Consider the following 57,671-nt stretch of genomic DNA (forward strand, 5'->3'; position numbering starts at 1 on the left):
GACCATTTAGCACGCCATCACCCCTCTACATTGCAGTTTCTGCAATGAAATCAGCAGATTCTAGTTTGTTTCAACGGAATTTCCGGTTTTCGTTGTACTTTGTACAACGTAGCCCCTCAGGTGGCAGCACATGTGAGGTTTCTATTGCATTTTCTGCATCGTAGTCTCCAATATAGCTCAGTGACCTTGCCATGAAATTGTAGATAGCAAGAAACCCTCAGTTACAACTGTTTGTCTAACTATCTATACCGCCTTAGAATGCATGAATGGCGGGATATAACCGTTTGAGGAATGTGTCCTCCGACGGTTGTAGAAGAGCTCAATATACTCAAAAACGGCTTTCTTAGCCTCAGCTCTAGTCTTAAAATGACGTTCATTGAGCCATTCCATCTTGAGCTTACCCCAAAAGGATTCCATGGGAGCATTGTCGTAACAATTACCCTTGCGACTCATACTGCGAATGAATCCATTCCTCTTCAAAAGTCGTTGGTATTTCTTGCTGGCGTATTGAACGCCACGACCTGAATGGACGGTCAACCCTTTCGTGGCTCCTGTACGGCCAACTGCTTGTTTTAAAGCGACGGAGACCAGCTCCGTCTTCATACGACTATCCATAGCCCATCCAACAAGAGCTCGACCATGCAGTTCCAGTACACCTGCTAGATACAGCCAGCCTTTGTCGGTAGGGATGTAAGTAATGTCCGAAAGCCACTTCTCACACGGTTTGCTGGTTTTAAAATTTTGATTCAACAAGTTATCCGCCACTGGCAGATTATGTATGGAATTCGTTGTTGCTTTGTACTTCTTAACCACTTTAGACCGAATCCCGTTTGCTTGCATAAGGCGCACTACACGACCTCGACTTGCTTTCTGGTCAGCCAGCAGATTCTTGGTGATTTGCGGTGATCCGTATATCCTGTGGCTTTTTATGTGAATGTCTCGTATGGTATCAAGCAGCTTTCGGTTTTCGACACTTCGATTGCTCTCAGGACGTTTGATGTAAGCATAGTAGCCGCTTCTAGAGACATTGAGGGCCTGGCACATCTTTGCAATCCGAAATTCGAAGCGGTGTTTTTTCAAACCGCTCACGGGCGCCCCGTCTTGATCACGCGTAATTTGCTGAATACGTTATAATCCGAAATGACAAAACCTTTAAATCCGAGCTCGCCCTTCAGCACATTGGTTAGAAGCCGTTTGTTTGCATGCATCTTGAGACCTTGTATGCTGTGGTAGGAAGCCATTACGTCTGTACGCCAGCTTCTACCGCCGCGCGGTACATATCCAAATCCGAAGCTAGCAGCTCATCCTCCGTATCTTTTGTCACGTTTCCTTGGTTCACTCCATTATCCGTATAGCCTTCGCCAATGAAATGTTTAGCGGCGCCTACCACCCGGCTCGTCTGGCTGCGCTCAGCCGCCGTCTCGCCCTGCAGGCCTTTGATATAGGCCACGCCAAGCGCCTTCGAGATCGCTTGGCTGCCGCTGTAGCCTTCATACGTGCGGCCCAGCGAATATCCTGCGGCGCCGCAATCGTTGGCGCGAAATCCCAGTTCGCGCTGGTCGAGCGAATTTCCTTCGCCGTTGCCGCGCCGATCTGCATCACGAGCTCGGCATTATTCGCAGCACCTAGGCCGAAATTATGGGGGAACAAAGTCGCCCCCTTCACATTGTTATGGCCATGCACGCCGTCTACGCCGTACAGCAGCGGAATGCCAAGCCTTGTGGAAAGCGCTCCGTCTTGGTAGCTGTCAATCAGCGTCTGCCAATTCTCACGCGTGCTGTCCTGCTGCTTGCCATTCGGGAAGGAGCCTCCTCCGCTCAACGCCGAGCCGATAAAATATTGCTTAACCTCCTCCGGTGTAATATTGCCCTTCTCAGACTGTATCATTTGACCCGCGCGTTCCTCAATTGTCATTCTAGCAAGCAAATCCGCTGCGCGGACCTTTGCGCTCTTGGACGGATCCAAGTAGGCGGGAAGTCCTCCCACGGTCTGTACCAATGGAGCCGCGCCAACCGAAAAAAGGCTAGTCATCAGCGATAAGACCAATAGCATTGCCGTCATCATCGACATCTTTCTGTTCAAGCCAAACCCTCCTCGAAACTTTAATAGCCGTCTCCCGCACATGCCATTCCATTTTCGTAGAACCGCACAGACGTGATTACCTACAAGTATAAAATTGATAAGGGTTTGAAAATATGGCGCGTTCTTGCGATTATGTGCGTTGTTTTTCTGCATTTTGCAATCGGTTTCAGCATGAACTCCGCTCCCTTCAGTCACAACGCTGCGCACGTCCGTCACAGCGGAACGGCAGCTCAACAGCCTGCGCAAAAACAGACTTTTTTCCTCAAAATTTGCTAATTACCCCCAAATGAAACTACAATAGAGATACAACCTAAAAAATCCGCTCAGGGAGGCTGAACAAAATGAGTTCATTTACATCTTGGCTGTCAAATACGAAGCAGGGCTTGAATGATCAAGTCAAAAAGTTTAAAAACAAAGAATTTCTAGATGCAGTCGTTGCAGGCTGCGCTATCGTAGCTGGGGCAGACGGCTCCATTGATTCGAATGAGAAGCAAAAAATGACCGGCTATATCAGCCGCAGCGAAGAGCTTAAAGTGTTTAACATGACCGATGTCATCAACCGTTTCAACCATTACGTAGGCAATATTGAGTTTGACGGCATGATTGGCAAGCAGGAAGCGCTTAAAGCGATTGAAAAATTCCGCAGCAAGCCTGAAGTTGGCCGTGTAATCGTCGGTGTATGCAGTGCCATTGGGGCTGCTGACGGTGATTTCGATCCTAAAGAGCAGGCAGCTGTCCGTGATATCTGTACTACACTGGGACTCAATCCTAGCGAATTCAGCCTGTAACAGCGCCATAGGGCTGACTGTCCCATGAGGGTAACTTAGGTCGGACAAGCCTATAACATGCAAAAAGAACCTTCAACCACTAAAAAGTGGAGCTGAAGGTTCTTTTTCGCTCTATGCTGCAGCACAATCGGGAATTGCATTTTCAAGAAATGACATTTGAGACAGCGCTTATTGTTTACTGTTTCGTTTTCGTTCTCGTTTTCGTTCTCGTTTTCGTTTTCATTCTCGTTCTCGTTCTCGTTCTCGTTCTCGTTCTCGTTTTCGTTCTCGTTCTCGTCTTCGTTCTCGTTTTCGTTCTCGTTCTCGTTCTCGTTCTCGTTCTCGTTCTCGTTCTCGTTCTCGTCTTCGTTCTCGTTTTCGTTATCGTTTTTGTCTTCGTTCTCGTTCTCGTTTTTGTTATCGTTTTTGTCTTCGTTTTCTGCCATGTAACCCGACTCTGCTAAGCCTTACGGAAAGCTTCATTATAGCAGCGCCTGCACACCGGCTTGTAGTCCTCATTGCCGCCGATCAGAATCTGCTCGCCCGCATTCATTGGCTGCCCGTCATGAAAACGAATGACCATTGTAGCCTTGCGGTCGCAGAACCAGCAGATCGTCTTAATCTCCTCGATCTTGTCTGCCTGCACGAGCAGGTTATAGCTGCCCTCGAAAAGCTGGTTCTGGAAATCATTTTTGAGACCGAATGCCATAACCGGTATGTTCAGCTCATCCACGACTGCCGTCAGCTCCAGAATGTGATGCTTCTTCAGAAATTGCGCCTCGTCAATCAGCACGCAATAAATGTTGGAAGGCGCAGCCGCTGCGACAAACTCCTTCACGCTCTCATAAAGATTAGTGTCCTCCTGAACTGGAATCGCTTCCCGTTCAAAGCCGACGCGGGAGCCGACACGGTCAACGCCTCCTCTTGCACTGACGGAGGGCGAATAAATAAGCACTTGCTTGCCCTGCTCCTCGTAATTATGGGCCACCTTAATAATTTCAAATGACTTGCCGCTGTTCATCGTACCGTATTTGTAATAAAGCTGTGCCAATCCAATCTCCTCCACAAACAGTCAATGCTCCTATTATACAGGAAGCGGCACCGTTATTGTATCGCGAGAAGCCTTGACTTCGCTTCACCGTAGGTTTTGACGATTTGCTGAATTTTCTGGAACTCAGGATCGGTTGGCCCTAAGTCTGCCATAAACATCCGATGCAATATTTGATTGTACATATTTTGGCGCGACTCTATCAGCTTGACCTCCATGCTGACCAAGTCTTCCAGATCATTATCCTCAATTAATCGATCAATATCGATAGATTCATTGCCGGAGGAAGAAGGCTGCTCGTCAAAAATCCGATCGGAGCCCCTTCTGATCCGGGGAAGCTCCTCGTATTCCACTTCCGGCTCCGGCTGCTGGCCAAGCGGAATTGACGTATTCAATTCGGAGATCATGATGCCCTCTTTGGCAAGCATGACCTGGAACGGTCGATGCGCAATGAGATCGGCAATCACGAGCCTGCTCATATCCTTGTTGCGGATCAGCGATGAATCGAATGGATGCAGCACCCACTGCTCGTCGCGATTGAACAGATTGAAGGTAAACCATTCTCCCCCGTATATAAATCTTATATTGATATTCGATTCCGAAATAATTTCATAGGTAAACTCCACGTGGCATACCTCCGATCCATCAGTATAATTTTTTTCCATTATACCAAATCAGAGATGGGAGTAACCAGTCATTACCGCATATCCTGCAAAATCGCTTCCGTTCTCTCCGAGCTTGCGACGACAATCAAGACGATAAGAAGCGTTGCCAAAGCAATACCGCTAATCATAACAGGATCACCTCATTTTTTCTTTAAAGCTATGCAGGCGATTCCCTATATATGCACGTACCGCGCGGGCCTAGCCCTCCAAAAACAAAATAAACGAGCCCGTGAGGGCTCGTCCAATACACAATCACAGGCGATGCTTATTCCAAAAAACCTTTGGCTGCATGAGTCGGAAGCTCGCGCTGACTCGCTCCTGCACCCGCTTGAATGCCTAGGCGCTGGCCAACCTTCTGATTAATTTGGGTCATTTTTTCCGTTTGCTGCGAGACAGTTTGAATAATTTGGCGATTGGAGTTTTCGTATTTGTCCATTGCGGAGAACAAATCCGTCATCGCCCGTTCCACGAGCTCCATGCTCATTGCCGGTTTGGTCAACGCTTGATTCGCTCGCTCACTTGTTTCGTTCAGCAAGCGCGCATTCTCGGCAAATTGATTGCCCAGCATCTCGTTCGTTGAATTAACCGCTTCAATCGCTTTCATTTGATCGTCAATCGCGCTAGCTATGAGCACGGATACCGACATCAGATGCTGTGTTTTATCAATCGAGCTGTCGAGCGCATCCATCAGCTTGTCATTCGTGTCATTAATAATATCCGTAGCGGCAATAGCCTGCTGATAAAGCATGATCATTTCCGTATACGTCTGAAGCTTCGTTACAACCTTGCGAAGTCCGCGCTCCAGATGCGATTTCCGATGGTCATTCTCTGGCTTCGCAATTTCATCCTCGAACATTTTCTTGAGACGGTTGCCGTATTCGACCAGCAGCTGCAGGTCATACACATTGTCCAAGCTGCTGCGCTTCAAGTTGCGCATATGCACAACGTTTTCCTCCAAATTATCGCGTCCGTCCCGCAATGATTTGACGATGACCTGTACATTCGACTTGGCCGATTGATATTTATATATATAGTTTTTCATAGGTGCCTTGCGCATGAGCTTCTGTACAAGCGTTAGCTGTTTGCTGCGGCTTAAATCCTCTACCTCGCTGCGCAGCTTAAGCATATTGTTTGCAACCTCGGAGCGCTTGCCCGACATGAGGTCGGACAGCGGACGCTCCAGCATCGTTAAGGTCTGTCCAGAGCGCTCCAGCGTCTTCTGGCCTTTTTTCGTAATTTCATCCATCAGCGAGTCCAGATGCATCGCATCCGTGGTTGCGACCTTCTGCATCGTGACCTGTACTTCCTGTTCCAGCTTCTGAAGATCTTCACTTCTTAATTGGACGAGTTGTTGTGACATGGCTTGTTTCCCCCTTCATTAATCGGAAAGTCGATAACGTTGTTGAATCAATTCAGCCTTCGTGCGCAGCTCCATCAGGTCCTTCTGCTCTATCGTTTTCGTATAAAAGGTAAGCTTCGAATCCACGTCCTTAATCCCATCGAGCAGAAGCCGCCTATTCTGGCGCTTCGCTTCGCCGCTCAGCCTAAGAAACGGATTGATCGTCGAGTTCAGGTCCCTTCGGACCAGACGAACGATATTGTGATTGATGCTGGCGTCCCCAAGCGCGACCAAATCCGGAATTAGGCGGTTTAATCGCGCCAGCAGAGCGAGCGTCTTCTGTACGATTTCATCGTCCAAATTGTTCTGCTTGCCTTCGAGTAAAATCATATCTTCGATAATGCCAATGTATTCCAAGGCTGAAGCCAGCTCGGGATCTGTAATAACCGGCGCAGCGTCTACTGCTGGAGCGGCCGGTACCGCTTGCGGGGCCGAAGCTCCCGTTCCTGCATTCGCCTGCTGCTGCAGCGGCGGGTTCTGCTGTCCTTGCTGGAGCTCCGGTCCTTGTGTCCGCTGATCGATTTCTTTCCTGCTGCGCTGTCTCAACGACAATGCGACAAGCAAACCGACCGCTGGTACGGCAATCGCTATATAAGGAGAAGTAACCCAATAAACAACAAGTCCCACGGCATAGCTGCCGGCTGCGATGCCTAAGGTTTTTTTCAAACCGCTCATTGCTGCACCTCCATTCAAACTTGCTTCCTTTTAACTCTATACGTTCGTTATGCTTAATTATCTCGTTTTTCTATCCTAGAAGTCAATTTTCAAGAAACAAGCTCTGTTAACGATGTTTCGACTAAAGAGATCTGGAGGAAGTACCTGCTAAAAATAAACGGCAGCCCCGATTCTTCGGTGAACTGCCGCATGATTCCTATATTTAACGTTGAACGTTGGCATCAGGAGCCTTGTCCGATACGAGTTTCAATATAATGCCATGCTCAAGCAGCGCTTTTAGCCCGCAAAGCACGATCATATATCCGCCCATGCCGTCAATGGCTTGATTAACGACTTCATCTCCATCTCCCGTGAAACCTGAATTCGTAATTGTAACAAAGGCTTCCCTATCTGCCCTTCGAATAAACTGCCACTCGGTCAACGTATGATCCGACCATTCGATTACAATACGTTTGTTTTGTTCGAATTCTTTTACAAAAACGTTATCCGATACCCCATACATTTCCCAATCCCAGCGAATATGTGCGCCCTTTTCCAGTCTTCCGCTGCTCTTCGTAAACCAAAACTTTGCCGTAATGGCCGGATTAACAAACGCCTCGAATACTTCCTCAACTGGCTTACGGATCAGCATGTCCGCTTTTACAATCGGTTCATGATTTAGGGTGATCATCTATATATCTCCTTTTCGCAAAAGATTTCTTTCATTATAGCATAACCAGACGGACGCTATTCTTTCTCCTCCTTGCTATACTTACGCTGTAATATAGCGGTCACGTATAGCAAGGAATAACATGCCGTTTCCAGCCTCTTATTTTCCTTTTTGAATTATCGTACAAGATCAGCACTCCCTAACCAAGCTATGTTTTGCATTCGAATAACATATCCGAATTAAATTAAAGGGGATTTTGTTAACGGAGTTTAACGCAGCGGATTGATTCCATAAGACCTAGCAGAATCCTCTCCATTCAATTGAAATAAGGTTCAGCCAAAATAGCTCAGGCTGAACCTCACCTATGAAAGGGCAGATTGTTATCGTGGTTAAACACTAAATCATATGCAACACATTTCCCCCAACGCTGCCCGGCTTTCTTGCCTTACGCCCAATGCTTTAACACACGTTTTACCTCATTCGCCCCCAATGGTTTGCAGATGTAATCGTCCATGCCGGAAGCCAGGCAAAGGTCTCGGTCTTCCTTCCGGGCCAATGCCGTTACTGCCACTATAACTGGACGCTTCCTTTTTCCTTGCAGCTGCCGAATGGTAGCCGTAGCTTCCAATCCGTTTTTTCCTGGCATTTGCAAATCCATAAACACGATATCGAAATCCTCCCTCGTGACAGCTTTTACAGTTTCGTCACCATCCTGAGCCCACTTAGGCTCATGTCCCAATTTGCGCAGCAAAGTGGTCATCAAGAAACGGTTGACTGCATCATCATCCGCGATCAGGATGTTCAACGGCCTCTCGTTTACCTTAGAATGAACAGCTGGCTCATTGGTTGTCTCGCTTCTTTTCAGAGGTGGCAACAAAGGCTCCTGAATCGTTTCTTTTTGAATTGTCCGGAATGGCAGCATGAAGCAGAAGGTAGAACCCTCATTTTCGCGGCTTTTCACTTCGATTGTACCGCCCATCAGCTCCACCAGCTTCTTCGATATCGCAAGGCCTAGCCCGGTTCCCCCGTATTTTCGGTTCATCGAGGGGTGCAGCTGAGAAAAGGATTGGAACAGAAGGTCTAGCTTGTCATCTGGAATTCCAATACCCGTATCCGTTACAAGGAACTGCAATAAGCACTCGTTCGGATTACGGGTCGATAGCATCTCTACGGAGAGCGATACCTCGCCTTGATTTGTAAATTTAACCGCGTTCCCGATGAGGTTCACCAGAATTTGACGCAGCCTGCTCCCATCGCCGATCAGAGTGGACGGGATACGCTCCTCCAGCCGCAATGACAACTTGATGCCTTGTCTCGATGCACGAGGCGAGAAAAGCGCTACGGCACTTTGAAGCAGCGGCTCCAAATGAATGTCCTCCTGATGTAAATCCAGCTTGCCCGCTTCAATCTGGCTAAAATCAAGCATTTCGTTCAGAATCCGGAGCAGGGCGTAGCCGCTCTCTTTAATCGTTGCTGCATATCCTTGCTGCTCCTCCAATAGCTCCGTTTCGATTAGAAGCTCCGTCATTCCGATAATCCCGTTCATCGGAGTACGTATCTCATGGCTCATCATGGCTAGAAATTCCGACTTCGCCCGATCCGCTTTTTCCGCAGACTCCTTGGCACGCAGGATCTCCTTCTCCCCCGTAATGTCGCGGAATACAACGACCGATCCTTTCAGCTCGCCTTTATCCCAAAGCGGTGCCGCATGATATTCCGCCAAAAATGTTGAACCATCATTACGCCAGAATATCGCTTCCGAATTGTAATGCGGCCTTCCTTCCCTAATGGCCTGAACCAACGGATGATCATCGGTTGGCAGATGGCTGCCTGTATGATCGTTCTCTTCTTCCTTGAATCCCAGCATCTCTTCACCGGCGGGATTCAGAAACATCGCTTTTCCAAGAGAGTCCGTGCCGAGAATGCCTTCGGAAACGGAGTCTAATATCAGCTTGTTTTGACCGCTGAGATTCTCGATATGTTCCAGATAGCGTTGGCGTTCCGTAATGTCAACCGTGATGCCATACACGCCGACGATCTCACCGTTCACAATAATAGGAACATTCGTAGAATTGATTTCTACAAGATGGCCGCTTTTGTGGATGATGGTAAGATCATAGCTTTGCGGCTCGCCCTGTTTGGCCAAGTTAAAATGGTAAAGGGTCTTATGCAAATCTTTTGGGTGCACGATTGGCCCCCAGTACATGCCTATCAATTCCTCCAGCGTGTACCCGGTAATCATCTCTAGATTCGCATTAGCCGTAAGGTAATCGCCGTCCAAATTCATCGAATATACGGCAGCCGGGTTGTGGTCGAACAATGATTTGTACCGCTGCTCGCTCTCCTGAACAAGCCGATCTACGTAGATGGCATCCGTAATGTCACGTGAAATGGCGATTATTTCTCCGAGATTGCCTTGATTATCCATCAAATACCGGATAGAAAATTCCAACCACTTATATTGTCCGTCCTTATGGAGGCAGCGCGATTTCAAGATACGCCCTTCCGTATTCTTATCGAATAAGAATTCCCGGACGTTGTCTCGGTCTTCTGGATGCACAAGAGACATGCAGTTAATTCCGACCATCTCTTCGGGTTCATAACCCAGCAGATTCCGACAGCTTGGAGATGAATAGATTATAGTCGTTTCCTCACCTGGCTTGATGATGGAAATCCAATTCGGTGATATCTCTGTCAACGTACGGTGACGTCGCTCACTGCGCTTGAGATCTTCTATCTGGGATCGCAAAGCGGCGATTTCATATGATTGTTGGGTAATGTAGGAATCGCGGGGGTCATCCGCCATGCTCTTGCAACTCCTCGCAGCTAGGTAAGTATCCTAAGCTAAATAAATTTATATTCTATATAGTACACGTTACGGTGACGCTTTAAAACAGTTCGGAGGTATAAAACCGAATGAGTCCGCCTGCATGTCTTATCGTTCAATAGTCATACCCTATGTACTTTACGTATACTTCCCATAAAAAAAGAAGGGACGGATGCCCCTTCTACTTATTTGCTACTTATTTGGCATCAACAAAGGCTGCTCGACATAACCGGCCTGTATGCCGAATTGCGGCGTCGGTGGAACAATTGTTTTGCCTTGCAGCGCTTGAACCGCCAAGTATGGCATGTTTACGCCGGACAAGCAGGTAATGTACAGCCCGCCTGACATGCGCGGGTTAATCTCCAGCAGCTTTGGAACGTCGTTGTTGTATTTCACCTGAATATTGAACGCATAAGGAATGCGCAGGCTTGCCGCAATCCGATTCGCGATATCCAGCAGCTCAGGCGACTCCTCAAGCAGATAGGTACGTCCGGTCGATTTGCGGCGCGGAATCGCTGCCAGCAGCTCTCCCTCCGCAGTTGCCACGCAATCAATACTATATTCCGTTCCTTCCAGCAGCTCCATCACCATGATCGGCTCGAAACGGTCCGTCAATGAGAAAGTGTCATATGCTTGTTCGAAAGTCGTCGTCAAGGTCACGTAGCCGTATATATCCTGGAGGGGATCGCGTTCATTGTCAATAATACGAAAGCCCATCCCTCCCTCTGATTTCGTCGGCTTGAAGCATACCTTATGGCCAGCAGCCGTAAGCTCCTCATAGGCCAGCTTAAACTCTTCCGCAGTAGTAGCCACACGGTAGTCGGGGATCGTCACCAAGTCCTTGCCTTGCAGCGCCTCAAAAAACTTATCCTTCTCGATCATGGCATCCAGCAGCTCAATATCGCGGCATACCATTACCTTCGTGCCAATCTCATCAAATAGATGCGCATATCGCGATATTTCTTCCATGTGCAAGCGCGGGATAAAAATATCGATTTCATTGCTTCTGCAAAAATCTACGCAAAAGTCGACATATTCTCGGCCAAAGACTGCCGGCTCGGTGCCAATGTGATCCGACGCGAGCAAGGACATATGATTAATATCAGGATGGGTGCCGAAAAACTCAAAAGCCTCTCCGTCCGGATTGTCCCGAATCATATTAATGTAGTGGTATGCAACCGAAAACCAACGATTCATATAAACGCGTGTCATCTCATCATTCCTTCTTCCGATTCATTCAATATTTGCCGCTTATACGTTTATGATCGTCTCGCATGCTCAAGGATCGTTGCAAGCAGCTCCTCGGAGGCAAGCGCGCCTCTCGCTTCTGTAAACCGGATATGAGGATGCTCCGAATAGAAGCGGCCGAGCTCCCCATGCACAGGGGATAGAGCGTAGTCCGCCGCAAGCAGCAAGCTTTCATCCAACAGGCTGTCTCCGGCCGCATATACGTAGCTAGCCCCTAGCTTTTCCTTTACGTACTGAATGGCTGCTCCCTTGCTCACTTTCTCAGGCACCAAATAAATTTTCCGGCCTTGGAGCGAGTAACTCCAGCCGAGCGGTGCCAGCTGCCGCCTCAGCGACTCTAGCTCTTCATGCGGCAAGCGGTCCCTTTCCACAACGATAGAGTAAAACAGCTCATCGCAAAGATCATTTGATTTCACCCAATGTGATGTGGAGATTTTGGCGAAAAGATCAGCTATTTCCGTATGATCCGCACAATGCTGCTTCACGGCGCCGCGTACGACGCTCTGCCATTCCTGGTCAACTTCTCCGTCTTTAAGCACCGTACCGCCATTGCTTACAATCACATAAGGAGGATTAAACGTCTCCCTGATGCCGAATATACGGTTGTATTGCTCCGGAATGCGCGTCGTCACGGGAACGAAAGCCATCATCTCCGCCAGCTCCGTCAGCCTTTGTATGGCGGGCTTTGTCATATATGAAATGTATCTGCCCTCATACAGCTCTACGGGAAGCATATCCTCAAGCTCGATTTCGCCTTTGGATCTTACCGAATAAATTAACGTTTGATCCAAATCGCTTGCAAAGATCATTCCGCATCCCCCTTGAGCGCTTTAATAATGCCGCAGCAGGAATAGGTCATATGCGGATATTCTTCAACCGGCACGCCGCGATCCTTTGCAAGCAATAAGATATGCTTTAGATTAGGGTTGTCCAGTCGGTCGACGAGAATTTTCCAAGGCACTCTGCGCAGTAGAACTCTTGTCGTCTCGCCTACGCCAGGCTTGATGAAATTAATATCGCTGACCGCAAACTCGCTTTGGATACGGGTAATATCCTGCATTCCCTGCCAATTGATTTCATTAAGCGCCGGACTCGCTTCCATCCTCAGCGCTTCAGCTTTGGATTTATCAGCCGTTTGATCGAAATACGCGGATACTGTATCTACGAACGCATGAGATAAATCAGCTTTGTCCCATTCCTTGTAGTACTTCGCCCCGTGGAAATCATAGGCTCCAATCAAATCGCTCCGTAGGACGGTTCGACTGATTAAGCCGGATACGGTTGCGTTCAGGCATGCACTTGGGATAAGGAAGTCATCCCTCGTACCGAACAGTGCTGCGCAGTGCCCTGGATCCGCAAGCACGGCAAGCTCAGCGCTAAAATCAATGCCATATTTGCGTTTCATTTGGCTGCAAGCTGCAAGGAGTACCTTCGTAATAGCACCCTTCCCTGTCCAGCCGTCTACGAATTGCACAGTCTGACTAGGATGATTCTGATTCATGTATAGCAGCGCATTCTCGTCGATACCTTTGCCTCTTATAATCGATAGGCTGTAATGCGGAATATCTCTGCCATACACCTGCTTGATGTAGCGTTTTATTAATACGCCTATCGGGGTACCGCCTCTTGCCAAGGACGCAAGGACGACGTCGAAGCCTCGCCTTTGGATAATTCGCTCGGATACGATTCCTATCGCTTCGGCGATCCGGCTCGCAGAATCGCTCAGCGCATCGTGAAACAGCTCAATATATTCGGCACTTGGCTGATATTCGATCGGCAGGCTCTCTGAATAATGGCCGCCGGACTGCATAGCGGCTTCCCGCTCCTCTGTCCGCTGCTCTAAAGATATTTCGCTTAGATCCTTTAACAGAAAGGTAACGTCCTCTTTGTTATAGCTGCCTATAGGGGTAGGAGCTGCTATGCTTTTCCGGCTAAAATAAACGATATGAACGCGAGGTATCCCAAGGGAGATCAACACCTGCTGAAGCTCTGCCATTTGCTCAGACGCAAGCTCTCGTTCCATGAATAGAAACATCTCATCATACGAGCCATGCGGAATGTTGTACATGAAATTCATGACATCAGCATGCTCAGGCGAGGCAAAGCGGTATGCGGATCGAACCGCATAGCTGCTACTGGAATGGGGGTGTATGGGGCTGCGCGTGCTGGATTGGTACCATGTGTTCCCGCCAAGCTCGGCAGCTACCCGCATCGGAATGTACATGAACTCACCGGCTCCCATGCAGAGCGTCTTGCCGCCAGTGTGATGCTCGCGTAGGAAAGCGGCTGCTTTCTCCACTTCTCGGTCAAGCAGGCTGCTCTCCTCTGACGTTAAACCGAATCTTCCCGTGTGCTGCACATAGGAAACCTCGCCATTTCTCGAAGGCAAGGCTGCGAAACCGTGATTTGCGTACAGGACGTTAATATCCGGAGTCTGCAGGGAATTACGCAATCCTTCAGCCTCTCCCGTACTCTCGATAGGCGTACCGGATACAACTATTTGTCCCGTTATCAAGGAAAGGCAATGAACCTCCACGCCAAGCTCATCTTGCAGCTCAGTGAAGCGCTGAATGTCTTCATCTGAACGCCAGTCCAGCAGGCTTGCAACGATATAATCTTTTTTCCCGTATCTCGCATGCAGATCATGAATAATATTGACCGCCGTTTTGCCCGTTGTCATCTCATCATCTACTAATACGATCGTTTCAGCTTCTTGAAAGATGGCAGGATCAAGCGCATAACAACGATGGGTTGTCGCATGTGAGTGTTCTTCCTCGAAATCGATGCAGGAGTTCATATAAGCGATGTTCTCACGAGTGGTGTGCAAGAAAGAGGCTTCACCTTCAAACATATCGAACATACTGTGGCCAAGCGCCGTTGCCGTTTCTGCAAAGCCGATAAACAGCGTTTTCTCGTTTACCGCCATTTTGCGCTTCTTCATGCGCCTATAAATATCTCCCGCGGTCTCAGGTGCCTCGAACGCTTCCAGAAGCTCTTCGATTCGTACAGGCAGCTCTCTCCCCTTAAATTGCTGATACAACAGTCCGAGCGCTGCTCCCGACAGCAGGGAGACATGAGGCCTTACCGGAATATGCTTGCCAAGCACCTTGCTTACGAACAAAAAGCTTCGTTTTTTGTTCATACGGGCTGCCATCTGGAAGAGCTGCTCCAGCGGAATATCAAAAGCGTTGCCCGTCACCTGGATCGTAACCTCTAAATCTCCAATAATATTAAACGATTGCGGTTTCTCGTTCTTCTGCGAGTAGGCAGGTGAAATTCTGGTTTTCATTTAGCACCCCATATATGTTCGATCTGATCAATATGCGCTTGGCCCATGTCATATGCGGCTTAAACTCATTCATTTTATTCGAATAGCGGCTTTTCATAACGCCCAAGTCGCCTTGGCCGTTCTCCATAATATGCAGGGCGTCCATGTATTCCTCATGAGTAACGACCAGCATCGATTGTACAGGCTTAATATGCGTCGGATGGATGATCGTTTTCCCAATAATGCCATTTTCCTTATCCATTGCGACTTCACGTATAAGTCCGTCTACATATTTATTAATATAATCCATGCGTAAAATGCGTCCATGCTTGCCCATGCTCTCTTCGAACGGCGTTTGCCTTAGCTGCGGTTTAAACACGCGGTCGCTCTTGAAATACTCCCATACCGGACCGGATATTACATAGTGGTTATCCATCCGACCGAACACGTTGACAATATCCGCGATGCAATCACGAATAACTGCGATGTCGTAGATTGTATGGTCGGGACTTCTGCGAAGCCCAAAGAGGCTGGAGAAATCAGTTGCTCCAATTCTTACGTTGAGCACATATTCCTTATATTCATTCAGCAGTGCCGATATCTCCATCAGCGTCTCGATCCTCTTCTCGCGGTAGATCACATCGGAGCTCTCTAGAATTGGCATGCCATACAGCGTAGAGCTAGTTATTAGATTGCGCTTATTGTACTCTGCAAGCAAGCTTAAATAGCCTCTGCCCGATTCGATATTAAATTTCGGAAATACGATTCCTGTAACATGTTGAATTTCCTCGCCAAAACAAGACAACAGCCGCTTTAACTGGTCAACAGAGCGAACTCTAATAAAAATAAGCGGAATTTCATTTACGCGCAGCAGCCCTATTGATAGGTATCTACCAATCGTCAATAGCGTTGCTTTCAGATTCTCTTCAGCAAATTCGAGTTGATTATCGCCTACTGCATCTTCAAGGTCTATCACCATAGACACGAGTCCCTCGTGTTTATCGGCTACCAAATCATCTGCTATATTAACTTTGGTCGCTGGCATATAGAGCGCCGCGCCAATCGCGTGAGCAATAATTTCTTTGTCAGCATCATTATTGAAATGAGTAGGGAGGGAATAAAAGAAACTCTGCTCTTCTTCATTGGTAAGATAGTTGAAATACCTCAAAGTGATCCCTCCTAAAATTTTGGTAAAACAAGCTGAGAGTGAAAAAATATCCCTCGCGTTCCATTGAGGGATATTTCGATAATCTGTATATTTGCTTTACTAGACGGCTTTCGAGCCTCTTTTGTTACGTACTGCGCTGAAAATAAGCGTACCGCCAAATACTGCAATAATGACACCGAAGAACAGCGCATGCGGCACATGGAAATCGTATGCCCCTGCGATCATCTTAGCAGCGATCAAAATAATCAGGATGAAGGCTGCTTTCTCCAGCTCAGGGAACTTATCGATAAGCTTGAGAAATACTTGAGCGACGCCGCGCATCATAAGAACGCCTAGAATACCGCCGAGGAACAATACCCAAACCTCTTCGCTTACGCCGAATGCAGCAAGCACGCTGTCAATACTGAACGCGATATCCATAATTTCAACGGCAAGCACGGTACGCCAGAAGCCGTAACCTTTGTTCTGAACCGTTTCTTCTTCTTCATTTCCTTTTTTGCCAATGTAGGGAATAAGCTTAATTCCGCCAACGCGAGCAAGCTTGAATTCGAGATGGAATAGATTGCTAAGCGCAATCCACAATAAATACAATCCGCCCGCGACTTTAATCCACGTAATTTGCACGAGATAAACACCGACGCCAATCGCGATGAACCGGAAGATATAAGCTCCGATAATCCCGTAGAACAACGCACGCTTCTGCTGCTCCTTAGGCAAATGCTTAACCATAACGGCCAGCACCAATGCATTATCAGCCGAGAGCAATCCTTCTAGAAGGACCAGCGTCGCAATGATTCCCCAGTTCGTCGGGTTGGTGAATACGACCGATAGATTGTCCCAGTGAAAAAATTCACCAAAATTTTGTATGATGCTCTGAAAAAAATCAACCATTCTAAAAAACCTCCGGCATTAGCATTATTTGCTTCCTTGTACCCATCTTAGACCCCAGTTAAACGCCTCATCGAGATCCTTATGTCCCGAGAAATACTGTACGAGCCGCTGAATACTAAAGGTTTGGTCATTTACATTCTCGACCATCGCAATCGCGCACATACCCTTGCGATTGTTATGCTCGTCCATTCTCACCTCGATTTCAGGACCGCCTGCTTGGCTGATGGTAACAACGCCTGCCGCTTCCGCCCAGTTAGTAGCACCTTCGTATATATATGCGTAGATGACAATCCTTTTAATTTCTGATATTTTATTGCCATTTATTCTAAGATTTTCACCTGTTTGGATTGAGCCTGTCCGATCATCCCCATCAAGTGAAACGTATGGCGCCCTAGAAAGGTCTCCAAAACTATTGCCTAACGCCTGTACGGAGCCTTTCATGCCATTTTTCAGCTCGTACAAGCAGCCGACATCCAGATCGACGCCGCTGGATCTCCCGAAAAATCCGGTAGAGGCTTTCTTTTGATTCCAATTCAAATTAACAACGATCTCACCTAGGGAGCCGGCGCCTTTCTGTAAGTTAATGACGTCGCCGCGCTTCGTTAATGAAATCTTGCTAAGGCTAATTGGGGCTGCTTTCGGCTCAGACACGATTGGCTCCGGCGGTTTAGGCGGAATAATCGGTGCCTTGACTGGCTCTGGCGACTTCGTCGGTGCAGGCGAAGGCGCATCAGCCTTCACTTCTATCCCAAAACTGCTGCAAAGTGCGGCCAAGCCGCCGGAATATCCGGAACCAATCGCATTAAACTTCCATTCGCCATTATATCTATATAAATCTCCTACGACAATCGCAGTTTCGATAGAGAAGTTTTTTCCAAGTTCATACCGCAATATTTCGCGTCCTGTTCCTTCGTCAATTATGCGAATATACGCATCGTTTACGCTAGAAAAACTTTGTTTTTTTGATTCCCCATCGTAGAGGGTTAGCGTGAAGGAAATACGTTCAATCGCTTGAGGTACATCATTAATGCGTATCATCACTTGTTCCTGATCAATCTTTCCTGCCAAGCTGCGTTTGTTATCGCCTGATAGTACGATTGAACCGGTTGTTTCCTTTGGATTTCCGTAAAAGATCAAATCCTGGTCTCCAGCTGCTTTTCCGTTTGCACGCAGCAAAAAGGCAGAGAAATCAACATCCACGCCTGCCGCGCTATTCCATCCCATTCCAACGATAAGGTTTTTAAAAGAAGGATTGTTTTTGGTAATATCTGCTTTCTGGCCTTTCATTAGTGACAGCTCCATGCGCTGACCGCCTTCCAGTAATAATAGAATAGGGTGACCACTGCTCACCCTGCCACCCTAAGCTTCATTCGTATTAGACCGATAGTCCGTAATTGCGGCAGAGCGCAGCGAGTCCACCCGAGAATCCCGAGCCAATCGCTTGGAATTTCCAATCCAATCCATGGCGATACAATTCGCAGAAGACGATTGCCGTCTCCACGGAGAAATCTTCGCCCAAATCATAACGCAGCACTTCTCTTCCCGTAGCCTCGTCTACTAAGCGGACAAAAGCGTTCGAGATCTGACCGAAGTTTTGGTGCTTGGTTTCAGCATCATGAATCGTAACCGTAATTCCGATCCGATCAATCTGCGAAGGAACTTTGGCGAAATCAATTTTAATTTGCTCGTCGTCCCCGTCGCCTTCGCCGGTTCGGTTGTCGCCTGTATGCTCAACGGCACCGTTATAGGCAATCAAGGCATTGTAAAAAACAAAATCCTTTTCATCCCTGGCCTTGCCATCCTGGTGCAGCAGAAATGCACTTGCATCCAGATCAATTTCACCGCCGCCAGTATACTTATTCGTATCCCAGCCGAGACCGAGAACAACCTTTGTAAGCCCTGGATTGGTTTTGGTAAGATCAATCCGTTGTCCCTTGGAAAGATTAATGGACATCGTTTACTCCTCCTTGAATATAGCTAGGTTCGAATGGCTGATATGGACAATTGTCATTTCAAAAAAGGGCCGCCACTGGCGACCCTTTACGGGTTGTTGCTAAAAGCGTATTAGTTAGTCGATAGACCGTAGTTGCGTGCAAGGCCAGCTAGTCCGTCTTGGAAGCCGCTTCCTACCGCACTGAACTTCCACTCGCCGGAATGACGGTAAAGCTCGCCTACGATAACCGCTGTTTCGATGGAGAAATCTTCGCCCAAATCATAACGGATAAGCTCTGTTCCGCTTTGCTCGTCTACGATACGAACGAACGCATTGGATACTTGTCCGAAGTTTTGGCTGCGTGCTTGTGCGTCATGAATGGTGATACCGAAAGCAATTTTATCTGTCTCAGCTGGAACCGCGCCAAGATCAACGCTTACTTGCTCATCATCGCCATCGCCCGCTCCAGTACGGTTATCGCCAGTGTGAACGACTGAGCCGTTGCTGTTTTTAGGGTTGTTGTAGAAAATGAAATCCGAATCGGATCCTACTTTGCCTTCTGCATTCAAGCAAAATACCGATGCATCAAGGTCAAAGTCTTTCCCGCCGTCATATTTATTAGTATCCCAGCCTAGACCAACCGTAATTTTCGATAGACCCGGGTTTGTTTTCGTAAGATCGATTTTTTGACCTTTGGATAAGCTGATTGCCATTTTAAATGCCCTCTTTTCTCAATATAATTATTGGTATTGACGAGCAAGAATATCAACATGAGGAGCATGAGTGCCTTCCCCAATTGCGCTAAACTTCCATTCACCGCTGTTCCGGTAAAGCTCACCCACAACCAAAGCTGTTTTGCCCGAGTAATTATCCGTCAAGTTAAAGCGAATAAGCTCTTGGTTGTTAACGGGGTTAACGATACGTATGAACGCTGATTTAATCATTCCAAAATCCTGACGTCTGGATTCGCATTCGTAGATGTTTACCACGCAAAGAATCTTGTGGATATGCGCAGGTACCTTGTCCAGCTGTACGATAATTTGCTCATCATCGCCATCGCCTTCGCCAGTGATGTTGTCGCCCGTGTGAACGACCGAGCCATCACCGCTCTGCTTGTTGTAGAAGCATACGAGATTACGCTCGCCGCTAAGCTTTCCTTTTTCGTCCAACAAAAGCGCTGAAGCGTCACAGTCAACGTTCGCAGCTTTCTTCATTCCGAAAAATCCGCCCTTAACCTCGGCAGGGTCCCAGCCTAAACCTACGATCACCTTGCTAAGTCCAGCATTTCCTTTGGTTAAATCTATCTTCTGGCCTTTTACGAGAGAGATTGCCATTGTCTTTGCACCCCCTTTCCAAATGGTTCAATACTTAATCATGATTCGATAGCACATTTAAACTCAAGTACTCTACAGTTGCTATACGCCCATTCGACAAGCAAGTTCCAAAAAAAAAGTGTGAACGTTACATTATTCTACAAAAGCTGAATAATCCCTTTTCTTTGTGGCAACGATGCTTGAAATAAACGGAGCAGCTCTGCTAGATGCCTGCAGGTACATGCCTAACTTAATTTTATAACAATTGCCTGCCCAATTACAAATTCCTACAAATAAAGAAACAAAATGATGTGATCGCCGTCTGGTTTGTGTCTAAATCAAGCAAGCATAATGAATGATAAGGTTACAGAACACTTTTTTTACAAAAAAAAGGTGGAAAAATGAGCCCATTAACGAGATAATTAAAGGAGTAAATACGAAGACGCGGGGTGTTCGAATGGAATTCATAAAAAAGAATAAAACCAGTCTCATTTTTGCTGCCTTGCTGCTCATCAATGGCTTATTTTTATTATCGATCGTCCTATCCAAAAACTAGCCTCAACGATACATAACCGCCGCATTCATTCCAAAGCTATTCCGCTGTGCCGCTGCACAGAGACAGCCTTCTCCAGCGTTTCGATTCCCCCTTCATGCAAGCAGCCATCACGGGCCCGTCCCTTTGCTCGTCACAACCCAGATTGCTCCCCGCTTCTTAACATAAACAACACCTAGCTCGTCTCCAGTCGCCCGATCCATATATCCCTCTACAGCATAGAGATTTCCATATTTCGCATCTACGACTTCCGTTTTCACTATGTTCGCTTTCAAGCTGTTAATCGGCTGGAGACTCTCCAGTATCTTACGGCGAATCGTCCATTCCGAATATCCATTTTCCTTGTGCTGGAGACGCGAATCGAGTAAATTACTTTTATACCGTATGAAGGAGCATTACGATGGCAATCCGCGAAATCAATGAAGCAGCCTTGTTAGATCTTCTGCAATCCGATAGCCGTAGAACGGCCATTTATTTCTTCACACCGCTGTGCGGAACCTGTGCAATTGGAGAGCGCATGCTTGAAATTGCTGAATTGACTGGCATTTCGGTACCTCTTTACAAGCTTAATATCAATTACGCTCCGCTACTAAGGGACAAATGGAAAATAGCCAGCGTACCCTGCTTGGCATTGCTTGAGGAAGGCGAACCCATCCGCTTGGAATACGCCATGCATGCTGTCGACCATCTTTATCTCATGCTGAAGTAAAGGGACGTTGAACCTCCACTCCCTTTACTCCCGCATAAACCCTCTTTTAATTGCGGATTTCAAGGAGCGTAATTCTTTTGCCGGCTCCTCCGCATCCGTTCATCTCAAAAGCATAACCGTTGGTCGCTTGTTTTTTCTGCAACGAATCGCAGGTATAAGTCTTTACCGACGACGATCCGAATTTATCCTGCGAAGTGTCATAACGGACTTCAATTCCTGTCTTCAGCTTCGAGAGTGCATAGAAGAGCGGGTCGCCCTCCGTCGTGTAACGGACCACACGTACCTGATCCCTATCCCCATCTATAAAATCGTCCAACAACTCGCCATTTTTCACATCCCCGTGCCTGTCTATGACATCCTCCGTCTCATTGACTGCAGCTTGCTTGTAGCTATCCCGCTCATATCCCCCACAGCCAGCCAATGTAAGCAATATAAATACGATTAATGCTCTTAATCCAGTTGTGTATTGCAGATTACCACTTCCTTCAATTATTTCCATCAATGTTAAAACGGTTATTTATCCGCATCCGTTTCAAATTTCTCTGTATCCTTTTTTCGCATGCTGTCAGGTCTCATTCGAAAGGCTGGCAATCTGGAGACGAAGCCCGATCATTTCCCGAAGCAGCTGCTCTTGCTCCTCCAGTCCATCCGGCTGTGAGACGCCCATTAGCTTCGTTAATCTAAGCATCAGCATCTCCTGCTCATTTTGGATCGTCTGCTCCTCCGGAGATATGTTACGGCTGCGATCCTTGGACAAATACTCCTCATAAGTTCCCGGGAAGTATCTAGGCGCTTGATCGCCGCTCAGGATCAGCAGACGATTTGCCGCTTGCCGAATCAAGTAGCGGTCATGCGTCACGAGCAGCACAGCCCCGGGATAATGCATAAGCGCCTCCTCTACCTGCTCTCGCGTTCCGATATCCAAGTAGTTGGTGGGCTCATCGAGTACAAGCAAGTTAGCTTTGCTGAAGTACAGCTTAAGAAACGCTACCCTGCACTTCTCGCCCATGCTCAAGTCTCCAATGCATTTAAATACATCATCCTTCGAGAACATAAAACAGCCTAAAATCGTTCTTGCATAGGTTTGCGTCATATCCGGCAGCAGCAGCAAGCTCTCCAAAATCGTCATCTTGTGGTCAAGCTGCTCAAGCTCCTGCTCGAAATAACCGATCTTGGCCTGCGGGTTAAGAACAACCTCGCCCGTGTCCGGCTTCAGCTTGCCTGTCGCGAGCTTCAGCAGCGTCGATTTGCCTGCTCCGTTCGACCCTATTACCGCTAGACGGTCGCCCTTACTGACAGAAAGACTTAGCTGACTGAACAAAGGATTCTGCCCCTCGTAAGCAAAGCCTACAGCATCCATTCGAAGCAGCGTCGCAGCCGAGAATTCATCCGAATCAAGCTGCATGCGCAGCCGAGTCTCTGCACGGCTCACCTGCACTTTATTTCTATCCAGGCGTTCCAGCGCGGATTCCTTCGCATGCAACCGAGAAACGTTTTTCTTTGATTTCGACCGAAGAAAATCATTTTGCCCGGCTGCCTTATGAGCCTGATGGAACCACTCCGAATACATTCGAATGCTCTCGAGCAGCTTCTCCCGCTCCCGCTCCTGCTCCTGCTTCTTATGCAGCGCTTCCTGCGTCTTCAGCTCCAATTCCTTCTGTTTCTTGTAATCGGTGTAACCTCCTGGATAACGTCTGCAGGCATGCTGCCCAAGCTCTAAGACAGACGAAGCCGTTCGGTCGATAAACGTCCGATCATGCGAAACATAAACGATTGTTCCCGCGTAACTCATCACCCACTGTTCGAGTGCATCCAGTGCTTCCGCATCCAAATGATTCGTTGGTTCATCCAGCAGGACAAGCTTTGGCTCCCTGACCATGAGCGCTGCCAGTTGGGCTTTCGTTTTCTGGCCTCCGCTTAACTGAGCGAATGTTTGGCCCCATAACGCACGCTCGAAGCTTAAGCGGGTTAAACATCTCTCGACCTTTATCTCCCAGCTGTAACCGTCAAGCTGTACATACCTCTCGAACAACTCACTATAGCGGCCAAGCTGCAGCTCGCTATTATCGCCGCCCTGCATCTGGTTCGCAAGCTCCTCCATCGCTTGCTTTAACCCGAACAGCTCACCCGATCCCGCTTGCACGAATTGCTGCAGTGTCAGCGCCGATTCCAGCTGTGCCTGCTGGTCCAGCCATCCCCATTCCTCTAGCGGTAGAATCCGCTGTACTTCGCCTCCATCGAGCTTGAGCCTGCCCGTCAATCCCTTCAGCAGCGTCGTTTTCCCAGCGCCGTTTCGTCCGAACAACGCAAGCCGCTCATTCTCCTTCACTTCAAAGCTTATATTCTCGAACAACAAATGGCCGTTCCATTCTTTGTTTATCTGTTTAACCTTTAATAGCATCAATTTACATTCCCCATTTCGAAAGACATAATAAAAAACCGTGGCCAGCGGCACACGGTCGAATACGCAGGGGAATATCAGGCAAACGGAAATAAGGATGTGTCACGCCGTTTTATCACGGGTAAACATCTTTTATGTATCGCTGCTGATTGCTATTTCGCAAGTCCCCAAATCGACGCACGTATCCCTGACCGGTTCTCGCTATTCGAGAACGCCGCTTGTACTTTAGACAAGTTGTTTACAGGAATCGTGTACTTACTTCATCGGCTGGGTTACCTCCGTCAGTCATCAGTTTTGATATGCGTCTATTATATCGGATGGCCGAATATCTATTCAAGTCCCACTTTTCAAGCGGTACCAAATAAAGTTAGTACTAGGCCTATATGGGTGGATTAACGATCATAAGAGATATAAATTCATCATTTTTCGGAGGTGCCTTATGAACCCTGTTTACATGACCAGCATCGGAAAGTTCCTCCCTGGCGATCCGGTCGGCAACGATGAGATTGAAGATTACCTCGGTCAAATAAACGGCAAAAGCTCCAAGTCTAAACGCCGTATTCTCGAGCAGAATAAAATTCATTATCGCCACTACGCATTAAACAAAGAGCAGAAAAGCCTCTATTCCAATGCGGAAATGGCGAGCCTTGCCATTAACGACGCCCTCGCGCGAAACAAAGCTGAGCTTGGCGGCAAAGTCGATTTCCTTGCAGTCGGGACGACGCAAGGCGACCTGCTGGTACCCGGCTTTGCCAGCATGGTGCATGCTGAGATTGGGCTGCCCGTTATGGAGGTAGCCACGCATCACGGCGTATGCGCAAGCGGCATGCAGGCGATGAAAAACGCCTTTCTGCATGTACAATCTGGCGAGCAGCAAACCGCGATCTCCTGCGCCAGCGAATTCCCAAGTCGTGTGTTCAAGCATACGCGGTTTGAGGCCCAGGAAGGGCTTATTGACCGCCCAGTACCGTTCGACACCGACTTCCTTCGCTTCATGCTATCCGACGGGGCTGGGGCCGCTGTCCTCCAGCATCAGCCGGCCGCGAGCGGCTTATCGCTGCGTATTGAATGGATCGATAACAAATCCTATGCGAATCTATATGATGTCTGCATGTACGCCGGCGCGAACAAAGAGCATGCCGAGCATGCAAGCTGGCTCGACTACCCTTCCGTTCATGATGCTGCAAGCGACGGTGCCGTCAATCTCAAGCAGGATATCCGTCTCGTGAACGAAATGCCTAAGGTCGGCGTGAACCGCTTCTTCGAGCTCGTGGATGAAGGAAAGATTGATCCAGCAGCCATCGACTGGATGGTCTGCCATTATTCCTCGCATTTTTTCCGTGAAGAGATATTCAGGCTGCTCCAGCTAGGCGGGCTTACGATACCCGAGGAGAAGTGGTTCACGAATCTGTACACAAAAGGCAACACAGGCGCGGCATCCATCTACATTATGCTGGAGGAGCTGCTGAACGAGGGACATCTGAAGCCAGGCGAGCAGGTGCTCTGCATGGTTCCCGAGAGCGGCAGGTTCCAAACCTCCTATATGCTGCTGACCGTGGTCGGCTCTTCAAGCGAAAGCGCTGCAGCGTTTGAAGAACGCGAGCCCGAGGCTCCGCATCTCGAATATAATGAAGCGGACGATGTGCAAGCCCATCTGGTGAGACAGCTTGTGCAGGTATGGATCGATTTCGAGCAGAAGCTCGCCCATGTACCGGTTATCCAGAAGCTGTATAATCAAAAATTTACGCTAGACGATTATAAGGCGCTTATGGAGAACATTCGCCAGCAGGTCATCGACGGCTCCCAGTGGATAGCCCGCGCTGCCTCCTATATCGCAATTGAGCATATTGATCTTCGCTCCACGTTCATTGCCCATGCGCGCGACGAGCATCGCGACTTTCAAATACTTGAACGCAACTATGTAGCGGTCGGCGGCGATTTAAGCACCATTCAAGCCGGAGAGAAAAATATTGGGAGTGAAGCGTTGTCTGCCTATCTATTCCAACGCGCAAGCCGCGAGAATCCCATCGATCTCATTGGCGCGATGTGGATTATCGAGGGTCTTGGCTGCCGGATGGCCCGCTACTGGGGCGAAATGATTCGCGATCAGCTTGGTCTCGGCGATGATGAGGTCTCCTTCCTGCTCTATCATAGCGATTCCGACGAGAAGCATTTCGAGCGGCTGGAAACGGTCGTTCAGCATCCGTTGCTGACCGCAGATATTGCGGCGCGTATCGTGAAAACAGCCAAAACAACGGCCCGGCTGTACCTGCTGCAATTAGAGGAGCTGGGCAATGTATGAGTGACGCCGATTATTTCAAAAACATGCCGCATGACAAAAATGATCCCAATCCATTTCTCGCCATATACATGGATCAGAGCATTCCGTTCAACGAGGAGGCAAAGGCCGCTTACCTGAAGGACTGCTCCAGCAGGTCCAGGCAGTTTCTGCTGCCTGTTCTACGTCCCTTCGCAAGATTGATGATTATCGTGCTGCAGCTCTACAAAATCATCGTGCCCAAAGCGCTCACCTCATCCCGACTGCTGCATCGCGTGCTGCATTTCGGCATGAAAACATTCGTGAGCCCGAGCGCCAACTTTATGATCCTGCGCCATTTCTATCTTGGCTCCGAGGTGCTCGGCTTCATCCGCGACAACGTACCTGGCGTCCACATTGAGATGAATCCGCTCAAGCCGACCAAGCTTGAGCCCGTGAAGGATGATCTCTTTCTCATTCATGACCTGAATCTATACAATTTCGTCATTAACCTTAACCGAGAGCTGCGTGAGAAAGGAATGGAAGTGACGGCGCAGAAGCAGCTCAATTTCAACGCGATTACCTCCTCGCGCATTCCGATTGAACAAATGCCGAGGCGTTGGACGAACTTCATGGATTTAACGACTGCAATCGAATGCTTCACACCTGTCTACCAGCTGTTCCTAACGGACAATGATTTCTGGCGTGCTACCAACTCGCTGCAGCTTGACGAGACTATCGGCATACTCGCATCCAAAATCATCGGAAGCAACGACCGGCTGGCCCTCATAAACAATAAGCACCCCATGGTGCCGCTCACGACGCTCAAGGCGGGCTTCCGGCTTGTCCTGCACGGTCTTGCAACCGAGCAGCTTCACGCGCTGCTTGTGGAGCTTAAGCTCAAGCAACAGAAAGAAGCTGCGGCCAGCCATTAGTTTCGCCTGTACGAACCAACGATAGGACCAACGTTAGGACCAACGAACGAATGAATGAATGAATGAATGAAGGAATGAAGGAATGAAAGAAAGAAGGCAGCCTCCCTACCTGGAGACTGCCTTCCTCTTATTCTCGTCTTGTTTCTATTGCCGCGTAACCGTAAACCCCTTCTTCTCCAGCAGCGGAACGATACCGTTCTCGCCCAGCATATGGGCAGCGCCTACAACGACAAAGTAGCTTTTACTTGCACTCTCGTTCAAATAACCGGTTATTTTATCAACCATCGGCGCATTGCGGTCCGTGAGGAGCGCTTTATTCAGCTCCTCATTCGAGGACGTTGATTCCGTCAGCTTCAGCAACTGCTCCTCATTGCCCGTCGCCCACATCTCTGTGAGGTCGTCAATGCCGGAATCCTCCGTATAATAATTCGCAATGGAGGCAGCGAGCATCTCCTCCTGCAGCTTATCGGAGAACCTATCGAACATTTGCAGCTGATATTCGATCGATTCGAGCTCCAATATCGGTTTTTTGCTTGTGATCGATTGTTCAAGGAAATGAGCGTCAATGCCAATCCCTGCATCATAGCCGGAATGGGAGGATGACAGATAATCAATCGACGAGGATACGCTCCATGGCTTATAGGTATCGAGCGCATTCGCCTCAAGCCCGTTCTCCTTTAGAATCTCGCCAAGCTTCTTGTACGCATCTGCAGATATATGATCCTTGAGCGTCGTTTGATCCTTGTAGACGCTTAGATCGAGGACTAGCTTCTGTACTTCCTCATTATTCATTTGGGTAATATCAGCCTCTACCACCAAATAATCGGATAAGTCATACGCTTTCTGGATTTCTGGACGTAATGGATACATCGCTTTATTCGCAATATGTATCGAGCCTAGCAAATAAACGGTATTGCCTGCTTTCTCTACCTTCCATAGGAAGCCTTGACTCGGCTCTCTGACCTGGAGGGTAATGGTCCGCTGTTCCTTGTTCCAGATAATCTCATAGCCAGCGGCTTCGCTTACGGTCCGAAGCGGAATGTAAGCAGTACCCTTCACGATCTTAGGCGCCGCGAGCAGCTCTTGCTGTGTATCGTTAACCGTCGCCCCTAGCTGATCAACTTGGAATAAAAGGACCAGACCGTCCTTTTTGCCCGTAATGGTCTTGCTCTTCTGGTCCCACGCGACTTGGAAGTTCAGCTTCTGCAGCACAAGCTTCGCCGGTACGAGCGTAGTCCCTTTCTCCATAATCGGCTGTAGGCTGCCAAGCTGCACCTGCTCGTCCCCTATCCAAACGGAAAGGGCTTTGCCTTCAGCTTGAGTCGGCGACACGAATGAAAACAACAACGCCAATGCTAGTAATAATGCCGAAAGCTTTCTCATAAACGGATTCTCTCACCTTCTTGAATCGAAATTAATCTATCACGCTCTCTTCCTATTTATTCTACCTATTCATGCCGCGCAATTGCCAGTTCGGAAAATACGAATCTCGTTTTCGTTGTCATTCAGCTGGTAGATCACCTATAATGCCGACACCAGCACAGCTCTGCCGTCATTCGAATCGATAGCCCAGAAAACGGTCGGCGTTACGCATGCTGGCCCAAATGTCAGGGCTCTCCCCTCCGATGTACCAATAAGCCAGCCCCGCCAAACCCGCTTCTGCCGCTAGCTTGTATTTTGCCGTAAGGGAACGGCCATCTTCTACCCATATTTCATGCTTTACGCCAGCTTTCAAATAGGTCGCGGTATACTGGCCCGATTGCTCGTCCCACTTTGGTTTGATCGCATATTTGCTCAAAATGGCATTCTGTTCATTCAGCGTAATAAACGCGGTCGATTCCACCGAGCCGTCCTTTCTCAAATCCCAATCACGATTGTAGAACGGAAGCGCTAAGATAACCTTAGAGCTGGGAACCGCTTTAATCAGCTTGGCAATGCCCTCTTTGTCAAAGCCAAGCGAAGCATTCGGCCCTGCACCAGAACCCGCTCCCCAGTGCTCGTCATAGCCCATGAGCACCATGTAGTCCGCCTGCTTGCCAAGCGCGGCGAAATCAAACGCATCCGTCCAGTCCGTCCCGCGGTCAGGCGATACATCCATGGAAAGCGTGACGTTCATCGACTTCAGCTTTTTCGCAAGCTCCGTGACGAATGCGGTTAACGCGGCACGATCCTGCGGAGCTACATTTTCAAAATCGAGGTTGAGTCCATCTAGCTCGTATTTTGCAGCATAACCGGCTAGCTTGGTCACAAGTCCGCTGCGTAAGCTCGCACTCGACAGCAGCTTATGCGTTGCCGCTTGATCGGAGCGGTTGCCAACCATTGGCCAAATTTTCTTATTGTATTTTTTAGCCCAAGCAGCAAGGGAAGGATCCGAGACATCCGTTATCTCTCCGGAAGCTTTTGCAAAAAACCATCGGGGCGACAGCGTATTCACGTTTGAAGCGAGAACATTGCTCTGATATTGCTTCGTCGTTTGGCCGTATTGCCAGCCGAGTTTGATCGTCTCTTCAGGTTTGGCTGCCAACATGGCTGCCCATTTCTCATTCTGGAGCACACGGTGCACCATAACAACCGTTTCCTGCCTTGTAATCGGATCGAGCGGACGGAAATAAACGTTGCTATCGCCTTGCATAAGACCGAGGCTCTGCACCGCAGCTGCAGAGGATTTGGCCCATGACGCTATGAGTCCATCGTCTGCAAAGCTTGTCCTTGCTCCCGTACCGCCTGTTTGCTTCTTCAGTGCCCGTGCGAGCAACAGAGCCGCCTCCTGACGCGTTACCGGCTTGTCCGGAGCAAAGCGGCTGGCGCTCACGCCATCTGCCAAGCCCAGCTGAACCGCGGCTTGAATCCAACCATAATGCCAAGCCTTCGCTGCTACATCCGAGAATGGCATGACCTTGCTTGCTGCCGGCTCAAGTCCAAGCAGCCGATCAAGCACGGTAATGAACTCCGCTCTCGTAATGGATGCTGCCGGAGAGAAGCTGGTTTCGGAAGTGCCCGTTATTTTTTTTTTCTGATACAAATCTATAATTTCCTGCTTGGCATAGCTCCCGGATATATCGTTGAAAGGCAGCTTGGTTTCAGCATGAACCGTATGTATGGAAGCGGCAAGCAGTCCCAGTAAAACACTAGCAGTCACATACCATCTATTAAAAAGTTGCTTCATAGGGTCCCTCCTAAAGAGATTAATCCTCGAAGCATATCAAACTTTCTATGAATACTCATTGCTCAATTATTGGTAGAATGTAAGAAGCAACGCCTGACGGCGTCCATTCTTTAGACGCCATCGATTCGACGAAATGTATAGAGAAAGGATGAGCAAACTCATATCCTTTCCTATACGTCAAGGTGAAACGGCTGTCGCCGTCCTTTGGCGGCGCGGCGCGTTTCATTCCGAGAAATATAGAGAATGTATCGCCTTAGAATATACTTTCCAATATTTCAAACGTAAACGGCTATCGCCGCCCTCTGTGGCAAAAGCAGTCGTTTCGCGGAGATAGATAAGCACATTTTGATGTGAGAACATATAAATTCTTATATTTCTAGAAAAGACGGCCATCCCTTAATGATCAGGAATGGCCGCCTTTTTATAAAAAGCCGATCTGGGCGCGTTAAGCGTCTGCTTTGGTTTGGAGCGGTTTCAATCTGGATTCGATTTGCGCACGCTGCGGCTCAAGGAATGGCGGAAGCGCCAGCGATTCGCCCAAATGGTTGATATCCTCATCGGTATCGAAGCCCGGACCGTCGGTAGCCAGCTCGAACAATATGCCGTTAGGCTCGCGGAAGTAAAGCGAGCGGAAGTAGAAGCGGTCGACGAAGCCGGAATTCGGGATTCGTACTCCGCGAATATGCTCGATCCATTCACGCAGCTCCTCATCGTTGTCTACGCGGAAGGCCACGTGATGCACGCCGCCATACCCCTGTTGCTCGCGCGGCAGATCATTTCTTTCCTCGATATGGACCTCGGCGCCGCTGCCTCCCTCGCCGGTCTCGAATACGACGATATCCGGCTGGCCCGCGATTGTCGACGGGTACCTGCCTTTTTCCGTGAAGCCCATAAGCTGAGTGAGGACGAGAACGGTCGGCTCCGGGTTTTTCACCGTAAGCTGTACGGGACCCAGCCCTAGAATGCCGAACTCGGCTGGCACTGGGCTTTTCTCCCAAGGAATTCCGCCTTTCACGCCAGCATTATGCTCATCGGAAACGAGTACGAGCCGTTGTCCTTCAAAATCACGGAACGCGATCGTCTGGCGGCCAGCCCTGTCCACGATGTCGTCGTGATCCACGTTATGCTGTTCGAAGCGCGCTTTCCAATATGCGATCGCCGCATCGTTAGCTACCCGCAGAGACAGCGACGAAATGCTGCTTGTACCTGCCCGGTTTTGCGCCGTCATCGGGAACTCGAAAAAAGTGAGCTCCGTGCCTGGGTTTCCTTTCTCATCTCCATAAAACAAATGGTATACCGAAGTTTCGTCTTGGTTAACTGTTTTTTTCACCAAACGAAGGCCTAACAGCTGCGTATAAAATTCGAAATTGCCAGAAGCTGTGCCTGTAATGGCGGATACGTGGTGAATACCTTTGAGTTGCATATGAACAACCTCCTAATGGTTTTATCAATCATGAGCGTTTCATTTATAACGTTTATTATTCATGCTGTATTTTCTTAAGCAGCTCAAGCAGCTGCTTCTTCTCATCCCGGCTCAGCACATTGTACTGCGAGGCTTGGAACTGCTCCTGCACCGGAACGACATCGTCAAACAGCGCTTTGCCCTTCTCGGTGAGCGACACATATTTGGTCTTCCATTCCTGCTCGCGTTCGATGAAGCCTAGCTCCTCCAGCTTGCCAAGCAGCTGCGTAATATTACCTTTGGTGACGAACAGCTTATCCGCCAGCTGCTGCTGGGTAAGGCGGTCATGTGCTCCAACCTGGGCCAGCATATCGAATTGCGCGGCAGTAAGGCCCCATTTCTTCAAGTGCTGATGCGTTTCCCGCAAGCTATGGTTATAAACCCGCGATAAGCGAAACCATATCAATAAGCCTAAACGCTCATCGCGCTTCGATAACGATGCTTCCGAATCCTCTTGATTCATATAACCACCTCCTGCGCTGCTTCTTGTTATCAGTTTAGATCTAAACTGATAATTTGTCAATACGCTGCATGAATCCCCTACCTCGGACTAGGGCATCGCCTACTTCAATATGATAAGATGAACGGATATCAAGCTTAAGGAGATCGTACATGCTCGAACGCAATCAGTTCTCTCACCAACCGCTGCCTGTCGGGCGGGCTCAGCTAGACCTCGCAGCCAAAAATAGACGCAAGCGAAATCGATTGCTTCTGTTCATCATTTTGGCCATTACAGCCGCATTATTATGGAAAGCGATACTCACGTTCGAACCCGCTGCGCCTTATATCGATCAAACACCCGTCCCTCCCGTAACGGAGCTGCATCCCATCGTATTCGCTAAGCAGACCGAGCTGATAGCCGAAACGAGCAAAGCCGGCATCACCATCCTCATTACGGATGGATTCCGCTCCAGCGAAGAGCAGGATGCCATATATGCAAAAGGACGCACTGCGGAAGGCAATGTCGTAACGCAGGTTCAAGGCGGGCACTCTTACCATAATTATGGCCTCGCCATCGATTTCGCCCTGCGTACCAAACAAGGCGAGGTCGTATGGGATATGAAATATGACGGCAACAAAAATGGGAAAGCCGACTGGATGGAGGTCGTTGCGATTGCCAAGCGACTGGGCTTTGCTTGGGGCGGAGATTGGGACAACTTCCCGGACTATCCGCATCTCCAGATGGACTTCGGCCTCACGATTCGCGAGCTGCGAAAAGGCCTTCGGCCACCGATGGAATAGCTGTTGCTAGCGTCGTCATTTACATGGCAAAGGGCAGCCTCCCAAGGTCAATTGACCTTGGGAGGCTGCCCTCTCTCGTTCATTAAGCTGCATTCATCCTGCTGCGTATTAAAGTCCCGCTATAATCTCATAGGAGCGCAAGCGCGCCTTATGGTCAAAAATATGGGCCGCAACCATAATCTCGTCGGCTTTCGTCGCTTCAATATATTGTTTCAGCTTGCTTCGTACCGTGTCTGGACCGCCGACAATGGAGGAACCGAGCTGCTGCTGCAAAGCTATCTTTTCCTGCGGCGTCCACACCGTATCCATGTCCCGTACGGGAGCAGGAAGAGCCCCGCGCGTATTGCGGATAAAGGACAGGAACAGCTGCTGCATGGATGTAGCCAAATAGGCAGCCTCCTCGTCCGAATCCGCCGCAACGACGTTGACAGCAACCATGCCCTTAGGCTTGTCAAGCACCTCGGACGGCTTGAAGCTGCTTCGGTAAAGATTCATTGCAGGCACGGTAAAGGTTGGGGAGAAATGGCCGGCAAAGGCAAAAGGAAGACCAAGCTCCGCGGCAAGCATCGCACTGAAATCGCTGGACCCAAGCAGCCAAATTGGAATATCCAGTCCTTCACCCGGGATGGCGCGAACCGGCATGCCGAGCTCGGTGCGGGTTGGATCTAGGAAAGCGCGAAGCTCAGCGAGCTTCTCGGGAAAATCATGCCCATTGCCGCCTCTGTTGCCGCGAAGCGCGGTTGCTGTCAACCCGTCAGTGCCTGGGGCACGACCAAGCCCTAGATCAATCCGTCCTGGAAACAAAGATTCGAGCGTACCGAATTGCTCGGCTATAACGAGCGGAGCATGGTTAGGCAGCATGATGCCTCCTGACCCTACGCGGATCTTGGAGGTCCCTGCCGCGACATGCCCGATAACGATAGACGTGGCGGAGCTTGCGATGCTTGGCGCATTATGATGCTCGGCAAGCCAATAGCGGTTGTAGCCCCACTGCTCCGCATGCTGCGCCAGGTCTAACGTATTGCTGAGAGATTCCGACACAGATCCACCTTCAACGATTGGCGATACATCTAGAACCGATAGCGGGATATTAAAAGAAGAATTGGTTATGATATGATCTGACATGACATTCACCCTTTTCATTGTAGTTGCTGCTTCCATGCAGACTGACGTATATCCAATCAACTGTATGAATATTTCATACATATATCATATGAAAAAGGCCCGCCCAACAAGCGGTAAAGCGCGGCATGCCGCAACGTTACCGCCGCTGTTGTAACCAGCCTCTTCATGAGTGATTACATCTGCTGATTCTTTTGTTGAAGCTGGCATTTGCGGATTTTGTCGAGCGCGGTCTGCAGCGTATTTTGCTCCAGATAAGCCACATAATGCTGTTCAGCCTCATAAAAGAAATGATCCATCACACCTTGAATATTCGCGGAAACCAAACAATCCTCATCTGGATTGCCTGAGCACCAATGCGGCTTCAGCGTTCCTCCGGAAATCGCTCTGTAGATCTGGGCAAGCGTCACTCCGCTCGGCTCGCAATTCAGAATATAGCCCCCGCCGATACCTTCCTTCGTTGTGACGAACCCTTGCTTTCGCAGCGTACTCATTATTTTCCGAATCCGCGTTGGATTCGTCGACACGTTTCTTGCTATTGTCTCGCTGCTAGCCATATGATCAGGCAAATAGGCTAACAGCACCAAGCTGTGAACCGCTACCGTAAATTCACTATTCATCGTTGCAACTCCCTCTCAAGAAGGATACTGTAATTTTATTGCATACAGTTGTTAAAGTCAAACCTTCCTCCCTTAGAATAGCATAGAGAGCTGAATCGGTATAGGCTTTGTCTGCAAGATGGAGCTGCTTTAGCGGTGCTGCTCATAGCGGTTTGCCTCGCTTAAGCTGCGAATGGCCGTCCTTTCCTCCGGCGTCAGCGCGGCCTCAGCACCAGCAGCGATGTTATGAATCAGCTGCTCAGCCGAGCTTGCGCCGGGAATCACTGTCGCAACCGCCGGATCGGCTAACGCATATCTAATCGCCGCATGCGCGATATCGCGAGACGGATCGATTGCTTCGAGCAAGGAAGCATGCAGTGCTGTCAGCTCATCCTTGCCATAGCTCAAATAACCCTTCTTTGCCTTCTCTGCGCCAGCACCGGTCAGTATCCCTTTCGCAACTGGCCCCCGCGCTATTAAGCTGACCTTCTTCTGGGCAAGAAGCGGAAGCACCTGCTCCTCTGGTCTTCGATCCAGAATGCTGTATTGGCTCATGACGCTGACGATATTCGCGCGATCCGCATATTCCCTAATGACATTAGGACGTATGGAAGAAATGCCATAATAACGAATAAGACCTTCCTGCTTCAGCTCCTCGAAAGCCTCGATGGTCTCCGATATCGGATCGTCCAGCGTGCCTCCATGAAGCTGATAGAGATCAATATATTCCGTTTGGAGTCTCCGCAAACTTTCTTTTACAGCCGACTTGATATACGACTTAGAAGGGTCCCATGACCAGCCTTCCTTTCCCGGCTCCCATCTGTTCCCTACCTTTGTCGCAATAATGACGTCTGAGCGCCTGCCCCGAACAGCTTCGCCAACGATTTCTTCGTTCAACCCTTCATCATAAAGATCGGCCGTATCGAGGAAGTTAACGCCATTATCTATCGCTTTATGAATAAGCGAAATGGCTTTATTCTTCTCGCGGCCAAGGGACATACAGCCCAGACCGATCTCGCTCACATAAAGCTCTGATGTTCCAAGGCGATTGCGTTTCATATCACATCGTTCCCTTCATTTTTCTTGCTCATTCTCAGCTCAGGCTTATCTGATCCAATATGCGGTGCAGCGCATCATGAGAGTGCTTGCTCTGCTCATAGCGCAGACGAATCTGCTCAGCGGATTGAATATAAGGCGCCGGGACAAGCTCGGCAGACCAATTCGCGAACATGGCTTCCATACACGCCGGCGTCGTTTCCAAATGAAACTGCAGTGCGAGCACATGGTCCAGGTATGCGAATGCCTGCACCCTGCAAGCAGCCGAGTAGGCGAGCAGCCGCGTATCCTTCGGAAGCTCGAACGTATCGCCATGCCACTGGAAGGAAAGGAAGGTCTCATTCAATCCAGACAGCCACGGGTGCTCCCCGCTTGTCCGATTAACAGGATGCCAGCCTATTTCCTTATGTTCGTTCCTGTACACGGGGCTGCCAAGCAGCTCAGCTATCATCTGGGCGCCAAAACAGATACCGAGCACCTTCTTGCCTAATTGAATCGCATGCTTCACGAACTGTTTTTCTTGAACGAGCCATGGATAACGTTCCTCTTCGTATACACTCATCGGACCTCCGCATATAATCAGCAGATCAAGCCCATCCATCCAGTCCGCATCGACGCCAAGGGAAGGCTCACGCATCATTAGATGATGCCCCTTCCGATTAGCCCACGTACGAAATGCTTCCTCATCATCAAAATCGAAATGTTTAAATGCTACGATATTCATCGGATCATGCTCCTTCAACGTGCGTCTACGACGCTTATTGAAGCTAATTATAATTCCAATATCCGATATGGTTAATATTAGTTTCCCACATAGTGGGATACCTAGCACAAAAACTATTTATTAGGCCTGTGACGATAGCCCAGCTCGTCCGATATGGCATCTGCGTATTTTTTCACGAGCAGACTGTATTTCCGTATGGTTTCCTCCGTGAAACGAAGCGTTGGTCCGGCTGCGTTCAAGGAGCCAATGACCCGATTCTCATATGAAAATATGGGAGCGGCTATGCCGGTCGTGCCTTCCGTTGCTTCGCCTTCGGTAACGGCATAGCCTTGTCTATGAATCGTTGAAATTTCTTCCTCGATATAGGCTTTTGTCAATGGCTTAAGGGATGGAACGCTTTCCCAGTCCACCTCATCGAGAACGGATTCCTGCGCTTTCCTAGGCAGATAGGCAAGGATAACGCGATTCGAGGCTCCAATAAACAATGGGAGCTTTAGCCCAATCGGCTCGGATATTTTGAGTATTTGCGGAGAATCTACTGAATCGATATAGACTCCTTCCGCGTTTTCCCTCGTTGCCAAATAAACCGTTTCCTTCGTCTTCTGGGAAAGCTCCTCCATGAACGGCCTCGCTACCGTGCGCAGCATGAGGCTGTCCCACATGAGGAAGCCGTACTTCATGATAGACAGGCCTAGCTTGTACTTCTTCGTTCTCGCATTCTGAGCGACAAACCCATGCTCCATTAAGGAGCCCAATATGCGATGCACGCTTTGCACAGGCATTCCCAGCTCCCTGCTCATTTCGGTAATGCTTAATTCCTTCTCCTTCCCTTGCGGCAGCAGAAGGTCAAGCAGCTGTATCGCCTTTGAAATAACGCCTGACATCGCATGCTTCCTCTCTCTTCTTCAAACGAATTGCCGCTACAGCAAAGAGTCCCGCTGGCTGCATCTTCGGGACTCAAGCTCTTCTTGCTTCATGTAATTGAATGAACTTTATTCCGCCGGGTAAGGCTTCCTGCCCGCAAAGCCGTCATGCAGGCCATGGTAATGGCTGACCCGCTCTTCGCCCTCTTTCCAGCATATGAGGATGTCCTCCCCGTCCAGTACTGATGGGAAATCCATCAAGCCGGGATTGATCATTTTCAGCTGTACCCCTTTGCGGGCAAAGTTTTCAATGAGCAGGTCTGCCTCCATTTTCATAAATTCCAGCTGGCTTTCCTGCTCAAAAAAAGGGTCCCTGCTGCCATGGCTGGAAGCTGAGGCATGCTCTAAAGCCGCCCTTTCCTTCTGATAGTCCAAGTATTTATCTTCAAATTGCGCCGTCAGCTGCTGAAGCTGCCGCAAGGCTGCCAGCAGCTCGGGCAGCAGCTCGTTAGCCTCGCTTAGTGTAAAGGTTCTGTTCCCCATCCATCACTCACTCCTCATCCGCTAACCGCTCACTATTTTAAGTATCCTACTTATTCTTGTTTATTTATTAAGTTTAACCATTATAAGCTTATGCGTGCAAGCTCAGGCACTAGACGGTCTAAACCGATAGCGCTAATCAGCAGCCGTTCCTTGCGCCGACTGAGCAGCCGATTGGGCCAATCGACAAAGCCGCCGTCTCCGATCGTATAGTTATTGCCGTTAATGACCGTTTTGACCGTGAATTGAAGCCCCTTGTAATATTCATTGCTTTCCTCCGAGGCGGACACGGATAGCGTTGCCTTTATCCCATGCTCTCTTCCGTACTCCATAATCCGCTCAATGAGCCCATCAGAGTCCGTATATCCCGCTCGAGCACAGAGTACAATCGCAATGTCGGACTGGAACAGCTTGCGGAAAAGGGCCTGATAAACGTTTGCCTGCTCTAAGAACGCTTGTTTCTCAAAGGAATAAGAGCCGTTATCCTTGCCCGAGGTGACTAGACAAAAGACATGGAAATGCGGCAGCATGCCAGGAGCGTTGCTGAGGCTTTGTGCTCTAATGTGCCTGTGTGTCGTGCTGAATCTTAAAAAACTGCTCTCATTGTCCGCTTTTCCCGATTTCAGCAAATGGGCAACATGCAGCGCCAGCAGATTGGTTGCATCGGCAACGACCTCCGTGCCTCGTAATGCCGATATTACTTTATTCTGGTCAACCGTAGCGATTACCGAGCAGGAACCGAGAGGAGCGGCAGGCGATAGCTGTATGGCGGAAAAGGATTGCTCACTCGCAATTCGCAGCGTTTCGAGCTCTAGTTGTTTCAGTGTCAAGGTGTCGGCTTCTGCTGGGTGAACGAATCGATTGGCTTCGTATTTCTTCAACAATTCCTTTGGCGTTGTCTGGTTCGTTTTCTGCCTGAAAACCTCCAGCAGCAGACTATTCAGATCCGATGCCGGTATGCGTTCCGTCAGCATCTCAATCACTTTATCATGGCCCAGTTCGCGCATAATGCGGTGAAGGTTTGGCGAATCTTCCTTTTGCATAAAATATCTCCTTTGCATGTTCTTCTATATAAGATGAACTAAACATGAGTATGCGGTAAGCGCTGCGTGACCAAAGTTATTCTTCCGATCGCGGCTGCAGCCCAATGGTACTGATTCGTTCAACTTATATAGGTTAAAGAGGACTTGTGCCCGTTATGACGAATTGTTCCATAACTGCCGTTTAGAATAAATTGTGGATTGAACGGGAATATGCTTAGGAGCTGAACGCCATGGATATAAAAAAGCTAAACTCATTAACCAAGTATCCCAGTATTCTAACCTATCATCGCCTTGGCGAGAAAGGAAGGCTGACTGAGACGTTAACGGAAGAAAACGGGCATCTGCATGAATCGGAGCTTGTTTACATGTATGAGAAAGTTGACGGAGAGAATGCAAGAATCATTTTTTTCAAAACGGACAAAGGGGAACTCGATTATTTAATTGGATCAAGGGAAGAGCTCTTGTATGCAAAGGGTGACCGCATCGGCAACCCGTACGGAAATATTGCAGACTTTCTCATACCGATAGCGGAAAAGGTGCTGAACAGCATCTTCTCGGACAATGATTGGGCGCTGACCGTCATTTATCAAGAATCGTACGGCGGGAAAACAAAGGCTGCCAAAAACTATACGGCTAGCAAAATACAGCATTATCGTTTTTTTGATGTCTTCTCCATAAACAAAGCTGAGCTGGATCAGCTCTTAGCCCTGCCTCAGGAAAAAATCGCCGTATGGCGCGATCATGGCCATCAGCCCTTTTATAAGGAAGAAGAGAAAACCAGATTTGCGCAGCGCCTGGAATTAGACGCCGCACCGCTGTTGTCAGAGAAACCTGGCTTGGACTTTCCACGGACGATCGCAGACACTTATGCCTATTTGAAGGGATTTGAGCATACGCAGGTCGGCATTGATGCAGGAGGTCGGTCTGAAGGAATCATCGCCCGCTCCTCCGATCGGAAGCATATTCGCAAAATTAGATTCGAAGATTATGAAAGAACACTTCGATCATAGTAGACGGATCGACTAAAATTCGAATCCCCTAACCTTTGCAAAAACCATCGTGTCCCGGAGAGAGCCGTCGACAGCCGCTTTCTCCTTGCGAAGAATACCTTCGCGTGTATACCCGTTACGCTCCGCAACCTTCGCGCTTCGCATATTTCGCGCATCGCATCTAATTTCGATTCGGTTTGCTGCAAGCTCATGTATGGCGAAATCGGTTATCGCCTCAACCGCTTCCGATATATACCCCATCCCGCTGCATGAGGTTCGAACCCAGTAGCCGATTTCAAACTTTCGTGCCTCCCAGTCCATCCGATGAAGACCGCTGCTCCCAATCAACTGGCCCGTATCCTTCAGAAATAGCAGCAGCATAAGATCCGTTCGCTCCAAATATTTTAGTCTGGCCCTTCTAATGACGAGCTCGGAATCCTCCACAGTCGGGATATGCTCTGCCCATGGCATCCAAGGCAATAGTTCTGTTCGGCTTTCAATAACGGCATTGTTTAATTGGTCGCCGTCTCCCCATAAAGGTGCACGAATGAGCAGACGACTGCTCTCCACGTGCTCAGGAATAGGGAGAAGCAACGGGTTCACATTTAAGCCGCTCATTCTATTCCTCCTCCTGCTTAGGCTGCTGCTTTAACAGCTTATAATAATAAACGGTATCATGAAGCTCTCCATTTGCCGACATGGCATATTGAGGGATTCTCCCTGCTTCCATGTAGCCAATAGAGCGATAAAGCAGATTGGAAGGATCCTCAGCACGAGTATCCAGCACGAGCAAACTGCGGCCTTCGGCAATCGCACGCGCTTCCGCTGCCGCCATCAGCAATTGTCCAATTCCTTTTCGACGGGCGCTCGGATGAACCATAAGCTTGGCGATTTCTGCGCGGTGCCTGCCATTTTGCTTGGAGCTTAGATGCAGCTGTACGGACCCAACAGTCTCGCCGTTCTGCTCTACAATCCACAGCACGACATCGTCATTCACCACATTCGACCAATAGGCCATTGCTTCTCTGTGGCTTAACGGCGGTAAAAAACCAATAGAAGCACCTTCATCGACGACAGCTACCAACATATCTGCGAGCTTCTTCAGACCACTCTCGGTCACTTCGGATAATTCACTTACGGTATGCTCAGTCAATGGTCCTTTCCCTCCCGGCAAATTAAGGATAATTGGATATATGAAACGCCTAAACCATAAATATAAGCCATAAATATAAACCATATAATACCACATGAATGGGTGGACCATAAACGCTTATCAAAAATGCCCTTAAGATCACATAGAATCCTAAGGGCTGTGCTTTATCCATTACTGCCGCTGAGTGCAATCGTTATGACGGCTGCATGCGAATCTTTTCCCCTTCCTGCAAAGGCTCGCTGCTCTCCATAATGATTTGTTCCTCCTCGAACAGCTCTCCTGTAACGGCAGATTGCGACTCGTTGCTATCCGCGACTGTGATGTACATTTTTCGGACATAAAAAGCATTGCCTAAAGGCCCTGCCTTCTGCTCCAAGCCAAACACATACTTCTTGTCATTTTCTTCGTGAATGGCAGAATGAGCGACGAGAAGCACATCCTCCACACTTTGCGTCAAAATAACCTTTGCGCTCATGCCTTCCTTTACGCTATGATCCTCAATCGAAATCTGAAGGTTTTTCATTGGTGTTCTTTCTTTCCCGTCATCGCCATCCTCCCCATAGCCCAGCACGCCTGCCTCATCATCCTGAATCGTCACCACCCGGCCTATGATTTGCCTAACTTCCTCCTCGTTCACTAGCACGTCCATCTCATCTCCTGCCTTCAATGAAGCGACGGCGGAATCAGGAAGATGCAGCTCTAATTCCAGGCCAAGGCTTTGACTCGCTACGATAATATCCGGCTCACCCGAAGATGGAAAGCCTTCCAGCGCGCTTACCTTCGTCACGACACCTTCAAAAGGAGCGACCAGCTTAGCGTTCTCCAGCAAGCTATCCTGCAATTTCTGGATTCTGCGCTGCTGGATATCGATATCAATCTCATAGCTCTTATAAGCATTTGTAGCGTCATTAATCGCTTTTGCATCCTCGCCTTGCTTTGCCTCTATGACGGCATACTGCAAGCTATCTTTGGTCAGCTTCAGCTTGGACAGAATGTCTTGTTCATCTAGGAGCTGCTGTTCCATTTCTTTCCCATCATAGGCGATAAGCTCCTGTCCCTTTTGAACGACATCGCCTTGCTTGACGGAAACCTGCTTCACTTTCCAGCCTGCGTTGCTGCTTAACGCCTTTTCCACCTTCCACTTCAATACACCGCTACTTTGATATTCATGGTGGAGATCTCCCCGAATCACAGAGGCCAAAGTCACCTTAGGCAGAGTTAATGACATTAAGGTTTGACTGAATAATGTAAAGCCAATCAAAATCAAGGCAAACACGCCTGATACGAGAGCGACTGTTTTCTTGCGATTGTTATGATGTATTTCCACTATCATCACCCCGTGATTGGACTACCCTTTTATGCCCGACATTTGAATCCCTTCAATAAAGTAGGATTCCGCGTATAGAAACAGTAAGATCATAGGCGTCATATACAATGCCGAAGCAGCAAACGCGACGCCGCGCGCTCCCTCGTTAATTCTAGACAAATATAGGGACAAAGGCTGCTTGAAAGCATCCTCTAGAAAAATGAGCGGCTGCTCCACCATATTCCAATGGTCTACGAACAGCAGGACGGTCAATGCCGCCATACCTGGTTTAATAAGGGGAAGCATAATGGAATAAAAAATGCGCAGTTGACCAGCGCCGTCAATCTTGGCAGCCTCCACATAAGCGTAAGGAATATGAAGCATGAACTGCCGGAGCATAAACACACCAAACGCGCCAAATATGCCGGGCAAAATAATGGCAGAAGCGCTGTTCATGAGACCCAATTTGTCCGCGATAATATAATTAGGCACGAGCGTCACTTGGAACGGCATCAGCATCGTCATGACATACACGATAAACAGCCTTTCCCGACCCCAGAACCTAAGCTTTGCAAATGCAAAGGCCGCCAAAGCAGCTATGGCAACTTGCCCAATAATAATCGGGAGCACGATACATACTGAATTCCAAAACATATGCAGGAATAGCGGCTTATGAATCAGCACTTCGGCATATTGATCCAATGATACCCAGTCGGGAATCAGCTTCAAGTTAATAAAATCGTTTTTCTCACCTGCTGCAACGTCGACCATCTTGCCTATCAGATGATAATTATAGTCGATCTCGCTTTCTGCCATGAAAGAGTTCGAGAAGGTAATCATAATTGGAAATAACATAATCAAAGCAAAAATCCCCATAATAAAAGTTAGCATCGTCTTACGCAACAAAGCCATTACGTTCACGGTCCTCCCTATTCCATATAGCTGCGGAAGCGGCGTTCCAGCATCAGCATGGCGCCCACAAGCAGAAGAATAGCGGAGACCATAAGGGCAGCGGCAGCCGTCAGCTTCTGTACATCCAGTGATAGGAACATATTGTTCATATAATGCTGAAGCATATAGATGCGGTCATGCGGATAATCTCCGGCAATGAGATAGGTTTCGCGGAACACCTTGAAGGATTGGATAACCGACATAAGTACAACGAAAACCGTCGTCGGCGTCAAATATACCCATGTAATATGCCGCCACTTATGAAGTTCCCCCGCGCCTTCAATATCTGCCGTTTCATAATAATCCTTCGGAATGCTTTGTAATCCCGCGAGAAATAAAATAATGTTATAGCCGATGTTTTTCCATATATAAATCATGATCAATACAATGATGGAGCTATCCGACTTCATCCAATCTATGCGCCCCAGCTGCAGATGCTGAATCACTTCATTCAAGGTCCCGTTCCAATCAAATACAATTTGCCACATCATCACGATCGAAGCCGCCGGTACGACAAGCGGCATAACAAATGCGGTCTGCAGCCAGCCCCGAATGAACAATTTTTTATTCAACAAATGCGCAAAGAGCAGCGATAGCACAATGATAAGAGGTACGCTCACGCCTGTAAAAAGCAAAGTATTAGAGGCTGCTTTGCGGAAAGAGCCGCTGGATAGGACTGCCTGATAATTGTCCAGGCCTACAAACGTACCATCTATTGTCGTATCCTGAACGGAGTACAATAAACCATTCGCAAGCGGAACAAGATAAAAGACAGAAAATCCGATCAAACTCGGCGCGAGAAAGAGAATAGCGGTGAGCCATTCCTTGCGGAGGTGCCTCACAAAACTATTCATTCAAATAAGTTGTGACTCTATTCTGAATGAGCTTCGCCACATCCTCAGCCGATTTCTGTCCTGTGAAAAAGGCCTGCGCCTCTTCAACAATAATTTCATCGATTTGGGAGGGCTTGAACTGCAGCGGATAGGTTGCCCCATTTAAAAATTTCTCCAAATCATTAATATCCTGTTGCTTAATCTCAAAGCTCTTGCCTTTCATCGGGCCGATCGGCTGATCGGATTCAACGCTCCCTTTCTCTACAATTCCTTTCGCTTGCTTCGCATAAGCGGCTTTGTTCAGCGGGAACCCCGCACCACTCTGTTTAGCCTGCATTTCATCTGAAAGCAGAAACTTCAGAAAGTCCCACGCCTCAGGTTTAACTGCTGAGCGCTCATTCAACCCAATTGTTTGATAGGTTCTGAAGGAGCCTCCCGGATGCTGCTGATCTGTACTAGGACTCGAATAAAGCTTAGAAACGTAAGCATTGCCTCCCGAAATAAACTCGCTTTGACGCAATTCCCGAATGTAATCGGCCGGAGAATTGATTTGCACGGTACGGAACAACGGGAAGCGTGCCTCTGTGCCAACAACTTTTTCATCGAACAACACTTTCACCTGTTTGAGCAGATCGGTAAAGCTGCTGGATTCAAAGCTTGCTTTCCCCTGCTCCTGATTAATAAATGTCGCAAAACGCTCATTTACAAATTGTGTGGTCATGTATTCAGGCATGCTCCCTCCCAGTGCGTATTGATGGTCCTTATCCATCCCTTTGGTCATTTCTTGAGCTGTCACGATGAATTGATCCCAGTTCCACTTGCTGTCGTCAAACGGAACTCCGCTCTTCTTAATTGCATCCTCATTGCCAATCAGCCCATAAATAAAAAATCCGACAGGCAGGCCATACATGCCTCCATTCACCTGCATGCCATTCAAAACATTAGTGAAGTACTGCTCTTTTTTGAAATCGGGATCACGATCGATGATCTCTCCAAGGTTCGCCAGCATTTTTTTCTTTACATAATCATCTGACGGCAGCTGGTCCATTTCGATCAAGTCGGGGCCTTTTCCCGAAAGCATTGCTGTTCCCGTTGTCTTCACGAATTTCTCAAGGTTTTCTTCCAAATGCGCATTATCCGAATCGATATATTGCAAGTCGATCGTAATATTAGGGTGCTGGGCTTCGTATCGTTTTTTGGCCTCTTTAAAATAATTGCTTGGGAAAAAAGTAGAGAAAACGACGGTTTTCTTCTCTGTCGTGGATGGCCTTCCTAGGCCTCCTTGCTGGCCGGACGAGGTGCCGGGCTTATCGCCACCAGCAGGCTGCTCCTCGCCTTTTCCGGTATTGCCGATATTTCCGTTTCCGACTGTGACACCGTTCTCACCATGATTTCCGGTGCCTGTACTACATGCAGTGATTGTCCATGCAAACAGCGCTGCAAGCACGATTAGCATCATTTTTTTCACGATACATTCTTCCTCTCGGATTTTGATTTGATTCGCGGTACATGGTGGGTACCCTGCAGTCTCCACCTGGATGCCGAGTCTCTTGCTGGCACTCTCACAGTATACAAAGCGGATATATCATAAGTGAGATAGACTTATATTGAAGTTGTAAAGTTTGGACAGCAGACTGCTCCACGAAAAAAAGGCTGACTCCAAGCCCTTTCAAGCGACTTGGAATCAACCCTGTAACAAGCAATATGTAACTAGCACTTTGCTTACAGCTTGGAATAATAGCTGAGCAAGGCCATTACATCTTTACTGAATCCCACAAATGCATTGCTGCCGAAATCAATCATGACACAATATTTCAAATCCTTATCTTCTTTGCTTGTATAATATACCTCTACGGCTGGACCCCACCTGGTCATATTCATCTGCTTGGTTAATTCAGACAAGGGGTAATCTCCATATTCTTCGATGAAACGATCTGCATATTCAAATACCTTTTCATCCGATTCTCCAGGCACGGCTCTCGTTTCTCTGTAAGAGCAAAAGATTTTCAGAATGTCCCCGTCTTTGGCATTTAATACGATGTCATAGGCTACAGCTGGAGCATCCGAGGAAGTCAAGGTCACATTGTATAGACCGCCGGAAATAGCCGAGAGCTCACTGGTGAATGGCATCTGATTCTGCTGAGTTCGCCTCTGCATGGGCTGGGAGGTAATCTCGGCCTCATTCAACAGCTCTTTGAGCTTGTTCTGATCAATCGCCAATATTTCAAATTGTACAAGATCGATGACCAGCTTTTTTTCAAAATAGGTATTGACCGCTTGTATGCTCAGTGTCTTTACAGCATCCTGAGACAATACGCCTTCATACTCTAGTTCATTGTCCTGATGCACTTGAGGTATATTTTTGACCATTACGGTGTCCTTAGGGTTACTGTTGAACCAACCTTGACAGCCTGTCAGCAGCGTTATGGATACCGTGAACAGCATAATTATTCCGTATTTTCTCATCTGCGTAACCCGCTTTCCATATCGGTAGACGCAAAGATTACTTCTACGATTGTTTCATGCGGCTTATGGCTGCTTATTCGAATAGCGGCATTGTGTATGTCTGCAACATCTAGGCAGATCGCAAGCCCGAGGCCAGCCCCGCTGCCACTTCTTGATTTATCTGCCATGTAGAAGGGCTCGAATATTTTATCCTGATGCTCTATGGCAATTCCGATGCCTTGATCGATGACAGCGAGAACGTAGCCATCCTCGCGCCAGAAATTGCGAAGCGTTACCGTCTGCCCCGTAGAAGAAGCCTTCAGCGCATTATCCACCAGATTAAAAACCAACACCTTGATCAAATCACTCTCCAAAGGCAGATAGGCATCCTGGCAATCCAGCACCACTTCTATGCCTTTATCCTTAACCATAATGTCCAGCGCCGGTTTCATCTCCGCAATAATCTCACGCAAGTTCCGCTGCTCAAGCTGGAAATTCCCCTTCTTCAGCAGTATCAAATCCATCAGCTTGAAGGAGAGCGATTCCAAACGTTTCCCTTCTGAGTATATAACACTCAGCCCATCGACGAATAACTCTTCGTTGTATTTGGTCGTACGCAAAAAATTGGCATATCCGATTATTGAGGTCAGCGGTGTTTTAAGCTCATGCGTAAAATTATTAATAAACCGCTGCTTCTCCTCATTGATCCGCTCCAGTTCAACAATTTTGTCTTCGACAACCCCCGCCATCTCATTGAAGCTAGCGCTTAATACGCCGATTTCATCACGTGATTTCAGTGGGACGCGCTCCGAAAAATCCCCTTGGGCAATCACTTTTGCTGTACGGTTCAGCCTGTCAATGGATCTGGTTAAGCCTTTGCTCACAATCAGCATGATCATCATAAACACGAGACAAGCAGCCAAATCGACTTGCGCAAAAAACTTGTACTGGTCCATGCGTTCCTGATAGACAGAAGTAACATCCTTCATATACGTAAATACATATCGTTTATGATTAATATCGGTAATGTTCGCAGTAAAAAGGATCGTTTTGGAGCCCATATCTCTTAGTATATAATGAATCCGATTATTAGTCAGATTGCCCAGCTCACTTCGTTCCGCAGGCATCGGGAAATCCGAGTTATTGAAAACTGTACGATCCGAATCGTCCTTAATATCTAGATACATTTCCTGATCGCTGTTCTTATCCACGAATTCGTTGGCGATCCTCGTTAACACCGTTTTCTCGTAATCGATCGAGTCATAGATTCGCAGGATGGGTATGATAGCATCCACACTGGAATGAATGCTCATATTTTGGCTTAGAGCCACGTCGATGGCCTGTACCAGCATTTTATTATGACTGCGTTCTATAACCATAATAGAAGCCGCGTTGAAGATAACGACAAACACGAGGATCGAGAAAAGATAAATTTTCAGCCATAATTTCATCGATCACTCCTCCAGCCGGTATCCGATTTTGTAGATGGTCTTGATCTGCTCATGCAGGTTCAATTTCTTGCGGAGTGATTTGATATGCATATCTACCGTTCTAGTTTCCCCATAGTAATCAGCGCCCCATACTTTTTCCAGGAACTGCTCCCGAGTCAATGCAATGTTTTTGTTTTTGAGCAAAACAACTAACAGATTATATTCCTTGGGAGTCATCTCCACAGGCTCGCCTTGGATCACGACTTCCCTTTTATCTAGATCCACTTGAACATGCTGGAAGGTGATCACCTTATCTTCCGTTCCATATCTGCGCAGCACCGTTTCGATACGAGCCAATAGCTCAATGGCTTCAAAAGGTTTAACCATGTAATCGTCTGCGCCCAGCTTCAGTCCATTCACTTTATCGTACACCGAGTTTTTTGCCGTTAAGAAAATAACTGGCGTGCCGTATGGCTTAATCCGCTCCATCAGCTCGAACCCGTCAAGGGATGGAATCATAACGTCTAATAAAATAAGATTAAACTTTTCCTGCTTGAGTACGTCTAGCGCTGCCAAACCATCATAAACCTCGACTGTTTCATAATTAACCAGGTTAAGATTCATTTTAATAATATTGGATATATGGATTTCATCCTCAACGATTAGTATCCGTTTGGTCATCTGAATCATTCTCCTGAAGGCTCATATTGTCAACATTCATCTTGATTATATATGCTGCAGAAAGGATAGACAAAGATGCAGCTATTGTCAAGGTACTCGGAGCACCGGCGCGCTAAAACCAATTTCTAAGCTATAAATGGGCTAGATAAAATAAAAAGACCCACTGGGAAATTCCCAGTGAGCTTGAATTTTAATAGATTGGTGTCGATGAGAGGAATCGAACCTCCACGGTTTCCCTCACGATTTGGAAGTCGCTTATGCTATCGGAAAGATAGTTGTGCTCTGGTTTCGAAATCCCAGATCAGCTCAAGCTCTCCATGTTCAATGTAATGAACCAAGGTATCTGATGTTGAGAGTATGATCGACAAAGCGGTGGAAATGTACGTTTCCCATCAGAAATATAAGGCCATCTGTTATATACCCCAGGGTATGCCTGACAGCAGACATACCCTGGAGCTTAATCATTCGTACACTTCTGTCCAACTACGCTTCTGGAAAAACTACCTAGTGCTTAGAAAAAGAATCGTTCTCCGCTGCGCCTATTTTATAGATGCTCTAGAATGCAGCAAGCAGCTTCGACACAACCTGTACACTTTCGGCACGGTTTGCATACCCATTCGGTACAAACTGCTTGTTGCCTCTACCTTGGATAAGACCGAGTTCAGCCGCTGCATTTACTGCATCTTTAGCCCATGGGCTAATATTTGCGCCATCCATGAATGGAGCATTAGCCGAAGACGCGACATCCTTGCCTGATTTGTACTCGAACGCTCTTACGATGATCATCGCCATTTCTTGACGAGTGATGGTTTTGTTCGGCGCAAATTCATCCGCGCTATGTCCGGTTACGATGCCCGCTTCGAAGGCTGCCGCTATGACTTTTGCATACCACATGGTGCTGTCTACATCTTTAAAGCTTGTTTGTGCGCTTGCCTCCAATTCAAGAGCGCGTGCGATGAATGCTGTAAATTCAGCACGGGTTACCTCTTGTTTTGGCCCAAACTCGGTTTCGCTTATACCTTGAACAATATGTTTTGCAGCCAACTTCCTAATTGCATCATGAGCCCAATATTGTTCGCTTACATCTTTGAATGACTTGTCATATTCTAATACAGCATATTTACTAAAATGCTGCACCTCTGCGGTCAACTGCCCGTTCTCATATCTACCGCCAACATATTCCAGGCTGCCGTCATCCGCGATGTTATAGATTCCGACTACATCTAGATTCGCTTCATCGCTCACACTCAGCTTGATTCTGATAGACTTCGAGAACTTCGTTAGCTTTTTGGTTATTCCATCTTCCGTAACGATGGCTACGTTAAACTCGAAGACATCGCCGGCTGTTTTTACATTCACTTTGTTTTTGGATTTCGCTTTTTCCAACAGTTCTTTTACTGTGTCAGCATTTACGACATCCATTTCAAACAAGATCTGAGCATTCTTTCGTTCAGTATCCGTTACGAGTTTCTGCAGTTCCGCTAACACGTCGGCTGGGATTTCAAGTTCGACATCCTCGTGTATGATAACTAAATCGTTTTTGCCATCGATCGCCGCCGAATCTGCGGGCAGCAACGCTTTCTTTTCTCCTTTTGCAATTTTGACTATAATCTTTCCTTGTCCGTTCGATTTCGGGCCGGCCATTACGTTTCCATCCGGCACGCTATTTTCATTGATTCGAACCGGCACGTTGAAATCATCAACGTTGATATGCCCGAAACCTCCGCTTGATTGGTCGACGACCTTCATATAAAGCTCTTCACCGATATAATCCGATGCATCCCAAATCTTTCGTTGATACTCCTCGTAGTTCGTTGCCGTCGCTTTGAACAGCTCTGCTCCATCCGAGGCTCTGACGAGAGCAACGTATAAACGATCGATATCACGTCCGCCGCTGATGAGGAAATCAATCCTGCCGTTGCCGCCAAGAATGAAGTTTTCCGACTTAAGCGTGCCCGTTAAGCTGTCACCGCCGGCCGCTTCATTGTATCCCCATAAATGATAGCCGCCCGGAATTTTTTGCGAAGGATTGAAATAAATTTCATCCCAGAATTTCTCGACATCGGAAACATGAAGGTCCTGGAATGCATCCCCTTCCGTTATCCAATCGGTTAAGTCGCCGGTAGCAAAATCATGGTTAGGCAATTCGGTAATATCATTGTACACGGTGTTGTCCCAATTTTCCGGTACGTAGACCGGGGCCGCTGGCTCTCCCGTCAACGCATTCATGTCCCAAACTTCCATAGACTTTACGGTAATGTCGTTATCGGCCCAGACTTGCAAACCTAACGAGTCATATCTGCCTACATAGACGCGCGTCGTTAATTTCTTCTTGTAGTTGGCGAACGCTTCGACGACGGATCGGTCCAGATAGATATGGAGCTTCAAGTTCTCGCCGTCCAGTTCGACGTAGCCTCCTTGGATGCCGTCCACTCGTACGTCCGGATCAATGCTGCTCTTGGTGCGGTCTACATTAAAGGTGCTCGTTGACTTGTCGTAATAAATAAGCGTTTCTTCTTCGCCATTATCGGAGCGTCGTACTTTGAGCCCGAATTTCTGCGCTTCGCCTGGATCGATTTCCATTACGATCTCCAGCATGTCTCCCTTAACATCATTAAGTTGCGCATTCGCGCTGTTCAGGTTTTTGTTCGTGAAATCGACCAATTTCGTTCCTCTCAGCTCATGCAATTCCTCTATTGGTTCGATTTTCAATTTGTCATTCGAGTCCAAGCTCAAAGCAATCGGCAGCGCCAAATTGTGTGCCCAACCCGATGAATATTCGGCTTGCGGCGTTCTAACGTTCTGCACCATCGAGAAAATAACCGATCTGCCGTCAGGCGTGACCAGACCGCTTTCTGCCGTTAAGTAACCATCGCCCACATCCAGCTTTGAAGGCTCCTCTTGGTCCGGAATAAATCGGAAGCTATCCCGATCCCAATTGCCGATCCAATAGAAGACCTCAACGTCTCTTTGCACATCGTTGGTCGGCAGAACATGTTCAGGCTTTTCGTGAGGGTTAATGATAAAAATGTGCTTTTTGTCCCCTTGGCTATCCGTACCTAGCGGCAGCAGCACCGGCAATTCCCACACCGTTCCAAGTTCCGGGTAAACGCTTCTGTTGCTAGTGTATAAAGGTCCTTTGTACTCCCAATTGTACATATCATCGGATACATAAATGAGAGCCGTACCGCTGCTAAAGTCATCCATCCCGGAGGTAACCAATTGATACCACTTATCGACCTCTTCGTCGTACCATACGAACGGATCCCGGAATTCATTTTTAATGCCGTTTCCGTTTTGTTCCGTTACAGGCTCGGGATGTTTTACCCAATCTTCCAGATAAGGATCCGTTAAATCGGCCGGTGTTGCAATCGCTGTTCGTTGGTTGGGAGACAAGGAGTCATTGCCTGCCGTATAGAAAAGAACAGGATTACCGTCTGCATCATATGTCGCGCCGCCCGACCATGCTCCGTCCGGATCAAGGGTGCCGGCTTCCGGCGCGAGTGCTGGCTTTACATTCTCCCAATGCACCATATCGTCGCTGACCCAGTGGCCCCAGTGAATTTGATGCCAGAAAGGTCCTTGCGGATTATGCTGATAGAACAGATGATATTTGCCGTTGTAATAAAATGGCGCATGGGCCTCGTTCATCCAGTTTTGCGGCGGGATGGCATGGTATTGAGGACGATGCTGATCACCGTCGAACACGCTTGGATCTTCATCGATGTCGGCGTCCGGAATATTCGGAACCTCACCGCCGTGCAGCGCCTTCACGCTCTCATATTGCGCGAGTACCTCTTGCGCCGTCAGCGCTTTATTGCGCAGGTTCACTTCATCCATAAGACCGCTGAACATATTGAAGGAGAACAGTCCGGCTAACTCCACTGGTTTACTGTTTTTCCCGATGATCAGATTTTCCGTGGACGGCGTGATCGGGATATTTATTGGCGTCGCTTTAGACGCGGCTTCCTCACCGTTTAAATATAACTTAATCATTCCAGCTTCTTTATCGAACGTAGCGACCACATGATTCCACTTGTATTTTTCCAACGGGCGATCGTGCACCCAAACTTCTATCCATTGGCCGCCGATGCCAACCTGCATCGACCATGAGCCATGCCGATACATGCCAAGGGCAAAGCCTTCGGCTTTATCCTGATCGGATTGATTCACGATTGCGGAAAGCTTGTTGCCGTCTCCCCACTCATAACTGCGCGGGGACACCCACGCTTCGATGGTCAACGCATCGTTGACGGGCACGATCTCCTCGGCATCGATCTCGATATAATTGGAGTATCCGTCAAACAGCAAGGCGCCGCCTTTCACCCCGTTCGAGCTCCACCTTGGATCCTTCGAATTCATGTATCTAGCGTCATTAAACACGTAATTCACATCATGCTCAAGATTGCGAACTTCTTCGAGCGCCGTCTTTCCGCTGCCATCATCAAGGCTCAAATGAGCAATGTTTCCTGTCGTATGCGCTTGGAAGCCATCGACGGCAATGCTGGCATCATTGGAATTGTCGATTACCTTGACGTACATCTGTTTGCCGAAATGCTCCTGAACGCTCCAGGAAATTTGTTCATTGCCGCTTATATCCCCTGTCTTCTGAAGCATTGCATGGCTGTCTGCATCGAATAAAGCAACATAAGCATCTTCGGGATTCTGATTCTCCAATATACGGAATTTGATTACCCCGGCGCCTTGTAGCGTAAAGACGTTGGATGTAATGGAGCCTTCTCCTTCAACGCTGGATGCCGCGTAGAACGTTCCTTCCTTCGCCTCAAGAGCCTCATTCATCACTTGAAATGCGCTTCCATCCTTTGTCCAGTCGGAGAAATCCCCGGTTTCAAAGCTACGATTGGCAATCTCCGTCGGTATAGCATTTACCGCGTAGATCCCTTCTGCAGGTACAATTTCATTGAAGACATGGAAAGCGTCCGCAAAAATCATACCCCAATCCGATGTCCCGTTGTCGACGATTTCAAAGTACAGATTTTTGCCTATATGTTTAGACAAATCGGCTCTATACCGCTCCATATTCGCCAGACGCAATCCCTGATCCGGATTCGGGAAATTTACGTCGGCGAATTCGGTATTGCCGTATCTGGCAATCAACTTGCCTGTATCCGCGTCGACGACATTAACATACACCTGTTCCGTGTGCTTGCCGCCGCCTAGTCTAAAACTAATCCAGCCTGTGCCGCTTAGCTCGAACGTCGAAGAACGAAGCTTGCCTGTTTCGGCTTCCAAGGCTCTCAAACCGTTCAAGTGATAACTGCCTTCTTGATGATACGGAATATTCTCATTCCAGTAAGTCGTTTCATCAGAAACGCTGTCGCTGTCAAATGCTTGGCCCTCTACGATCGTCCATCCCGTTAAATCTCCGGTTTCGAAGCTGGGATTGTCGACTTGATACCGTTCGAAATCAGGTTTAATATCAGCCGCAACAACGCCTTCGGCTGGTTCTACTTCATGATGCATGAAGAACGCGTCCGCAATAATAATGCCCCAGTCATTCGTTGCGTAATCGACGATTTCTACATATAACTCCTTGCCTAGATGGTCGGACAGATCGGCTTTATACTGCTCCATGTTCGCCAAACGCATGCCCAGCCCCGGATCCGGGAAGTTAATATCCGCGAATTCGCTATTGCCGTATCTGGCAATAACTTTCCCCGTGTCCGCCTCGACGATATTGATGAATGCTTTGCCCGGATTTTTGGCTCCACCCAGCTTGAAGCTGATCCAGCCGCTCCCTCCTAATAGGAAGTTTGAAGAACGTACGACTCCCGTTTCAGCCTCCAGATGCTTCCAACCATTTAAGTGGTATGTGCCTTCCTGATTGTAAGGAATATTTTCTGCCCACCATGTCGCATCTCCAGAAACACTGTCAGGACCAAATGCTCCGCCTGAAACGATTGTCCAGCCTGCCATATTACCAGTCTCGAAGCTTGGGTTCACAAGCTCGTTCGTAATCTCCGTCTGTTGCAAATTGGTTGCTAGAATTCCTTCCATTGGCTCGGCCGCCAGATACATGAAGAACGCATCTGCGAATAGGACACCCCAATCGGAATTTGCGGCATCAATGATTTCCAAATACAGCTCTTTGCCCAAATGAAGCGACAAATCGGCCTTGTATTGCACCATATTGGCCAGACGCATGCCCTGATCCACATGCGGGACGTTCACGTCGGCAAACTCGGTGTTTCCGAATTTGGCTACAACGTTGCCCGTACCCGCTTCCACAACATTTACATGCATCGTCTCGGTATTTTTGCCGCCTCCCAGCTTGAAGCTAGTCCAGCCGCTGCCGCCTAACGTGAAGGTGCTGGAGCGGAGCTTTCCAGTATTGGCTTCGGATGTTTGCCAGCCATTCAGGTGATAGGAGCCCTCTTGATTGTAAGGAATGTTTTCCGCCCACCAGTACGTTGAATCCGTTACGCTAGTAGGTCCGAACGCATCTCCTTCGATGACCGTCCAACCAGTTAAGTCTCCCGTCTCAAACCCTGCATTTTCAATCTGAGCATCGGTAAGATCCGGCGTAAGATCTGATGCAAGCACGCCTTCAGCCGGATCGGCAAGGTGATAAGTAAAAAAGGCATCTGCAAAGAGCGCCCCCCAATCGTTGCTTGCTTGATCTACGATTTCCAGAAATAGTTTCTTCCCTAGTTGAGCGGACAAGTCAGCCTTATACTGCACCATATTTGCTAGACGCATGCCTTGTTCCACATTTGGAAAATTAACATCAGCAAACGCCGTGTTTCCGTATCTGGCAACTAGCTTTCCCGATTCCGCATCCACTACGTTGACATGCACCTTTTCCGTATTCTTGCCGCCGCCCAGCTTGAAACTAATCCAGCCGCTGCCGCCTAACGTAAAGGTACTGGAGCGAAGCTTGCCTGTAGCTGCCTCGCCGGTTTTCCAACCGTTCAAATGATAAGCGCCTTCTTGGTTATACGGAATTTCTTCCGCCCACCAAGTAGTTTCGTTCGATACGCTGTTTGAACCGAATACACTTCCTTCAACTACAGTCCACCCTGTTAAATCGCCGGTCTCAAAGCCTGGATTCTGAATTTCAAAGACATCATCCGTTACTGGCGGCTCTTCAGCAGAAACGCTTGTTACGAAATAAGCGGGAACGATCAGTTGAAGAACCAACAGCAATGAAAGAACAATAGCAATTTGTTGCCTTTTTAAATGACCTATTAGCATGGAAGAACCTTCTCCTTTTTGATTCAGCTTGAACTTAAACTATATAAGATGAACTAAACCTGAGTACGCCGTTAACGCTGCGTGAACAAAGTCATTCTTCCGATCGCGGTTGCAGCCAAATGGTTTTGATTCGTTTCACATGTAGTTACCCTTTGGTCTGCAAAAGAGAATATTGCATTTCTCCAGAACGACTTTATTCTCTCCACCCGCACAGCTCATTCATTATTTCAGCTTATATAGTTATTAAACATACGAAAAAAACTGTGCAACCCCATGATGAAACGTTTCCAATTTTACAACTATGAAATCGCAGCTCCTTTAAGCTTCCGCTTGTGCCCCGTCGCTCACCTCCCTCAATAGCCGCTTCATTTCAGCCTCTTACGCGAATAAAAATGATACCTTGCTATGTCGGCAGAATAATAGCTCATCATCATAAAGCATAGGAATATATGCTAGTAGTAGAATCGCTCTTTCGATTGATTCTGCTTCTACTATTCTCTTCAATGCCCTACTCTAGTACTTGGTCATAGCGATTAGAAAGATACACTATGGCTAATGATGTCTTCTTCCATGCGTTTAGAGTTTTCCTTATGGCACAACTTCCATCTGTCTATAGTTACTTCCACCTCGCCGTCCGAGAACAATTCGATTCCATTGCTGTCACCCGACGGATAGATGGTCGAAGACATCGTCTTCACCCCGTCGTTGATAAAGATCTCGATACTGGACAGGTCAAGGAAAATTCTCAGGTTTAATACGCCGTCTTCTAAGCCTACCGATACCGTTCTCACGCCGTTGATACCGCCCTCCGTAGGAGCCTCTTGAATCACATGACCACTTCGGGAACGGTCGAAGGAAAATGTACCCACCTCGGCATCGTACGAAAGTACGGTTTCCTCTTCTTTCCCCTTCCTGACCTTCAATCCGAATGTGGAAGCGCCAAGCGGTTTGAACGCAACTTTTAATTCTAGCTGCTTCCCTTCCATTTCATGAAGCGACCGCTTTCCGTTTAACTTGGATTGGAAAGTAACGTGATGGCTTCGGTAGTCTTCGATTTCCTTCACCGGTTCCTGATAGAGCAGATTGCCTCTGCGGCTCAATACTCTAGGTAGCGTCATCATGCCTGCCCATTGATGTCCAAGCTGCGCAGCTGGTATATTCCGGTCCCACATCTGCATCCAACCAATTATGATTCTTCTTCCTTTGTCATCGATTAACGTTTGCGGAGCATAATAATCAAATCCATAATCCAATTCGTCGGCATATTCGTATTCATACGCCCCCGTCTCGTAATCTAGCTTGCCGATCATGTAGGTGACGGAATGAACATTGCAAAATCGCTCTCCGTCTCTTTCCAAATATTGCGGCGACAGAATCAAAACATCCCGATCACCCAGCTCGAACAAATCGGGGCATTCCCACATTTTTCCGAACCTGTTGCCGCTTCTGGACATAACGCCCACATACTGCCATGACCGTAAATCGGAAGATCGATACAGCAGTATTTGCCCGCTGTCATCCTCGTAGCGGCTCCCGATAACGGAGTAATAACTGCCATTCTTGCGCCACACCTTCGGATCCCTGAAGTCTTGCAGGAGAGCACCTGCAGGCAATGCATCCGATCCGATGACCGGATTCTCGTCCAACTTCGTGTAGGTAATGCCGTCGCCGATCGCAAGGCACTGCGTCTGACGGATTTTCCCGGGATCTTCGGGGTCGGGGTTGTGATGGCCAGTGTACATAAGCACGTGCTGGCCGTCCACTTCAATCGCCGTACCCGAAAAACAACCGTCCCGATCATAAGGGGCATCCGGCGCTATCGCGACGGGAAGCGAATCCCACTGGATCAAATCTTTGCTCTTCGCATGTCCCCAATGCATGGGGCCAGGAGCCGCTTGATAAGGATGATATTGATAAAAGAGGTGATAGTCCCCGGCAAAAAACGAAAAGCCGTTCGGATCGTTAAGCCAGCCGATATCTGCGGCATAGTGATACCCTGGCCGATAATCTTGATGGACAAGGTGTTCGTTCCTTTTGATATAATCGTTTGCTTGTTGAACCGT

49 protein-coding genes and 2 pseudogenes (1 of these 51 running past the window's edge) are annotated in these 57,671 nt (G+C 48.2%); 6 read left to right on the plus strand and 45 right to left on the minus strand.

From position 1 onward, the window contains the following. Positions 1-243 precede the first annotated feature (243 nt). The 3 genes and pseudogenes from AB4Z29_RS27120 to AB4Z29_RS27130 form a co-directional block, all read right to left on the minus strand. Positions 244-1,089, minus strand: coding sequence for an IS3 family transposase (locus tag AB4Z29_RS27120; RefSeq protein ID WP_441946101.1), 846 nt, complete (start codon positions 1,087-1,089; stop codon positions 244-246). Next, the gene (locus AB4Z29_RS27125; protein ID WP_441946102.1) at positions 1,086-1,208 is read right to left on the minus strand and encodes a hypothetical protein; all 123 of its coding nucleotides are present in this window, start codon (positions 1,206-1,208) and stop codon (positions 1,086-1,088) included. The genes AB4Z29_RS27120 and AB4Z29_RS27125 overlap by 4 nt, the downstream gene beginning before the upstream one ends. A 32-nt stretch (positions 1,209-1,240) precedes the next feature. Further along, positions 1,241-2,235 (minus strand): annotated as a pseudogene (locus tag AB4Z29_RS27130) (glycoside hydrolase family 3 N-terminal domain-containing protein). Between the two features lie 188 nt (positions 2,236-2,423). On the opposite strand from AB4Z29_RS27130, the gene AB4Z29_RS27135 reads away from it, so the two are divergent. Continuing rightward, positions 2,424-2,870, plus strand: coding sequence for a tellurite resistance TerB family protein (locus AB4Z29_RS27135; protein ID WP_441946103.1), 447 nt, complete (start codon positions 2,424-2,426; stop codon positions 2,868-2,870). A gap of 50 nt (positions 2,871-2,920) precedes the next feature. Here the strand turns inward: AB4Z29_RS27135 and AB4Z29_RS27140 are convergent, their stop codons facing one another. From AB4Z29_RS27140 to AB4Z29_RS27225, 18 genes and pseudogenes are all read right to left on the minus strand, one after another. Continuing rightward, positions 2,921-3,295, minus strand: a complete 375-nt coding sequence (locus AB4Z29_RS27140; RefSeq protein ID WP_441946104.1) for a hypothetical protein — start codon at positions 3,293-3,295, stop codon at positions 2,921-2,923. A 14-nt stretch (positions 3,296-3,309) separates the two neighbouring features. After that, entirely contained in the window at positions 3,310-3,900 is a 591-nt protein-coding gene (locus tag AB4Z29_RS27145; RefSeq protein ID WP_441946173.1) for a thymidine kinase, read from the minus strand. Positions 3,901-3,953: 53 nt separating this feature from the next. Then, complete coding sequence (locus AB4Z29_RS27150; protein WP_441946105.1) at positions 3,954-4,523, minus strand: hypothetical protein; 570 nt, start codon at positions 4,521-4,523, stop codon at positions 3,954-3,956. A gap of 304 nt (positions 4,524-4,827) precedes the next feature. After that, positions 4,828-5,922 carry a toxic anion resistance protein gene (locus tag AB4Z29_RS27155; protein WP_441946106.1) on the minus strand — a complete coding sequence of 365 codons (1,095 nt, stop codon included), beginning with the start codon at positions 5,920-5,922 and terminating at the stop codon, positions 4,828-4,830. An 18-nt stretch (positions 5,923-5,940) separates the two neighbouring features. Next, complete coding sequence (locus tag AB4Z29_RS27160) at positions 5,941-6,636, minus strand: hypothetical protein (RefSeq protein WP_441946107.1); 696 nt, start codon at positions 6,634-6,636, stop codon at positions 5,941-5,943. 202 nt (positions 6,637-6,838) lie between these two features. Further along, positions 6,839-7,306 carry an SRPBCC family protein gene (locus AB4Z29_RS27165; protein WP_441946108.1) on the minus strand — a complete coding sequence of 156 codons (468 nt, stop codon included), beginning with the start codon at positions 7,304-7,306 and terminating at the stop codon, positions 6,839-6,841. A 424-nt stretch (positions 7,307-7,730) separates the two neighbouring features. Then, complete coding sequence (locus tag AB4Z29_RS27170) at positions 7,731-10,091, minus strand: PAS domain S-box protein (protein ID WP_441946109.1); 2,361 nt, start codon at positions 10,089-10,091, stop codon at positions 7,731-7,733. A 213-nt stretch (positions 10,092-10,304) separates the two neighbouring features. Beyond that, positions 10,305-11,324 (minus strand): ATP-grasp domain-containing protein, encoded by a 1,020-nt coding sequence (locus AB4Z29_RS27175; protein WP_441946110.1) that lies wholly within the window; start codon positions 11,322-11,324, stop codon positions 10,305-10,307. Between the two features lie 47 nt (positions 11,325-11,371). Continuing rightward, positions 11,372-12,169 carry an HAD family hydrolase gene (locus AB4Z29_RS27180; RefSeq protein ID WP_441946111.1) on the minus strand — a complete coding sequence of 266 codons (798 nt, stop codon included), beginning with the start codon at positions 12,167-12,169 and terminating at the stop codon, positions 11,372-11,374. Then, positions 12,166-13,356 (minus strand): cysteine protease StiP family protein, encoded by a 1,191-nt coding sequence (locus tag AB4Z29_RS27185; protein WP_441946174.1) that lies wholly within the window; start codon positions 13,354-13,356, stop codon positions 12,166-12,168. Before AB4Z29_RS27185 ends, AB4Z29_RS27180 begins: the two co-directional genes overlap by 4 nt. After that, positions 13,345-14,649, minus strand: a pseudogene (locus AB4Z29_RS27190) (phosphoribosyltransferase family protein); the annotation flags it as partial. The pseudogene AB4Z29_RS27190 and the gene AB4Z29_RS27185, both read right to left, overlap by 12 nt. Beyond that, positions 14,591-15,796 carry an HpcH/HpaI aldolase/citrate lyase family protein gene (locus AB4Z29_RS27195; RefSeq protein WP_441946112.1) on the minus strand — a complete coding sequence of 402 codons (1,206 nt, stop codon included), beginning with the start codon at positions 15,794-15,796 and terminating at the stop codon, positions 14,591-14,593. The pseudogene AB4Z29_RS27190 and the gene AB4Z29_RS27195, both read right to left, overlap by 59 nt. A gap of 99 nt (positions 15,797-15,895) precedes the next feature. Then, positions 15,896-16,687 (minus strand): TerC family protein, encoded by a 792-nt coding sequence (locus AB4Z29_RS27200; RefSeq protein WP_183567033.1) that lies wholly within the window; start codon positions 16,685-16,687, stop codon positions 15,896-15,898. Between the two features lie 24 nt (positions 16,688-16,711). Next, positions 16,712-17,989, minus strand: coding sequence for a TerD family protein (locus AB4Z29_RS27205; RefSeq protein ID WP_441946113.1), 1,278 nt, complete (start codon positions 17,987-17,989; stop codon positions 16,712-16,714). A gap of 73 nt (positions 17,990-18,062) precedes the next feature. After that, entirely contained in the window at positions 18,063-18,641 is a 579-nt protein-coding gene (locus tag AB4Z29_RS27210) for a TerD family protein (RefSeq protein WP_441946114.1), read from the minus strand. A gap of 110 nt (positions 18,642-18,751) precedes the next feature. Beyond that, positions 18,752-19,333: a TerD family protein gene (locus AB4Z29_RS27215; RefSeq protein ID WP_441946115.1), complete on the minus strand. Its 582-nt coding sequence runs from the start codon at positions 19,331-19,333 to the stop codon at positions 18,752-18,754. A gap of 27 nt (positions 19,334-19,360) precedes the next feature. Further along, the gene (locus AB4Z29_RS27220) at positions 19,361-19,954 is read right to left on the minus strand and encodes a TerD family protein (protein ID WP_183567045.1); all 594 of its coding nucleotides are present in this window, start codon (positions 19,952-19,954) and stop codon (positions 19,361-19,363) included. A gap of 642 nt (positions 19,955-20,596) precedes the next feature. Continuing rightward, positions 20,597-20,761, minus strand: a complete 165-nt coding sequence (locus AB4Z29_RS27225) for a hypothetical protein (protein WP_441946116.1) — start codon at positions 20,759-20,761, stop codon at positions 20,597-20,599. Between the two features lie 125 nt (positions 20,762-20,886). Between AB4Z29_RS27225 and AB4Z29_RS27230 the strand changes: the two genes are divergently transcribed. Then, positions 20,887-21,195, plus strand: coding sequence for a thioredoxin family protein (locus tag AB4Z29_RS27230; protein WP_441946117.1), 309 nt, complete (start codon positions 20,887-20,889; stop codon positions 21,193-21,195). 46 nt (positions 21,196-21,241) lie between these two features. On the opposite strand, the gene AB4Z29_RS27235 is transcribed toward AB4Z29_RS27230, so the two are convergent. Together AB4Z29_RS27235 and abc-f are read right to left on the minus strand one after the other, a co-directional pair. After that, positions 21,242-21,694: a DUF4362 domain-containing protein gene (locus tag AB4Z29_RS27235; RefSeq protein WP_441946118.1), complete on the minus strand. Its 453-nt coding sequence runs from the start codon at positions 21,692-21,694 to the stop codon at positions 21,242-21,244. A 66-nt stretch (positions 21,695-21,760) separates the two neighbouring features. Then, entirely contained in the window at positions 21,761-23,596 is a 1,836-nt protein-coding gene (gene abc-f, locus AB4Z29_RS27240) for a ribosomal protection-like ABC-F family protein (RefSeq protein ID WP_441946175.1), read from the minus strand. Between the two features lie 439 nt (positions 23,597-24,035). On the opposite strand from abc-f, the gene AB4Z29_RS27245 reads away from it, so the two are divergent. Beyond that, positions 24,036-25,898 carry a 3-oxoacyl-[acyl-carrier-protein] synthase III C-terminal domain-containing protein gene (locus AB4Z29_RS27245; protein WP_441946119.1) on the plus strand — a complete coding sequence of 621 codons (1,863 nt, stop codon included), beginning with the start codon at positions 24,036-24,038 and terminating at the stop codon, positions 25,896-25,898. Continuing rightward, positions 25,895-26,788: a DUF6999 family protein gene (locus AB4Z29_RS27250; RefSeq protein ID WP_441946120.1), complete on the plus strand. Its 894-nt coding sequence runs from the start codon at positions 25,895-25,897 to the stop codon at positions 26,786-26,788. Before AB4Z29_RS27245 ends, AB4Z29_RS27250 begins: the two co-directional genes overlap by 4 nt. A gap of 144 nt (positions 26,789-26,932) precedes the next feature. On the opposite strand, the gene AB4Z29_RS27255 is transcribed toward AB4Z29_RS27250, so the two are convergent. The 4 genes from AB4Z29_RS27255 to AB4Z29_RS27270 form a co-directional block, all read right to left on the minus strand. Next, positions 26,933-28,171 carry a TraB/GumN family protein gene (locus tag AB4Z29_RS27255; RefSeq protein WP_441946121.1) on the minus strand — a complete coding sequence of 413 codons (1,239 nt, stop codon included), beginning with the start codon at positions 28,169-28,171 and terminating at the stop codon, positions 26,933-26,935. A 169-nt stretch (positions 28,172-28,340) separates the two neighbouring features. Beyond that, a complete protein-coding gene (locus tag AB4Z29_RS27260; RefSeq protein WP_441946122.1) occupies positions 28,341-29,954 on the minus strand; it encodes an S-layer homology domain-containing protein in 1,614 nt (537 codons plus the stop codon). Positions 29,955-30,399: 445 nt separating this feature from the next. Beyond that, positions 30,400-31,377, minus strand: a complete 978-nt coding sequence (locus AB4Z29_RS27265) for a ring-cleaving dioxygenase (RefSeq protein WP_441946123.1) — start codon at positions 31,375-31,377, stop codon at positions 30,400-30,402. Positions 31,378-31,432: 55 nt separating this feature from the next. Further along, positions 31,433-31,879 carry a MarR family winged helix-turn-helix transcriptional regulator gene (locus AB4Z29_RS27270; RefSeq protein WP_441946124.1) on the minus strand — a complete coding sequence of 149 codons (447 nt, stop codon included), beginning with the start codon at positions 31,877-31,879 and terminating at the stop codon, positions 31,433-31,435. 149 nt (positions 31,880-32,028) lie between these two features. Between AB4Z29_RS27270 and AB4Z29_RS27275 the strand changes: the two genes are divergently transcribed. Then, positions 32,029-32,658, plus strand: a complete 630-nt coding sequence (locus AB4Z29_RS27275; RefSeq protein ID WP_441946125.1) for a M15 family metallopeptidase — start codon at positions 32,029-32,031, stop codon at positions 32,656-32,658. 108 nt (positions 32,659-32,766) lie between these two features. On the opposite strand, the gene AB4Z29_RS27280 is transcribed toward AB4Z29_RS27275, so the two are convergent. The 7 genes from AB4Z29_RS27280 to AB4Z29_RS27310 all read right to left on the minus strand — a co-directional run bounded on the left by AB4Z29_RS27280 (position 32,767) and on the right by AB4Z29_RS27310 (position 38,605). Continuing rightward, positions 32,767-33,783, minus strand: coding sequence for an LLM class flavin-dependent oxidoreductase (locus AB4Z29_RS27280; protein ID WP_441946126.1), 1,017 nt, complete (start codon positions 33,781-33,783; stop codon positions 32,767-32,769). Between the two features lie 173 nt (positions 33,784-33,956). Continuing rightward, a complete protein-coding gene (locus AB4Z29_RS27285) occupies positions 33,957-34,400 on the minus strand; it encodes an Rrf2 family transcriptional regulator (RefSeq protein ID WP_441946127.1) in 444 nt (147 codons plus the stop codon). Positions 34,401-34,529: 129 nt separating this feature from the next. Beyond that, entirely contained in the window at positions 34,530-35,438 is a 909-nt protein-coding gene (locus AB4Z29_RS27290; RefSeq protein WP_441946128.1) for an aldo/keto reductase, read from the minus strand. Between the two features lie 34 nt (positions 35,439-35,472). Next, positions 35,473-36,159, minus strand: a complete 687-nt coding sequence (locus AB4Z29_RS27295; RefSeq protein WP_441946129.1) for a type 1 glutamine amidotransferase — start codon at positions 36,157-36,159, stop codon at positions 35,473-35,475. A gap of 113 nt (positions 36,160-36,272) precedes the next feature. Next, complete coding sequence (locus AB4Z29_RS27300) at positions 36,273-37,043, minus strand: IclR family transcriptional regulator (RefSeq protein WP_441946130.1); 771 nt, start codon at positions 37,041-37,043, stop codon at positions 36,273-36,275. 108 nt (positions 37,044-37,151) lie between these two features. Beyond that, positions 37,152-37,565, minus strand: coding sequence for a DUF2203 domain-containing protein (locus tag AB4Z29_RS27305; protein ID WP_441946131.1), 414 nt, complete (start codon positions 37,563-37,565; stop codon positions 37,152-37,154). An 80-nt stretch (positions 37,566-37,645) separates the two neighbouring features. Beyond that, complete coding sequence (locus AB4Z29_RS27310) at positions 37,646-38,605, minus strand: hypothetical protein (protein ID WP_441946132.1); 960 nt, start codon at positions 38,603-38,605, stop codon at positions 37,646-37,648. Between the two features lie 230 nt (positions 38,606-38,835). On the opposite strand from AB4Z29_RS27310, the gene AB4Z29_RS27315 reads away from it, so the two are divergent. Then, positions 38,836-39,615 carry an RNA ligase family protein gene (locus tag AB4Z29_RS27315; protein WP_441946133.1) on the plus strand — a complete coding sequence of 260 codons (780 nt, stop codon included), beginning with the start codon at positions 38,836-38,838 and terminating at the stop codon, positions 39,613-39,615. Positions 39,616-39,627: 12 nt separating this feature from the next. On the opposite strand, the gene AB4Z29_RS27320 is transcribed toward AB4Z29_RS27315, so the two are convergent. The 11 genes from AB4Z29_RS27320 to AB4Z29_RS27370 all read right to left on the minus strand — a co-directional run. Continuing rightward, positions 39,628-40,212 carry a GNAT family N-acetyltransferase gene (locus AB4Z29_RS27320; RefSeq protein ID WP_441946134.1) on the minus strand — a complete coding sequence of 195 codons (585 nt, stop codon included), beginning with the start codon at positions 40,210-40,212 and terminating at the stop codon, positions 39,628-39,630. Between the two features lies 1 nt (position 40,213). Next, positions 40,214-40,681: a GNAT family N-acetyltransferase gene (locus tag AB4Z29_RS27325; RefSeq protein WP_441946176.1), complete on the minus strand. Its 468-nt coding sequence runs from the start codon at positions 40,679-40,681 to the stop codon at positions 40,214-40,216. A 259-nt stretch (positions 40,682-40,940) separates the two neighbouring features. Continuing rightward, positions 40,941-42,074 (minus strand): efflux RND transporter periplasmic adaptor subunit, encoded by a 1,134-nt coding sequence (locus AB4Z29_RS27330; protein ID WP_441946135.1) that lies wholly within the window; start codon positions 42,072-42,074, stop codon positions 40,941-40,943. A gap of 21 nt (positions 42,075-42,095) precedes the next feature. Continuing rightward, on the minus strand, positions 42,096-42,965 hold the full coding sequence (locus AB4Z29_RS27335) for a carbohydrate ABC transporter permease (RefSeq protein ID WP_441946136.1): 870 nt from the start codon (positions 42,963-42,965) through the stop codon (positions 42,096-42,098). Between the two features lie 17 nt (positions 42,966-42,982). After that, positions 42,983-43,858, minus strand: a complete 876-nt coding sequence (locus AB4Z29_RS27340) for a carbohydrate ABC transporter permease (RefSeq protein WP_441946137.1) — start codon at positions 43,856-43,858, stop codon at positions 42,983-42,985. Further along, positions 43,851-45,296 carry an ABC transporter substrate-binding protein gene (locus AB4Z29_RS27345; RefSeq protein WP_441946177.1) on the minus strand — a complete coding sequence of 482 codons (1,446 nt, stop codon included), beginning with the start codon at positions 45,294-45,296 and terminating at the stop codon, positions 43,851-43,853. Before AB4Z29_RS27345 ends, AB4Z29_RS27340 begins: the two co-directional genes overlap by 8 nt. Positions 45,297-45,559: 263 nt before the next feature. Then, on the minus strand, positions 45,560-46,303 hold the full coding sequence (locus tag AB4Z29_RS27350) for a hypothetical protein (RefSeq protein WP_441946138.1): 744 nt from the start codon (positions 46,301-46,303) through the stop codon (positions 45,560-45,562). Beyond that, positions 46,300-47,733, minus strand: coding sequence for an ATP-binding protein (locus AB4Z29_RS27355; protein ID WP_441946139.1), 1,434 nt, complete (start codon positions 47,731-47,733; stop codon positions 46,300-46,302). Before AB4Z29_RS27355 ends, AB4Z29_RS27350 begins: the two co-directional genes overlap by 4 nt. A gap of 3 nt (positions 47,734-47,736) precedes the next feature. After that, positions 47,737-48,393: a response regulator transcription factor gene (locus tag AB4Z29_RS27360; protein ID WP_441946140.1), complete on the minus strand. Its 657-nt coding sequence runs from the start codon at positions 48,391-48,393 to the stop codon at positions 47,737-47,739. A gap of 555 nt (positions 48,394-48,948) precedes the next feature. After that, complete coding sequence (locus AB4Z29_RS27365) at positions 48,949-55,608, minus strand: S-layer homology domain-containing protein (protein WP_441946141.1); 6,660 nt, start codon at positions 55,606-55,608, stop codon at positions 48,949-48,951. Positions 55,609-56,141: 533 nt separating this feature from the next. After that, positions 56,142-57,671: the 3' portion of a glycoside hydrolase family 32 protein gene (locus tag AB4Z29_RS27370; RefSeq protein ID WP_441946142.1), read on the minus strand. 12 nt of this gene lie beyond the right edge of the window; 1,530 of the gene's 1,542 nt are visible here — the last part of the coding sequence; its start codon lies beyond the right edge, outside the window; it ends in the stop codon at positions 56,142-56,144.

Source organism: Paenibacillus sp. 2TAB23 (assembly GCF_052115165.1).
Taxonomy (GTDB): domain Bacteria; phylum Bacillota; class Bacilli; order Paenibacillales; family Paenibacillaceae; genus Pristimantibacillus.

Bases quoted from the DNA above. Each gene is read 5' to 3' on its own strand.
- AB4Z29_RS27185 (WP_441946174.1), bottom strand. From the start codon at position 13,356: ATGGCAGAGCTTCAGCAGGTGTTGATCTCCCTTGGGATACCTCGCGTT.
- AB4Z29_RS27140 (WP_441946104.1), bottom strand. From the start codon at position 3,295: ATGGCAGAAAACGAAGACAAAAACGATAACAAAAACGAGAACGAGAAC.
- AB4Z29_RS27220 (WP_183567045.1), bottom strand. From the start codon at position 19,954: ATGGCAATCTCTCTCGTAAAAGGCCAGAAGATAGATTTAACCAAAGGA.
- AB4Z29_RS27200 (WP_183567033.1), bottom strand. From the start codon at position 16,687: ATGGTTGATTTTTTTCAGAGCATCATACAAAATTTTGGTGAATTTTTT.
- AB4Z29_RS27315 (WP_441946133.1), top strand. From the start codon at position 38,836: ATGGATATAAAAAAGCTAAACTCATTAACCAAGTATCCCAGTATTCTA.
- AB4Z29_RS27310 (WP_441946132.1), bottom strand. From the start codon at position 38,605: ATGCAAAAGGAAGATTCGCCAAACCTTCACCGCATTATGCGCGAACTG.
- AB4Z29_RS27290 (WP_441946128.1), bottom strand. From the start codon at position 35,438: ATGAAACGCAATCGCCTTGGAACATCAGAGCTTTATGTGAGCGAGATC.
- AB4Z29_RS27360 (WP_441946140.1), bottom strand. From the start codon at position 48,393: ATGACCAAACGGATACTAATCGTTGAGGATGAAATCCATATATCCAAT.
- AB4Z29_RS27170 (WP_441946109.1), bottom strand. From the start codon at position 10,091: ATGGCGGATGACCCCCGCGATTCCTACATTACCCAACAATCATATGAA.
- AB4Z29_RS27175 (WP_441946110.1), bottom strand. From the start codon at position 11,324: ATGACACGCGTTTATATGAATCGTTGGTTTTCGGTTGCATACCACTAC.
- AB4Z29_RS27160 (WP_441946107.1), bottom strand. From the start codon at position 6,636: ATGAGCGGTTTGAAAAAAACCTTAGGCATCGCAGCCGGCAGCTATGCC.
- AB4Z29_RS27255 (WP_441946121.1), bottom strand. From the start codon at position 28,171: ATGAGAAAGCTTTCGGCATTATTACTAGCATTGGCGTTGTTGTTTTCA.
- abc-f (WP_441946175.1), bottom strand. From the start codon at position 23,596: ATGCTATTAAAGGTTAAACAGATAAACAAAGAATGGAACGGCCATTTG.
- AB4Z29_RS27300 (WP_441946130.1), bottom strand. From the start codon at position 37,043: ATGTCAGGCGTTATTTCAAAGGCGATACAGCTGCTTGACCTTCTGCTG.
- AB4Z29_RS27365 (WP_441946141.1), bottom strand. From the start codon at position 55,608: ATGCTAATAGGTCATTTAAAAAGGCAACAAATTGCTATTGTTCTTTCA.
- AB4Z29_RS27230 (WP_441946117.1), top strand. From the start codon at position 20,887: ATGGCAATCCGCGAAATCAATGAAGCAGCCTTGTTAGATCTTCTGCAA.
- AB4Z29_RS27265 (WP_441946123.1), bottom strand. From the start codon at position 31,377: ATGCAACTCAAAGGTATTCACCACGTATCCGCCATTACAGGCACAGCT.
- AB4Z29_RS27250 (WP_441946120.1), top strand. From the start codon at position 25,895: ATGAGTGACGCCGATTATTTCAAAAACATGCCGCATGACAAAAATGAT.
- AB4Z29_RS27345 (WP_441946177.1), bottom strand. From the start codon at position 45,296: ATGATGCTAATCGTGCTTGCAGCGCTGTTTGCATGGACAATCACTGCA.
- AB4Z29_RS27350 (WP_441946138.1), bottom strand. From the start codon at position 46,303: ATGAGAAAATACGGAATAATTATGCTGTTCACGGTATCCATAACGCTG.
- AB4Z29_RS27215 (WP_441946115.1), bottom strand. From the start codon at position 19,333: ATGGCAATCAGCTTATCCAAAGGTCAAAAAATCGATCTTACGAAAACA.
- AB4Z29_RS27205 (WP_441946113.1), bottom strand. From the start codon at position 17,989: ATGGAGCTGTCACTAATGAAAGGCCAGAAAGCAGATATTACCAAAAAC.
- AB4Z29_RS27275 (WP_441946125.1), top strand. From the start codon at position 32,029: ATGCTCGAACGCAATCAGTTCTCTCACCAACCGCTGCCTGTCGGGCGG.
- AB4Z29_RS27325 (WP_441946176.1), bottom strand. From the start codon at position 40,681: ATGTTGGTAGCTGTCGTCGATGAAGGTGCTTCTATTGGTTTTTTACCG.
- AB4Z29_RS27260 (WP_441946122.1), bottom strand. From the start codon at position 29,954: ATGAAGCAACTTTTTAATAGATGGTATGTGACTGCTAGTGTTTTACTG.
- AB4Z29_RS27335 (WP_441946136.1), bottom strand. From the start codon at position 42,965: ATGGCTTTGTTGCGTAAGACGATGCTAACTTTTATTATGGGGATTTTT.
- AB4Z29_RS27235 (WP_441946118.1), bottom strand. From the start codon at position 21,694: ATGGAAATAATTGAAGGAAGTGGTAATCTGCAATACACAACTGGATTA.
- AB4Z29_RS27280 (WP_441946126.1), bottom strand. From the start codon at position 33,783: ATGTCAGATCATATCATAACCAATTCTTCTTTTAATATCCCGCTATCG.
- AB4Z29_RS27245 (WP_441946119.1), top strand. From the start codon at position 24,036: ATGAACCCTGTTTACATGACCAGCATCGGAAAGTTCCTCCCTGGCGAT.
- AB4Z29_RS27285 (WP_441946127.1), bottom strand. From the start codon at position 34,400: ATGAATAGTGAATTTACGGTAGCGGTTCACAGCTTGGTGCTGTTAGCC.
- AB4Z29_RS27355 (WP_441946139.1), bottom strand. From the start codon at position 47,733: ATGAAATTATGGCTGAAAATTTATCTTTTCTCGATCCTCGTGTTTGTC.
- AB4Z29_RS27155 (WP_441946106.1), bottom strand. From the start codon at position 5,922: ATGTCACAACAACTCGTCCAATTAAGAAGTGAAGATCTTCAGAAGCTG.
- AB4Z29_RS27270 (WP_441946124.1), bottom strand. From the start codon at position 31,879: ATGAATCAAGAGGATTCGGAAGCATCGTTATCGAAGCGCGATGAGCGT.
- AB4Z29_RS27210 (WP_441946114.1), bottom strand. From the start codon at position 18,641: ATGTCCATTAATCTTTCCAAGGGACAACGGATTGATCTTACCAAAACC.
- AB4Z29_RS27180 (WP_441946111.1), bottom strand. From the start codon at position 12,169: ATGATCTTTGCAAGCGATTTGGATCAAACGTTAATTTATTCGGTAAGA.
- AB4Z29_RS27165 (WP_441946108.1), bottom strand. From the start codon at position 7,306: ATGATCACCCTAAATCATGAACCGATTGTAAAAGCGGACATGCTGATC.
- AB4Z29_RS27295 (WP_441946129.1), bottom strand. From the start codon at position 36,159: ATGAATATCGTAGCATTTAAACATTTCGATTTTGATGATGAGGAAGCA.
- AB4Z29_RS27125 (WP_441946102.1), bottom strand. From the start codon at position 1,208: ATGCATGCAAACAAACGGCTTCTAACCAATGTGCTGAAGGGCGAGCTC.
- AB4Z29_RS27340 (WP_441946137.1), bottom strand. From the start codon at position 43,858: ATGAATAGTTTTGTGAGGCACCTCCGCAAGGAATGGCTCACCGCTATT.
- AB4Z29_RS27320 (WP_441946134.1), bottom strand. From the start codon at position 40,212: ATGAGCGGCTTAAATGTGAACCCGTTGCTTCTCCCTATTCCTGAGCAC.
- AB4Z29_RS27305 (WP_441946131.1), bottom strand. From the start codon at position 37,565: ATGGGGAACAGAACCTTTACACTAAGCGAGGCTAACGAGCTGCTGCCC.
- AB4Z29_RS27135 (WP_441946103.1), top strand. From the start codon at position 2,424: ATGAGTTCATTTACATCTTGGCTGTCAAATACGAAGCAGGGCTTGAAT.